This window comes from Ruegeria sp. HKCCA5491, from assembly GCF_013034565.1.
In the GTDB taxonomy this organism is placed as follows: domain Bacteria; phylum Pseudomonadota; class Alphaproteobacteria; order Rhodobacterales; family Rhodobacteraceae; genus Ruegeria.
In genome coordinates this window covers 1-55,636 of record NZ_WQGG01000013.1, presented here as the reverse complement: position 1 = coordinate 55,636, position 55,636 = coordinate 1, and the positions used below count along the sequence as shown (strand labels likewise).

The following is a 55,636-nucleotide window of genomic DNA, read 5'->3' as shown; positions in this document are numbered from 1 at the left end:
CAGCAGACCCCAAATACCTGCTGCTGGATGAACCCTTTGCGGGCGTTGACCCGATCAGTGTGGGGGATATCCGTCATCTGGTCGCAGATCTGAAGAAACGTGGAATCGGCGTTTTGATTACCGACCACAATGTCCGCGAAACCCTCGAGATCGTGGATCGCGCCTATATTCTGCATGACGGCCAGGTCCTTATGTCCGGCACGCCGGACGAGGTGGTCGAAAATGAAAACGTGCGCCGCGTCTATTTGGGCGAAAATTTCCGAATTTCATAGGTTTGCGCAGGTCTGTGCCGACTGCATGGCGGAAATCGCGTATATACACACCTGTTTTGATTGACTCTTCCGCCGTCTCTTGCCTCAATTGGGGTATGGCATTTCTACGGTTCAATTCTGGATCACGATGCCCCTTCCCTGAAGGGTGCGCGGTTCGGTTACTGCGGAAATTGTCGATACCCCCCACCCGATAATCAACAAGCGCGTCGCGATTTGCGGCGTCAGAATGGGTGTGAATTGTGAAGGAGATCACATGCGTTACCAAATTAGCGGAAAACAGATCGACATCGGTGAAGCACTTCAGACCCATGTGCAGACCGAACTTGGCGAGGTGGTGGGTAAATATGCCCAGCGTCCGACCGATGCCAATGTCGTCTTTTCCCGTTCTGCGCATGAATATGTGTGCGAAACTACCGTGCATCTTTCCACCGGCCTGACGGCTCAGGCCAAAGCCCACGCAACTGAAATCTACGCAGCTTTTGAGGCTTGCTGCGACAAGATGGAAACACAATTGCGCCGTTACAAGCGCCGTTTGAAGGACCACCACAAGGATCGGGCCGAGCCGGTTGAACTCTTTGGAGCATCCTCTTATATCCTCGCCTCTGACGAATCGGAGTCGGCTGACGAACCCGAATCTCTGCAGCCGATGATCGTGGCTGAGATGGAGACCAAGATCCCATCGCTGAGTGTTGGTGAAGCCGTAATGCAGATGGAACTGGCTGGTGCCCCGGTGCTGGTGTTCCGGAATGAAAACAAGGACGGATTGAACGTCGTGTACCGTCGGGACGACGGGAATATCGGCTGGATCGATCCGTAACAGGCAAGAATAGCAAGGCTAGCCCCTGCATTAGCGGGGGCATTGCCGTGGAGCGTGATCATGGAGCTTTCGAGCATACTAAAGCCCGAAGCAGTACGTGTTTTGTCCGCCGCTTCCAGTAAGAAGCGGTTGTTTCAGGAAATCGGCGATATTGCCGCCGGGATTCTGGGACTTGAAGCGCAAACTGTTGTGGACAGTTTGCTGGAACGTGAAAGCCTTGGGCCGACGGGTGTTGGGCATGGTGTTGCGTTGCCGCATGCTCGTCTGAACGAAGTCGAAGAGGTGTCCGGTGCTTTTGTCATGCTGGAAAAGCCGATTGATTTTGGCTCGGTCGACCGGCAGCCCGTCGATATCGCCTTCGCACTTTTTGCGCCGGAAGAGGCCGGTGTCGATCACCTGAAGGCCCTTGCTCTGGTGTCTAGAACGCTGCGGGACACTGCGGTTTGCGCCAAGCTTCGGGCCAATCCCGATCCGGTCAAGCTTTATGCGATCTTGACCGAGGCGCAGTCGATGCAAGCGGCATAAGCCACTGATAAACAACAAAAAAGCCCCCGATTTTCGGGGGCTTTCTTTTTTGGATGGATTGGCGTCTTAGCCGCCGGTTCCCATTTCCAGAGTCCACCAGATTTTGCCGCCATTTTCCTGATGCCAGGCAAAGCCCATCTGTGTGGCTTTCGGGTCCATGATCACGGACCGCGGACCCGGCTCCTGCATCCATGCGGCCAGTGTCTCGGTCTCGGTCTCGTAGGTCTCCGAGATCGCTTCGCCCAGGAAAGTACCGAAATACCCCACGCGTGCGGCGCGGTCGATTGGCGATGAACCGTCTGATCCGAAGTGCCATGGCCGGTTCTGGCGCGCCATGTCCTTGGAATGAGTCGCCGCAGCAGCGTTGAGCTGCGAGTTCAACTGCACAGATTGCAGCCCCGACGCCTGACGCAGCGCGTTCACCGAATCAAGCATCCGGAACTGCAACTTTTCCGGGTTTCCGCGAATCTTGTAAACCGTCGGCAGCGGGCGACCATCCGACCCATAGGTTGGGGTGCTGCTGGGGGTGCACGCTGCCAGCGCAACGAAGCAAACGAAAAGTAATGAAATAATACGCGTCATGGCCGACCTGATGATTGTGATGCCTTACGGCATAGCGCGCCCGACTGACATGGGCAAACCTGCAAAAGCTGATTCTCGCGTGATTCTGCCGGTTTGATTTGCGAATGAGGTATTCTGGCAATAAAATGCGTTAGATTTTCAACTTTGGTTTAGCAAAGGACCGCCTGATATGGTCAAGAAGCTCATTCCCTCGACGACCCGCCGTGGATTTTTAACCGGCGCTTCGGCTGTTTTAGCCTCGCCCGCGATCGCGCAGTACATCCCCGGTGATCCGCTCCGCCCTGCGCCGGAACCTGAACCGCAGGTCCGTAGAAACGTTTCGGGCTTCCGTGCGCTGGATTGGCAGCCTTATTTCTCGAACACGCGGAACGGGGCCATTCTGGTCGATACGGTATCACGCGCGCTGCATTATTGGTCAGATGATCAATCGGTCTACAAACTCTATCCGTCTTCGGTGCCACTGACCGAGGAATTAACGCGCCGTGGCCGCACAAGTGTCATCCGCAAGGTTGAAGGACCAAGCTGGTCGCCAACGCCATCCATGAAGAAAAGAAATCCGGAATGGCCGGACTATATCCCTCCGGGGCCGGATAACCCGTTGGGAACGCACGCTTTGTATCTAAGCTGGAAGTACTATCGGATTCACGGCACACATGACACACGTAAAATCGGGCGTAGATCATCCAACGGATGCATCGGTCTGTTTAACGAGGATATTGCCGAGTTGTTTTCAATGGCGAACGTAGGTACGCAAGTGTTGCTTATTTGACGACATTTCCGCGCACGAACCCGCTTTTGGAGCAAGTTCCATTTGCATTCCAGTCGGATAGCTGATTAGAAAAAAACACGAGGTAAGTCTTGGGTGTGCGGTTTCAATATATGAAACCGTGCGTATTCTGGAGGTTAATATGAAGAAACTCGTTCTCGCCGCTGCACTGACCGCTGCTGCATCGACCGCTTATGCTGGCAACCTGGAAGAGCCGGTTGTTGAAGCACCTGTTGTTGTCGAAGAAACTCAGGGTTCGTCGCAGGGCATCATCCTGCCGCTGGTCCTGCTGGTTGTGGTTGCCGCAGCTGTTGCAGCAAGCTAATTCGACGAGCGCAATACAAAGAAAAGGCGGTGGAGTTTTCCACCGCCTTTTTTTATGCCCAAGGGCCGGGGCGAATTAGTCCAACCAGCCTTTCAGATTGTCTTCGATCACCTTGCCAAGCGCAGCGATGTGCGAATCGTCATCGTTCAGGCAGGGTATATAGGTAAAGGTCTCGCCGCCGGCCTCTTCAAAGCTTTCTTTGATCTCTTCGTTGATCTCCTCCAGCGTTTCGATGCAATCGGCGGAAAACGCCGGAGCGATGACGGCAATATTCTTCTTACCCTGCCGCACCAACTCAGCAACATGATCGACTGTATAGGGTTTCAGCCATTCTTCCGGCCCGAACCGGGATTGGAATGTCGAGACAAGCTGGTCATCCTGCCATCCCAGACGCTCTTTCAAAAGCCGGGTCGTTTTCGCGCATTGGCAGTGATACGGATCGCCCTGCTGCAGATAGCGTTCCGGCATCCCGTGGTAGGAACAGACCAGAATATCTGGTTTGGTTTCCATCGCGGCATAGGCGTTCTGGACTGAACCGGCCAAGGCGTCGATATAGGCGGGTTCGTCGAAATAGGCGGGAACGGTGCGTGACGCAGGCTGCCACGCTTCTTCCATCAGCGCGCGAAAGAACTGATCGTTTGCCGTGGCGGTCGTCGCGCCTGCATATTGCGGATAGAGCGGGAAGAACAGGATGCGGTCACAGCCTGCCGCCGCCATCTCATGCACCTTGGACTTGGTCGAAGGGTTGCCGTAGCGCATGCAGAAATCCACCATCACCTGATCGCCATAACGTGCCTGCATCGCCTCGCGCAGCTTGGCCGTCTGATCCTTGGTGATCGTCATCAGCGGGCTTTCACCCTTGTCGTGGTTCCAGATCGACTTGTACGCCTCACCCGAGCTAAAAGGCCGCTTGGTCAGGATGATACCTTGCAGGATCGGCTGCCATTTCCATTTCGGATAGTCGATGACGCGCTGATCCGACAGGAACTCGTTCAAATAGCGACGCATTGGCCAATAGCCGTAATCGTCCGGGGTGCCCAGATTGGCCAAAAGAATACCGACGCGGCCCATTTTGACCTTCGGGTGGTCGTCGGGGGCATGAGCGGGGCGGGTGGCGTCAAACATTGGATGCTTCCTGAAATCGTCGTGTTTCGGGCTGAGATAAACGGAATTAGCCCGCCGTCAATCGGACAGTTTGCCTTCTTTTGTTCCCAGCGCGTCGGCAAGGCGCGCTTGTGCCGATCCGGGGCGCAGGGGTTTTTGCTGGCTTTCATCGGGCGACCAGCCGGTCAAGCAGATCAATTCGAAAGTTGTCGCCAGACGACCCTGCGGGGTTGCGAAGTTTTCGGCATAGATGTCTTGCGCCCGTCCAAAGACCTGCCGTCGGGTGGGGTGCTTTAACCTCTCGGAAAGGCTGTTGGTCTCGCCCATCGCGCGCAGATCGTGCATCAGGTGGACTATGTCGCGGTATTCCGCAGTCAGGCGCGCGGTATCGGCGACAGGCAGAGCGAAACCCGCCCGTTGCAGCAATCCGCCCAGATCGCGCAACTCACCCATCGGGGCTATGCGCGGGCTGAGGCCGCCGGTGACCTCGATCTCGGCCTGCCCCAGGGCTGTGCGCAACTCGTTCAAGGTTTCCCCACCCAGACACGCAACCAGCAACAGCCCGTCGGGTTTAAGCGCGCGATGGCACTGAATCAGTTGCCCGACCGGATCGTTAGCCCAGTGCAACGCCATTGCGTGTACCACCAGATCGTGCGCGCCGGGCGTCAGCCGCAAAACATCTTCATCGGCAACGATATGCGCTTTGGGCAACACACCCTGCCAAACATGCGCAAAGGGCGTCACGATCGCCGGGGCGGTAAAGCTTTTGTTAACCATGGAGAGGCGATCCTGCACCTCGTCAATCGCGGCGCGGTGCAAAAACAATGCGTCGTCTTGCGCGCGGGCGCGATGCTTTGTCAGGGCAAAGCGGTCAAACAAAGAGGGTGCATTGGAATCAGGCAGCTTCATAAGGCGCAATTATCGCATCTGGCCGCGGATTCAAACCGCCGTCCAATTGATCTATCCGCCGCGCTGTCTGGGATGCGGCGCGCTGACAGAATCGGACTTTGCCCTGTGCGGACCCTGCTGGAGCGACACGCCATTTATCGGGGGCACCGTCTGCGACAGCTGCGGCGTCCACTTGCCCGGTGATCCGGACGGGCACCGGATTGAATGCGATGACTGCATGAAGGTTTCCCGGCCGTGGCGGGATGGGCGTTCCGCTCTTTTATACAAAGGCAGGGCGCGGGCGCTGATATTGGCGCTGAAACATGGTGACCGCTCGGAACTGGCGCGCCCGGCGGCGCGATGGATGGTGCAGGCAGGGCGTGACTTGTTTCGTGACAACATGCTGCTCGCTCCGGTGCCGCTGTATTGGACCAGATTGTTAAAACGGCAATACAACCAATCCGCTTTGTTGGCGCACCACGTGGGGCGGGAAACCGGATTTCAGGTGTGTCCCGACCTTTTGGTTCGGCCCGTCCGAACTCCGATTCTGGATGGAAAAACTGCAGCGGAACGCGCGCGGACATTGGAAGACGTGATTGTTGCGCATCCCAAGCGGCGGCACCGGATGCAGGGGCGGGATGTCCTGCTGGTCGACGACGTGATGACGTCCGGCGCGACGCTGTCCGCTTGTGCAAGTGTCTGCCTTGCATCTGGCGCAAATCATATTTTCGTGTTGACCCTAGCGCGCGTTGCCAAGGATGCCTAATTCGTCGAAGATTACGTGAAACCCCAAGGGACGGATTATGAAACCTGTTGAAATCTATACCTCTCCGCTATGCGGCTTTTGCCACGCGGCCAAACGACTGCTGAAACAGAAAGGCGTTGAGTTCAAAGAAGTCGATGTTTTGATACACCCCAAACGCAAGCCCGAGATGATCAAGCGCGCTGGTGGTAAACGCACCGTGCCACAGATTTTCATCGGTACGAAGCACGTGGGCGGCTGCGACGATCTTTATGAGCTGGAGCGTCAGGGTAAACTGGACCGGCTTCTGGCCGCGTGATGCTGACTGCGCTGCTGCAGGTCACCTCGTCGGATGATCCGTCCGAAAATCTGAACATGGTGCGCGCCCTGATGACCGAGGCGGCCGGACAGGGCGCGCAGTTCATCCTCACCCCTGAGGTGACGAACTGCGTCTCGACCTCGACAACGCGGCAGCGCGAAGTTTTGCAGTACGAAGAAGATGACCTGACGCTGGCCGGACTACGCGATCACGCGCAGGCGCTGGGCATATGGCTGTTGATCGGCTCGCTGGCGGTCAAAACTCATGACGCGGACGGGCGTTTTGCCAACCGTTCCATAATGATCGACCCGCAGGGGCAGATCGTTGCGCGGTATGACAAGATCCACATGTTTGACGTGCAGGTCACAGAGACCGAGATTTTTCGGGAATCTCGCAACTACCGCCCCGGTGACCGGGCCGTGATTGCCGAGACAGACTTCGGCAAAGTTGGCCTGACCGTTTGCTACGATATCCGCTTTCCCCACCTCTATGCGGCGCTGGCTCAGGCTGGTGCGCGCATCTTGACTGTTCCTGCGGCGTTTTCCCCAGTTACGGGGGCTGCACATTGGGAATCGCTGTTGCGTGCCCGGGCGATTGAAAACGGCGCTTGGGTGCTGGCACCGGCCCAAACCGGAGAGCATCCCAAAACCCGTGGCAGAACGCGCTATACCTACGGTCACAGCATGGTCGTCGCCCCGTGGGGAGAGGTCATCATCGACGCAGGTACCGATCCGGGCATTCACATTTTTGATTTGGATGATAGTTCTGTGTCAGAGGCGCGCCGCCGCGTGCCTTCATTGACGCACCTGCGGGCTTTTGACGGCCCCTGACCCAGAGCCGGACCCAATGACGGACGACACCAATGCCCTTGCGGTCACGCTGTTCAGCGAGATCCTGACCGCCGACCAGCTATTGCGCAACCGGCTTAGCCGGGTGCTGCCCAAGGGCATGGAAATCTCACATTTCTCGGTGCTGAATCATCTGGTTTTCGTGGGGGATGAACGCACGCCCGCACAACTGGCCAGCACTTTCCACGTCACGCGCGGGGCGATGACCAACACATTGGCCAAGCTGGAATGGGCCGGATACATCCACATCCGCCCCGATTGGGACGACGCCCGCCGCAAAATGGTCGCGATCAGCCCCGCCGGCCGTCGCGCCCGCGATCAGGCGATTTCGTCCATCGCCCCGTTGATTAACCGTGTGGTAGGAGAGCTGGGGTTGGAGCGTGTCCGCAGCACGCTGCCCGTGTTGAGGGATTTGCGGTTGCAGTTGGAAGGGGAGTAAGCTCAGCCCGACTTCACACTCGCCGTCACATAATTCACGCTCAAATCCCGGTCCGAGATCGACCAGCTCCACAGGATCGGGTTGAAGACGAAGCCCTTGCGGTCGACTGGGTCCAGCCCGGCTTGGCGCAACAGGTCGAACAGCTCATCCGGGGTGATGAACTTGTTCCATTCATGCGTGCCGCGCGGAAGCCAGCGCATGACGACCTCGGCCCCGAAAATGGCCATCGCATAGGATTTCGGGTTGCGGTTGATGGTCGAGCAGATCAGCAACCCACCCGGTTTCAGCAGTTGTTGCGAGGCGGTCAGGAAGCCCAATGGATCGGCTACGTGCTCGACCACTTCCATGTTCAACACGACGTCGAATTGTTCGCCCGCAGCGGCCATGTCCTCGGCTGTGGTGTGGCGATAGTCGATCTCAAGTCCCGATTGCTCGGCATGGATACGGGCGACGGGCAGGTTGCCCTCGGCGGCGTCGGCGCCCACGACCGTCGCGCCCAAACGCGCCATCGGCTCGCTTAAAAGCCCGCCGCCGCAGCCGATATCCAGCAGGCGCAGGCCTTCGAATGGTTTCGCGGTCGTCAGGTCACGGTCAAATTCACCCGCAATCTGTTGTGTGATATAATCCAGACGGCACGGATTCAGCATGTGCAGCGGTTTGAATTTCCCATGGGGATCCCACCATTCAGCCGCCATCGCCTCGAATTTTGCGATCTCGGACGGGTCCACCGTGTTCGGATGCGCTTGCATTCCTGTCTCCGTGTGCTCTTTTATGTTTAAAGACTATATAGGGCCCTAATGGATAAGTACCCGGACCAAAAGCGCGCAGTTCAATTTCTGTACCCGCCGATCGACCCGTTCGATCAGCGGATGGTCGATGTCGGCGATGGGCACCGTATTTATGTGGAACAATGCGGCAATCCCGAGGGGTTACCGGTTGTGGTTCTGCATGGCGGACCGGGCGGCGGCTGCAGCCCGGCGATGCGGCGGTATTTCGATCCGCGCGTGTTTCGGGTGATTCTGTTTGATCAGCGCGGGTGCGGTCGGTCGCGGCCTCATGCCTCGGTGCTGGATAACACGACGTGGGACCTGGTGGATGATATCGAACGCCTGCGAACGCTGTTGGATATCGACGACTGGACGGTGTTCGGCGGCAGTTGGGGCGCGACTTTGGCGCTGGTTTATGCGCAAGCGCATCCAGACCGGGTGAACCGTCTGGTACTGCGCGGTGTGTTTCTGGCCACGCAGGCCGAACTGGATTGGTTCTATGGCGGCGGCGCGGGCAAGTTCTGGCCCGAGCAATGGGCGAAATTCACTGCTCTGCTGACCGAGGATGAGTTGTCGGACACGATAGGTGCCTATCACAAACGCTTGTTCTCGGGCGATCGGGCGACGGAAATCCTGTATGCGCGGGCGTGGTCGGCGTGGGAGAACGCGCTGGCCTCGATCCATTCGCACGGGTCGACGGGTGAAAGCCCCGGCGAATACGCGCGCGCCTTTGCACGGCTTGAGAATCACTATTTCACGCACAGTGCCTTTCTTGAGAAGGACGGGCAGATTCTGGATCAGATGGACCGGATCGCCCATATCCCCGGCCATATCGTTCAGGGGCGGTATGACATGATTTGCCCGCCACAGGCCGCATGGTCTTTGGCCGAGCGCTGGCCCAATGCCGAGCTCAAGATGGTGCGACAGGCAGGCCATGCCCTGTCCGAGCCGGGCATCAGCGCCGAGTTGGTGCGTATCATGGACCGCGTGGCGGAGGGCATCGCATGACCCGCATGGACCGTCGTGCCTTGTTTGCTTCGGGTGCAGCAGCGGCTCTGCTGGCAGCAACCGGCGCGTCATTGGCCAACACGCCCAAGTCCGGCGGAACGCTGCGATTGGCCGTGCCCCGGGACGAAAGCCTTGAACAGGTGGCGCGTGGCGCAGTGTTCGACACGCTGACCGAGATCGCGCCGGATGGCACATTGCGCGCGGAATTGGCGTCAGGCTGGCAAACTGATGCGAACGCGCGGGTTTGGCGTTTCGATCTGCGCCCCGGTGTTCTGTTCCATGATGAGGCCCCGTTGGACGTTGCCGACGTTCTTGCCGTGCTGGAACAGGTCGGGCGTGTTGAGGCCACCTCGCCCTTATCCCTGCGGCTGGAACTGGCGGAAGCTAATCCGGGCCTGCCGTTTCTGCTGGCAGACAGTCGATTTGTCATAACGCGCAATGGGCAAGACGTAACGCCATTGCGCGCGGCCAACGGCACCGGATGTTACCGGGTCGAGCGCGCCGAAGACGGGCGGCATTTCTTGGGGCGCAAAGTCGCCGGTCACTATAAAAGCGGTCAGGCGGGCTGGGTCGATGCGCTGGAAGTTATCGTGATCCCTGATGCGCGTGTTCGGGCTGAGGCTTTGCGGGATGGCTATGTGGATGTCGCCGCTCTGCCCGCGCAGGACGATTTAAGGGGGCAACGCGGTCTGCGCTTTTTCCCAAGCGAGACGGATATGGCGCTGGCCGTGGCCGCTCGTGTCGGAATGCCGGGTCAGGTCGGACAGGCGCTTGCGCTGGACGATGGCCGCATCGCCGAGCGGTGGTGGCTGGCTTAATTCCCGCCGGGGGTTGCAGACTCGGGAAACCCTGCGTATATGCAGTTCCAACAGCGGCGCGTTGGACTTCTGGTTCAAAGCTCCACCGGAAAATACGACGGGCCGCGCGCCCGTTTTTTTGTGCCCGATTGAAGGGTAGAGACCCGAATGACAAACGACCTGATAGCCAAAGCAGCCATCGACCGGCGACTGGCCGAGATCATAACCCCCGTGATCGAGGATCTGGGGTATGAGTTGGTCCGCATCCGTTTGATGAGCGGTAAGTTGACCACGCTGCAGATCATGGCGGACAAGCCCGATGGCGGCATCGAAGTGGATGATTGCGCCGAGATTTCCAACGCGGTCAGCGCCACGCTGGACGTCGAGGACCCGATCCTTGACGCTTATACGCTTGAGGTGTCCAGCCCCGGCATCGACCGCCCTCTGACCCGTCTGAAGGATTTTGAGACCTTCGAAGGGTATGAGGCCAAGATCGAGACCGCTGAACTGATCGACGGCCGCCGCCGGTTTAAGGGCGAATTGGCCGGGATCGAAGGGGATGAGGTTCTGATCAATATCCCCGAAGGGTCCGAGACAATCACCATTGGTCTGCAATTCGACTGGCTGAGCGATGCCAAACTGGTCCTGACCGATGATCTGATCAAGGAAATGCTGCGCCAACGCAAAGACGCCGGTGCCCTGAACGAAAACGCTTTCGACGAGATTGAGACCGAAGGGTCCGAAGAGGAGACGAACTGATGGCAATCACCTCAGCCAACCAGCTGGAGCTGCTGCAGACCGCCGAGGCCGTGGCCCGCGAAAAGATGATCGACCCCGGTCTGGTTGTCGAAGCGATGGAAGAATCGCTCGCCCGTGCCGCCAAGAGCCGCTACGGCGCTGAGATGGACATCCGCGTGTCGATCGACCGCAAGACCGGCAAGGCGACCTTTACCCGCGTCCGCACCGTGGTCGAGGATGAAGAGCTGGAAAACTATCAGGCCGAGTTCACTGTCGAGCAAGCCAAGCAATACATGGAAAACCCTGAGGTCGGTGACGTCTTCGTCGAAGAAGTCCCGCCGGTTGAAATGGGCCGGATCGCGGCGCAATCTGCCAAGCAGGTGATCCTGCAAAAGGTCCGCGAAGCCGAGCGTGACCGTCAGTACGAAGAATTCAAGGATCGCGCAGGCACCATCATCAACGGTGCGGTCAAGCGCGAGGAATTCGGCAATGTCATCGTCGATCTGGGTGGGGCCGAGGCCGTTCTGCGCCGCAATGACAAGATCGGCCGTGAAAGCTATCGTCCCAACGACCGCGTGCGCGCCTACATCAAAGAGGTTCGCCGCGAGGTCCGTGGCCACCAGATCTTCCTGTCGCGCACCGCGCCGGAATTCATGGCTGAGCTGTTCAAGATGGAAGTGCCGGAAATCTATGACGGCATCATCGAAGTCAAAGCTGTGGCCCGTGACCCCGGTTCGCGCGCCAAGATTGCCGTGATTTCGTATGACGGTTCGATCGACCCAGTCGGTGCCTGCGTTGGTATGCGCGGCAGCCGCGTGCAAGCAGTTGTGAACGAGCTGCAGGGCGAAAAGATCGACATCATCCCGTGGAATGAAGATCAGCCGACCTTCCTGGTGAACGCGCTGCAGCCCGCCGAGGTTTCCAAGGTGGTTCTGGACGAAGAAGCCGGCAAGATCGAAGTGGTTGTGCCCGAGGAACAGCTGTCTCTGGCTATCGGCCGTCGCGGTCAGAACGTGCGTCTGGCCAGCCAGCTGACCGGCCTGGACATCGACATCATGACCGAGGCCGAAGAATCGGCGCGTCGTCAGAAAGAATTCGAAGCCCGCACCCAGTTGTTCATGGACAGCCTGGATCTGGACGAATTCTTCGCGCAGTTGCTGGTCTCTGAAGGGTTCACAAACCTCGAAGAAGTTGCCTATGTCGAGCTGGACGAGCTGCTGGTCATCGATGGTGTTGACGAAGGCACCGCGCAGGAACTGCAGACCCGGGCTCGTGAATTCCTGGAAGCACAGGCCAAGGCGGCGTTGGATGCTGCCCGTGCGCTGGGTGCCGAGGACAGCCTTATTGAATTCGAAGGCCTCACACCCCAGATGGTAGAAGCGCTGGCCAAGGATGACGTGAAGACGTTGGAAGACTTCGCCACCTGCGCCGACTGGGAACTGGCCGGTGGCTGGACCACGGTCGACGGCGAGCGCATCAAGGATGACGGTGTTCTGGAACCTTTTGGCATTACGCTGGAAGAAGCGCAGGATTTGGTCATGACCGCCCGCATCATGCTGGGCTGGGTCGATCCGGCCGAGCTGGAGCAGGCCGAAGAAGAGGTCGAAGGCGAAGCTGACGAGGAGGCCGAGGCCTGATCTCAGGGCCTCGGGGTGGCGTGAATGGGTCGCGGTGGCGTCCATAAGGATCGGTCGGAAGGCCCCGAGCGCAAGTGCATCGCCACGGGCGAGGTTCAGCCAAAATACGGGTTGATCCGCTTTGTGATGGGGCCGGATGGTCAGGTCTTTCCCGATGTTGCGGCAAAATTGCCGGGGCGTGGGGTCTATGTAGCGGCGGATCGCGCCGCGCTGGATAAGGCCGTCGGCAAAAAGCTGTTCTCGCGCGGGTTCAAGGCGCAGGCAACGGCGCAGACGGACCTGGCTGACGAGGTTGAAAAACAAGTCGCGCGGCGGGTGATCGAACTGATCAGCCTGGCGCGTAAGTCCGGCGACGCAGTCGCGGGATATGAAAAGGTCAAGACGTGGCTGGACCGGGAAGAGGCTCAGGTACTGATTCAGGCCTCTGATGGATCGGGGCGCGGCAAGTCGAAACTCAGCACGCCGCACTTCGGAAAATACATCGGTTGGCTGACAGCGGATGAATTAGGGGCGGCATTTGGGCGCCAAACCGTGATTCATGCGGCGCTGGCCTCTGGCGGACTCGCCAAACGTGTTGTAGAGGAAGCGCAGCGCCTGCGTGGCTTGCGCGAAACGGATGACGGCGGCAAGGGCCGCTCGGAAGGGTAAGAAGCTTTATGAGCGATAGTGACGGCAAAAAGACATTGGGTCTTCGTGGCGGGGCACGCCCCGGAAATGTGAAACAGAGTTTCAGCCACGGACGCACCAAGAATGTCGTGGTGGAAACCAAACGCAAACGCGTGGTGGTCCCCAAGCCGGGTGCCGGAAAGCCGGGTGGCGGTGCAACGCCCTCGGGTGATCCGTCGCGCCGTCCTGCCGGGATTTCCGACGCGGAAATGGCACGCCGGATGAAGGCGCTGCAAGCTGCCAAGGCGCGTGAGGCTGAAGAAGCCGCCGCTCGCGAAGCGCAGGAAAAGGCGCGTGAAGAAGAACGCGCCCGCCGCCGTGCCGAACAGGAGGCCAAGGAACGCGAACAGCGCGAGGCCGAAGAACGTGCCCGCGCCAAGGCCGAGGAAGAAGAGCGCAAGCGCAAAGAGGCGGAAGAAGCCGCCAAGCGCGCTGCTGCCGCCCCCGCGCCCGAAGAACCCAAAGCCGCGCGCAGCCCGGCCAGCAAGCCTGCGCCTGCTGCCGCTCCGCGCAAGCAAGACCGCGAACGCGAACAGCGCGGTCGTGGCAAGGGCCGTGACGATAACCGCCGCTCGGGCAAGCTGACACTGGGTCAGGCCACCGGCGGCGAAGGCAACCGTCAACGCTCGATGGCGTCGATGAAGCGCAAGCAGGAGCGCGCGCGTCAGAAAGCCATGGGTGCCCCGGTCGAGCGGGAAAAGGTGATCCGCGACGTACAGTTGCCCGAGGCGATCATGGTTTCGGAATTGGCCAACCGCATGGCCGAGCGTGTGGCGGATGTAGTCAAATCGCTGATGCAGATGGGCATGATGGTCACGCAGAACCAGACCATCGACGCCGATACTGCCGAGCTGATCATCGAAGAATTTGGCCATAAGGTCACCCGTGTCTCTGATTCGGATGTTGAAGACGTCATCAAAGAGGTCGAAGACAGCGATGACGAACTGCAGCCGCGTCCGCCGGTCATCACCATCATGGGTCACGTTGACCACGGCAAAACCTCGCTGTTGGACGCGATCCGTGACGCACGCGTTGTGGCGGGTGAGGCCGGGGGCATCACCCAGCACATCGGCGCCTATCAAGTGAAAACCGATGGCGGCACCACGCTAACCTTCCTGGATACGCCGGGCCACGCGGCCTTTACCTCGATGCGTTCGCGCGGGGCTCAGGTCACGGATATCGTGGTTCTGGTGGTCGCTGCCGACGACGCGGTGATGCCGCAGACCATCGAGGCGATCAACCACGCCAAGGCCGCCGAAGTGCCGATGATCGTGGCGATCAACAAGATCGACAAGCCCGAAGCCAACCCCGACAAAGTGCGCACCGACCTGCTGCAGCATGAGGTGATCGTCGAGAAGATGTCGGGTGAGGTTCAGGATGTTGAGGTCTCGGCCGTCACCGGTCAGGGCCTGGACGAACTGCTGGAAGCCATCGCGCTGCAGGCCGAGATTCTGGAATTGAAAGCTAACCCCGATCGCGCCGCCCAGGGTGCCGTGATCGAGGCGCAGTTGGACGTGGGCCGTGGCCCCGTCGCCACCGTTCTGGTTCAGAACGGCACGCTGCGTCAGGGTGATATCTTCGTTGTGGGTGAGCAATACGGTAAGGTCCGTGCGCTGATCAACGACAAGGGCGACCGCGTGAAAGAGGCCGGCCCCTCGGTTCCGGTCGAGGTTCTGGGTCTGAATGGTACGCCCGAAGCTGGTGACGTTCTGAACGTGACCGAGACCGAAGCGCAAGCGCGTGAGATCGCGGAATACCGTGAGCAAGCCGCCAAGGACAAACGCGCCGCCGCTGGTGCTGCGACCACCCTTGAGCAACTGATGCAGAAGGCGAAAGAAGACGAGAACGTGGCCGAGTTGCCGATCCTCGTCAAAGCTGACGTGCAGGGTTCTGCCGAGGCCATCGTTCAGGCGATGGAGAAAATCGGCAACGACGAAGTCCGCGTGCGCGTTCTGCACTCGGGCGTGGGTGCGATCACCGAAACGGATATCGGCCTGGCCGAAGCCTCGGGTGCCCCTGTCATGGGCTTCAACGTCCGTGCCAACGCATCAGCGCGGAACACCGCGAACCAGAAGGGTGTCGAGATTCGCTATTACTCGGTGATCTATGACCTGGTGGACGACGTGAAAGCCGCCGCATCGGGCCTGCTGAGCGCCGAGATCCGCGAGAAGTTCATCGGCTACGCCGAGATCCGCGAAGTCTTCAAGGTCACCGGTGTCGGCAAGGTTGCCGGCTGTCTGGTCACCGAAGGTGTGGCGCGTCGTTCGGCAGGCGTGCGCCTGCTGCGCGACAACGTGGTGATCCACGAAGGCACGCTGAAAACGCTGAAGCGCTTCAAGGACGAAGTGGCCGAGGTTCAGTCGGGTCAGGAATGCGGTATGGCGTTCGAAAACTACGACGATATCCGCGCCGGCGACGTGATCGAAATCTTCGAGCGCGAAGAGGTCACGCGGACGCTGGATTGATCCGAGTGCTATGAGAAAAATAAAAGCGGTCCCATTGGGCCGCTTTTTTTGGCATTTGTTAAATTTCAATGACTACTATGCGGGGCAAACGGGCATTTATGGGATGTCAAATGTGCCTCTCGAATGAGGAACTAAAGCCTTTTCCTCGAGTACCTTTCGTTCAATTCCTCAACACTCGCCGAATTGCGCAAATACTCTTCCGAATATCCTAGTCGCGTACCAACCTCGATTACCGCTTCAACGAGCTGAGGTTCGGTTCCCGTATCTGGGCGGGTAACTTACGATGGACCGAATCCACTGCTCTGGCATTTAGGTCATACTGTGCTTTCGAAACGAGTTGGTCCAGAAGGACAGTCACGGTTGGGTGCTGGCCCTCGTACAACTCTTCAAATCGAAAAACACCGACAAAGCCTTCCCGTTCGTGCTGCTCAATCATAAACTCGTTCAATTCCAACCAGTGGAACAAGTTGCGTTCAAACGGTGTAAACCCTTCTGCCACCGCAGCGAACTTCGAATACTTAACTCGTGGGTCGTCCACATGAATCATGGCGATTCTTTCCCAACGCCTTCCGGCACGGATTTCAGGGTTGAACAAGCCATGCGTTGTGAGTGATGCGGCAACATGGAACGGATTCCTTACCAAATGCGCAAATCTTAACCGGCTTGAAAACCTCTTAGAAAAATATGGTAACCAAGCATAGCACGGCCAGCCGACATCGAGATAACGCGTTCCTTGTGTGATCATATCTTCGATTTCAATAAGCTTACGCTGCAAAGGAACGTGGGAACCGAGGACCTGAGCGAACTTTCCGGGGCGCCGATAAACTCTCCTTGAAAAATATTCTGAACCAAGACCCTCATGTTCAACCTTAGCATCTGGATGTGCTCTTCCAGCAATCGCCGCAATATTTTCTGTTGATGTCCGGCCGGTCGACAGGATGAAGCTGCAAGTTGTCATGAAAATGCCTGCTCCTTTACTTTAGTTTATCAACTTTTTGTTAAAGGCAATCTTTAGGCATGCAAACATAGTTGTCGATGCACCAAAACTAAAAATGGTAGGCGAAAAAACTTCTGCTCGTCTAAAAAGTTGGCGACTTGGCAAGCGATAGGAAGACCGCTAAGGGCTCGAACCAGACGTTCCTGGCGTCGCAGAAAATGCCGTTGGCTATTTTGTCGCCGCCAAAAACGTCCCCGGATGCATAACGATATCGAAATGATGCACCCCTTTTTGCAGGTCAAAACTCACCGAGTGCCCGGCCTTTCGCAAAAGTTCTGCGTAGTGTCGGCTTTGGCGGATGAATTCGGGGGTGTCGCGCTCACCTACGGTCACGCGATAGCGCGGGCCGGGGGCCGGAAGGCGCCGGATGGGCGACAGGTCGTGGACCTCGACCGGGGTTAGTTGCAGCGGGTCGTTGACGGGTGTCAGGCTGATCGGCTCCAGATCATAAACCCCGCTGATCAAGATCACGTCGCGCACGCGCAGTCCTGCGCGCGCCAGAGCGTCGGCGGACGTTGCCATGACCATGCTGGCCAGATGCGCCCCGGCGCTGTGGCCGGACAGTGTCACGCGGGAAGGGTCATAGCCTAAACTGGTGGCGTTCGCGGCCAGCCAGAGTATGGCAGCGCGGCATTCCTCGATCATGTCGCCGATCCGCGCGTTCGGAGCCAGCGTATAGTTCAGGGTCGCAAAGGACTGCTCAGCCTCGATCAGGGCCGGGGCCATCATCGCGGATTCGCGCTGGCTGATCGCTTGCCAATAGCCGCCGTGGATAAACACGTGCAGCGGTGCGCCAGTGCCTTTTGCCGGAAAGAAATCCAGAACCTGCGACGGGCTGTCGCCGTAAGCGAGGTTCTCGTGGCATTCCATCTGCGCCCGATGCTGCGCGCTGAGTGCAGCCCAACTGTCGACATAGGGCGTCAGGTCGCCACCGATCATCGAACGGGGTGAATATTCCTGATCCAGTTCTTCCTGTGTGAAACCCCGGTACAGCATCACTTACTCCTGCTCGGCATACATCAGTTCGGTACGTACATCGTAGAGATCATGGAAAAACCGCAAATCCAAGGCCTTGCGTAGAAAGGACACACCGCTGGAGCCACCAGTGCCGGGTTGGTTGCCGATTACGCGCTCAACTGCGGTGACATGGTCAAAACGCCAGCGTTGAAACAGGGATTCCACATCCATCAGCTTTTCGGCCAGCGCATAGAGGTCCCAATACGTGTTCGTGTCGCGGAAGACCTGCACCCACAGCTTCACGATGCGCGAGTCACCGGAGTATGGCTGCGCATAGTCGCGGTTCAGCAAGTCGTCAGGCACATCGAACCCTTGCCGTGCCATCATGTGAAGGACTTCGTCATAGAGCGACGGTTTGGTCAGGGCGGCGGATAGCATTTCCATCACTTCGGGGTCATGAGCGTGCACTTTAAGGGTCGCGGCGTCCTTGTTGCCCAGAATAAACTCGATCTGACGGTAACCATAGCTTTGGAAGCCGGACGAGCTGCCCAAGGCCTGCCGAAACGCCATGTAATCGGCAGGGGTCATAGTCAGAAGCGTTTCCCACGACGCGATCAACTGTCGCTGGATGGCTTTTACCCGGTCAAGGTTCTTCATCGCGGGGCCAAATTCGTCCTGCTGCAGAAACCTTCGTACCTCGACCAGTTGGTGATGCATCAGTTTCAGCCACAATTCACTGACCTGATGGATGATGATGAATAGCATCTCATCGGGCTGGGCTGGATCCTGAAAGGTCTTTTGCAGGTTCAGCAGGGTCTTGAGCTGCAGGAAATCCCCGTAACTCTTGCGGTGGGTTTCCGCGAAATCGGTGACCAGAGAGTCCTCGATCCCGCGTTCCAGATACCTGTCATTGTCGCTCATGTGCTCCTCCAACCGCCGGGTCCGCCCTATGTTTAGGGTCAAATTTCGTGCGGTGCCAGAGCGTCAGGTCCAGTCCAGCACCACCTTGCCGGATTGCCCGGATTTCATGGCGGCAAACCCTTGGGCAAAGTCGTCGACCTTGAACCGATGCGTGATGACCCGGCTGACGTCCAATCCGTTCTGCAGCATGGCGATCATCTTGTACCATGTCTCGAACATCTCGCGGCCATAGACACCCTTGATGGTGATGGCCTTGAACACGATGCGTGACCAGTCCACAGGCGACTTGCCGGGCGGTATCCCCAGCAGAGCGATTTTGCCGCCCATCACCAATGCCTCGACCATCTGATCCAGCGCGGCTTGCGAGCCTGACATTTCCAGGCCCACATCAAACCCCTGCGTCATGCCAAGGTCTGAAATGACGTCCTGTAGGTCCTCGTGGGAAACATCGACTGTTCGCACGGTGGGAACCACATGTTCCGCCAGTTTCAGGCGGTCGGGGTTGATGTCGGTGATCACTACGTGTCGCGCACCGGCATGGCGGGCGACAGCGGCCGCCATGATCCCGATTGGCCCTGCGCCGGTGATCAGAACATCCTCGCCCAGCAAATCAAAGCTGAGCGCGGTGTGAACAGCGTTTCCCAGCGGGTCGAGAATGGCCCCAATTTCGTCTGGCACGTCGTCAGGCAGAGGGACCACGTTGAAGGCAGGCAGCTTAAGATACTGCGCAAAGGCCCCCTGCTCATTCACACCGATACCGCGCGTGCCGGGGTCCAGATGGAACTTTCCGGCGCGGCTTTGTCGGCTGTCATTGGTGATCAGATGGCCCTCGCCCGAGCATCTTTGACCAACCTCAAGCCCAGCCACATTGCGCCCGATCTCGACGATCTCGCCGGCGAATTCGTGGCCGGTGATCATGGGCACTGGAACGGTTGCTGCGGCCCATTCGTCCCAGTTCCAGATGTGAATGTCTGTACCACAGATGCCCGTCTTGTTGACGCGAATCAGAACCTCGTCCGGGCCGATCTCGGGGACCGGGGCTTGCGCCATCCAAAGACCTTCTTCAGGTTTTGATTTCTCGAGTGCTTTCATGGTGTTGGGCCGCATCAGATCACTCCCAATTCGCTACCAACCTTGCCAAAGGCGGCCAAGGCGCGGTCCAACTCGTCACGGGTCAGCGCGGCGTTCATCTGGGTTCTGATCCGGGCCTGTCCGCGTGGGACGACCGGGAAGAAAAAGCCCGAGACATAGACGCCCTCATCAAATAGTCGCGCGGCCATATCTTGTGCCAGCGTCGCTTCGCCCAGCATTACCGGGATGATCGGGTGTTCACCGGGCAGCAGGTCAAACCCCAGTTTTTCCAGACCGGCCCGCCAGTAGTTTGCGTTTTCGAACAGCCGGGTGCGTAGGTCTGCGCCGTCGTTGACAAGGCGAATGGCCGCTAGCCCAGCGGCCACAATGGAGGGCGGCAGCGAGTTTGAGAACAGATAGGGCCGCGCCCGCTGCCGCAGCAGGTCGATCACTGGCTGCGGCCCAGCGATGTAACCGCCGATTGCCCCCCCAAGTGCCTTGCCCAAGGTTCCTGTCAGAATATCCACGTCGACGCCGAAATGATCCGGCGTACCCGCCCCGTTTGGCCCCATGAACCCGGTGGCGTGGCAATCGTCGACCATGACGATGGCGTCGTACTTGTCGGCTAGTTCGCGGATCTTCGGAAGGTTGGCCAGATAACCATCCATCGAGAACACGCCGTCCGTGGCAATCATGATATGCCGCGCCCCATCCGCGCGCGCCTGTTTCAGCCAGGCCTCAAGATCGTTCATGTCGTTGTTCATGTACCGATAGCGTTTCGCCTTACACAGGCGCACCCCGTCGATGATTGAGGCATGGTTCAGACTGTCCGAGATAATCGCGTCCTCCGGGCCCAGAAGGGGTTCAAACAACCCGCCATTTGCGTCGAAACAAGCGGCAAACAGGATCGCATCATCCTTGTTCAGGAACTGTGCCAGCTTCTGCTCCAATTCGCGGTGAATATCCTGCGTGCCACAGATAAACCGGACCGAGGCCATGCCGAACCCTTTGGGCTCCATCGCGCCTTTGGCCGCGTCGATCAATGCCGGGTGATCGGCCAGCCCCAGATAATTGTTGGCACACAGGTTGATGACCTGCTTGCCACCTACCGTGATCTCTCCGCCCTGAGGCGAAGTGATCATGCGCTCGCGTTTATACAGACCTTCCGCTTCGATCTGCGCGAGGGTGTCCGTGATATGGGACAGGAACGTGTCAGCCATGGCGATCTCCTTGCTTTGAGTCGCGTATCTAACATAGCGGATGAAATTCCCAAATAGGGGATTGGCATAATGACGGAAAAATTTCCGTGAAGGCGGATTTTTGCCAGTTCAGGCGTTTTTGACGATCAGAAAAACTCTGGCGGTACTTTCGGCGGTGATCGAATGGGCAACGTCCGCGGCATATCGCGCCGTGTCACCCTGTTTCAGATCGCGGGTGGCGGACCCGGATGTGATGCGAACCGCGCCTTCCAGCACTGTCAGTTGTTCGCGCGCGCCCCGCGCGTGGGGCTGGCTGGTCAGCCCGCCATCTTGCTCAAAGTAGATATCATATACCTCGTGGCCGCCTGCTTCTTCGGGCGGAGAGAGGATGCGAATACGGCAGTTCTGGCCCATATTGTCGATGCTGGGCACCTCTGCGCTGCGCAGAACTTCGATTTGATCGGCGTTGTCGGATTCCTCCAATAAACCTGCAAAATCTACCTGAAGGGCCCGGGTCAAATTCCACAGGGTCGATATTGTTGGGCTGCTCTCGCCCCGTTCGATCTGACTGACCATGGACCGGGACACACCGCTGAGATTGGCGACCGCTTCGAGGGACAGGCCCTTGGCGCGGCGCGCTTCTTTCAGGCGTGTGGGCAGTCGTGTCAGGATATCGTCTGATTTTTCCGTCATGGCGGAATCTGATGCGCTTTTCAGGATGGCTTGTCAATTCTGCTTGTGACGGTACGTCCTATGGGACAGCCTTGTGCTGCAGATGCATAGTGGCGCCAATTCCAAGAGGAGAAGACACATGAAAGATATCGTCATTCTGGATGGGGCCCGTACCGCTGTTGGGACGTTCGGCGGAGCATTGTCCTCGACCGCGCCAATTGATCTGGCAACTGTTGTGACCGAAGCCGCGATGGAGAAGTCGGGCGTTGAGGGCGGCCAAATCGGTAACGTGGTTTTCGGCCATGTGATCAACACTGAACCGCGCGATATGTATCTGTCTCGTGCGGCGGCGAAACAGGCAGGTATCCCGGTTGAAACTCCGGCGATGAACGTGAACCGTCTGTGTGGTTCGGGTGCTCAGGCGATTGTGTCGGCGGTGCAGTCGCTGATGCTGGGCGATGCCGAATTCGCGGTTGCTGGTGGTGCCGAGAGCATGTCGCGCAGCCCCTACATCGTTCCGCAGGCACGTTGGGGCGCGAAAATGGGCGACGTTACATCGCTGGACATGATGCTGGGTGCGCTGAACTGCCCGTTTGGTACTGGCCACATGGGTGTGACAGCCGAGAACGTCGCGGACGAGCATCAGGTTACACGCGAACAGATGGATGCGTTTGCCCTGACCAGCCAGACCCGCGCCGCTGCTGCGATTGAGGCTGGGTATTTCCAAAGCCAGATCACACCGGTTCAGGTCAAGGTCAAGCGCGATATGGTGGACTTCATGGTCGATGAGCATCCCAAGGCGACCTCGATCGAGGCGCTGGCCGGGTTGCGTCCGGCGTTCAAGAAGGACGGCCGTGTGACGGCAGGCAATGCCTCGGGTATCAATGACGGTGCAGCCGCGATGGTTCTGGCGACGGCGGAGGCGGCTGAGAAAGCCGGTCTGAAGCCGAAAGCGCGTATTCTGGGCTATGGCCACGCGGGTGTGCGGCCCGAAGTGATGGGCATCGGTCCGGTGCCTGCGGTGCAGAACCTGCTGGCGCGCACTGGCTTGACGGTCGAGGATTTCGACGTGATCGAAAGCAACGAAGCCTTTGCGTCCCAGGCAATTGCCGTCAACAACGAACTGGGGCTGGATACTGCCAAGGTTAACCCGAACGGCGGCGCGATTGCATTGGGTCACCCTGTCGGGGCGACCGGTGCGATCATCACGCTGAAAGCGCTGTACGAACTGGAGCGGATCGGTGGGTCCAAAGGTCTGGTGACGATGTGCATCGGCGGTGGTCAGGGAATCGCCATTGCCTTTGAACTGCTCTGATTTGAGACGTTGTTGGGGGGGCTGTCTGCCCCCCATCGCGCCTTTGGGCGCGATTCCCCCCGAGGATATTTTGGGCCAGATGAAGGGGCAGATCGGTTTTAGCTGAGCGCCGCAACGATCAAAACGAGAACTGCGCCTGCGGCTGCACCGATGGTCGCCGGGAGCGCCATTGACCAAAAGCGGGTGTTTCGTGGTTCGTCCTTCTGGGTTTGTGCGATCAGCGCGTTTTCCACCAGGGCGGGCAGGCGAGGGCCAAAGCGGGCCAGAACCATGGCCGTTTTTCCGAAATCGCGCAGGGCCGCGCGCGGGCCGATGGATTGCTTGATGTAGTCCTCGACCACGGGGCGGGCGACTTCCCAGATGTTGACTTGTGGGTCCAGCGAGCGCGCGACACCTTCGACCACCACCATTGTGCGCTGCAACAGGATCAATTCGGTGCGGGTTTCCATGCCGAACCGTTCGGTGACTTCGAACAGGTAATTCAGCAGGCGGCCCATCGAAATATGGGTGGCGTCCATGCCAAAGATGGGCTCTCCTACCGCGCGCAGGGCGCGTGCGAATTCGTCGACATCCCTGTCGGCAGGGACGTAGCCCGCTTCGAAATGGACCTCGGCCACGCGTTTGTAGTCGCGACGGATGAAGCCGAAGAGGATCTCTGCATAGACCCGACGAGTGTATTCGTCGATATGGCCCATGATGCCGTAGTCATAGGCAATGATATCACCATTGGCGGCGACCTTGAGGTTGCCCTGATGCATATCGGCGTGAAAAAAACCGTCGCGCAGAGCGTGCAGCAGGAACAGACGCAATACGCGCTCGCCCAGATCGCGGCGGTTATGATTGGCCGCATCCAGCGCGTCATTGTCGCCCAAGGGGATGCCGTCTGCCCAGCTGAGGGTCATCACCCGCCGCGCGGACAGGGACCAGACCACAGGCGGCAGCCAAAACCCGGCATCGTCCTTGGTGTTGGCTGCGTATTCCGAAGCGGCGGCGCTTTCGAGACGTAGATCAAGTTCACCTCGCACAACGCCGTCGAAGTGTTCGATCACTTCCATCGGTCTCAGGCGACGCGCGCCGGGGGCAAACAGTTGCACGATGCGTGCCGCGAAATAGAAGGCGTCGACGTCCTTGCGGAAGGCACGCTCGATCCCGGGGCGTAGGACTTTGACGGCGACATCTTCGCCTGTGCTGGTCAGCTTTGCCTTGTGGACCTGGGCGATGGATGCGGCAGCGATGGGTTCGCTGAATTCGTCGAATATATTCGAAACGGGTTGTCCCAATTCCTTTTCGACTTCGGCCATGGCCTCGGCTTTGGGAAAGGGGGGCAGTTTGTCCTGCAGGACGCGCAGTTGTGCGGCCAATTCGTTGCCGACGACATCGGGGCGGGTCGAGAGAACCTGGCCAAATTTGATGTATGCCGGACCCAGCGCCGTGAGCGCGCGGGTGGCCGGGGGCATCGACGGATCGCCCTTATACCCGAGCCACTGGAATGGTTTGCCCAATGTATGCGCAAGGAGGCGCAAAGCTTTTGGCGCCTCGAATGCGTCAAGCACCACGTTCATCGCGCCGGTGCGTTCGAATGTAGCGCCTGTGCGGATCAGGCGGATAATGTTGTGGGGACCGCGCATCAGATTTTCCAGCCGGAGTGTAGCGCGGCGATACCCATGCTCAGGTTGCGGTATTTCGCGTTCTCGAACCCTGCGGCGCGGACCATGCCCAGAAAGGTTTCCTGATCGGGGAAGTTGCGGATGGATTCCACCAGGTACTGATAGCTGTCGTAATCGTTGGCGATCAGCTTGCCCATGCGCGGGATGACGTTGAAACTGTAGAGATCATACAGTTTTTGCAGCCCGTCATTGGGCAGCTGGCTGAATTCCAGAACCATCAGGCGGCCACCGGGTTTCAGCACGCGGTAGGCTTCGTTCAGCGCCTCTTGCGGGCGGGTCACGTTACGGATGCCGAACGAAATCGTGTAGACGTCGAACGTGTTGTCTTCGAACGGCAGGGACATGGCGTCGCCAACCACCCAATTCAGGCTGTCGGCCATCTGATCGGCTTCGGCGCGCTGTCGGCCTTCGACCAGCATCGGCTCGGTCAGGTCCAGAACGGTGGCGTGGCCGTGGCCCGCACGTTTGAGGAAGCGGAAGGAAATGTCTCCGGTCCCGCCTGCCACGTCCAGAAGGCGCTGACCGGGGCGCGGGGCCAGCCAATCCATCATCGCGTCTTTCCAGACCCGGTGGATTCCCATCGACATGACATCGTTCATCACGTCATATTTCGAGGCGACCGAGTTAAACACGCCCTGCACGCGCCCGGCCTTTTCAGCCTCGCGCACGGTTTCGAATCCGAAATGTGTGGTCTTGTCGTTGGTGTCGGACATTTGCCTTGCCGTTTGTCGAATTTCGCCTCTGTTATAGGGCCATTGGTATCGGGCACAATGCGGCCCTTTGGAATAGGAGCCAAGTAATGCCCGAATTGCCCGAGGTCGAGACAGTAAAACGCGGTTTGGCCCCGGCGATGGAGGGTGTCGTTATCGAACGCGCCGATGTGAACCGCCCCGATCTGCGTTGGCCTTTTCCCGAACGGATGGCCGAACGGTTGACCGGGCAGCGGGTGGATGGGCTGCGAAGACGTTCGAAATACATCCTGGCGGATCTTAGCAGCGGTGAGACCTTGCTGATTCATCTGGGCATGTCCGGCCGGATGATGGTGTCGGGCGATCCGCTGGGGCAGTTCGTGCATGATCATCCGATGCCGGAAAAGCACGACCACGTGGTATTTCACATGGCAAATGGCGCGCGGATTACCTTCAACGACCCGCGCAGATTCGGTGCGATGGACTTGCTGCCCACGGCCACTGCTGAAGAACACAAGTTGCTGTCTGTTCTTGGACCCGAGCCGTTGGGCAATGACTTTCATGAACAACACCTGATCGACGCATTCAAAGGCCGGAACACTCCTGTCAAATCCGCGCTGCTGGATCAGGGAATCGTTGCCGGATTGGGAAATATCTACGTTTGTGAGGCGCTTTATCGCGCCAGAGTGTCCCCACGTCGAAAAGCTGGTCAAATTTCTGCGCAGCGTGTCGGTGCCATGGTTCCCATCATTCGTCAGGTGCTTCGGGACGCGATTGATGCGGGTGGTTCATCGCTGCGTGATTTCCGCCAAGCCGATGGAGAACTTGGATATTTTCAGCACAGCTTTGATGTCTATGGCCGCGAGGGTGGCCCCTGCCGCACCGAAGGATGCGATGCTGCCATAAAAAGAATCACCCAGTCCGGTCGCTCATCCTTCTATTGCACGCAATGCCAAAGATAACTTGATCCAAGGTTTTCGCGTGATAATGAATCGTTACTGAACGGAACAACCGGAAGCTTACACCTCATGGCTTTTGAGACGATCATCGTCGAAATCGAAGACCACGTCGCCCTTATCAAGCTTGATAGACCAGATGCTCTGAATGCACTGAACTCGCAGTTGACGCAGGAATTGTGCACAGCGCTGGAAGAGGCGGATCAAAACGACAAGGTGCGCTGCATCATCATCACCGGCTCGGAAAAGGCTTTTGCCGCCGGCGCGGACATCAAAGAGATGTCCGAGATGGGTTTTGTCGATGTCTACACCAGAAACCTGTTCGGTGATGTGAATGACCGGATAACGGCCATACGCAAACCGATCATCGCCGCAGTCGCAGGTTACGCGCTGGGCGGTGGATGCGAATTGGCGATGATGTGCGATTTCATAATCGCCGCAGATTCGGCCAAGTTCGGTCAACCGGAAATCAATCTCGGAGTCATCGCGGGTCTGGGTGGCACGCAGCGTCTGACCCGGTTTGTCGGCAAGTCCAAATCAATGGACATGAATCTGACCGGGCGTTTCATGGATGCCGAAGAAGCAGAACGGGCGGGCTTGGTCAGCCGGGTTGTCCCTGCAAAGAAACTGTTGGATGAGGCGACGGCCGCAGCCCAGAAGATAGCCGAAAAATCTCAGTTGAGCGCAATAGCCGCGAAAGAGGCTGTGAATCGCAGCTATGAATTGCCGCTGAACGAGGGGATGTTGTTTGAACGTCGGGTGTTCCATTCGATGTTTGCAAGCGAAGATCAAAAAGAAGGCATGGCTGCCTTTCTTGAAAAGCGCGCGGCCCAGTTCCGCGATAAGTAAACGACCTTTCAGATCGGATCAGGCGGGTACATGCCGCCTTTTTCATACCTGCCTTGCAGCAATAAGAATCTGCTTGGCAAACCCTTCCAACTTGGATAGTAAGCGCCGCTATACATGCGCGTGCGGCCCGCTTTGGCCCGACTCACACTCGTGATTTCTGATCCGGTGCGGATTACCCGTGGCGCGCAATTCATAGAACCGTACCGTACAAAGGTCAGAGACACATGGCTAACTCGCCCCAGGCAAAAAAACGCGCTCGTCAGAACGAGAAGCGTTTCGCAATCAACAAAGCACGTCGTTCGCGCATCCGCACCTACCTGCGCAAGGTCGAAGAAGCGATCGCATCCGGCGACAAGGACGCAGCAACCGCCGCTCTGCGCGCGGCCCAGCCCGAGCTGATGCGCGGCGTCACCAAAGGCGTTTTCCACAAGAACACCGCAGCGCGTAAAATGTCGCGCCTGTCCTCGCGCGTGAAGGCGCTGGGCTGAGTCTTTCGCTGACCCCAGGTCACGTAAGAAAGGCTGAACTATTTTGAAGGGCGTCGCGCATCGCGGCGCCCTTTTTGCTGTTGCCAGAATACCGCGCTTCACCAAGCCAAGAGATTCTTTCGCGCTCAGAGGCGAGTCAATATCAGAGTTTCGTTGCCGGGGACCTCGCCATCTTGTTACCACTGAATCAGCGATTCACTCGCTTGGGGGGACAGGCTGTTCCAGGGATCAAACTGACGGGCATCAGGGCGATCGGGGACGAATGTTGGCAACCGGGACTGCTGGTTTGCTGATCTGCTTTGGGACCTGATGCATTCAGGACTCCTAGCCCTGTCTAAAAAAAGAAGATTGCGACACGCAACCCGGTTTCCGGGGCGGTTCCGTTATTTGGAATGCCTTTGTGCCAGGTAGTGTCGACATTCAAAAACAAGGCGTCAGGCTATTTCAGTTTGGCGGATGGGTACCCTTTTGCGTGTGAGTGCGCGTACCGGGCGACCGGGACTTAGTAATAAGGCCGACAGGCCAATAAAGAATGGGATGCGTGAGGCGCTTAATGACACAAGAAAAATGGGGACTACTGCGTAACAAACTGCTCAAGGCTATTGGAAAAAATAACTACACCACCTGGATCGAACCTCTGGAGTTCCAAGAGGTTCAGGATGGGGTAGCTGTGTTTTCAGTGCCTACGAATTTTATGGGCAATTACGTCAGCCAAAATTTTGCAGATCTCATCTTGTATGAGTTGAATACGTCAGGTGAGCCCGTTCAACGCCTTGCGTTCCGGGTCGCGGCAAATTCACCGACGCGCCCGTCTGTCGAGGCAGAGTCGGCGCAAGCACCAGCGCCAGAGGCCGCTGTGCCCCATTTGACCGAAGTTGCAAATGATGCGTTGGAATCCTTGCAGGCCGCGCCTCTGGATGCCCGCTTCACATTTGACACTTTTGTGGTTGGTAAGCCCAACGAATTGGCCCATGCCGCTGCGCGTCGCGTGTCCGAAGGTGGCCCCGTGACCTTCAATCCGCTGGTTCTGTACGGTGGAGTTGGTCTGGGTAAAACGCACCTGATGCACGCTATTGCATGGGAACTGAAAACCAAACGGCCCGATCTGAACGTGCTTTACCTGTCAGCGGAACAGTTCATGTATCGGTTTGTGCAGGCTCTGCGCGAACGCCGCATGATGGATTTCAAACACCTGTTCCGTTCGGTCGATGTGCTGATGGTAGACGACGTGCAATTCATCGCAGGTAAGGACTCCACGCAGGAAGAATTCTTTCACACATTCAATGCGCTGGTGGATCAGAACAAACAGATCATCATCTCGGCGGACCGCGCACCGGGTGAGATCAAGGATCTGGAAGACCGTGTGAAATCGCGCCTGCAATGTGGTCTTGTCGTGGATTTGCACCCGACTGACTATGAACTGCGTCTGGGTATTCTTCAGAACAAGGTGCAACAGTACAGCAGCACCTATCCTGACCTGACAATTGCAGACGGCGTGCTGGAGTTTCTGGCCCATCGCATCTCGACCAATGTTCGTGTGCTGGAAGGCGCGCTGACCCGTCTGTTCGCCTTTGCCTCGCTGGTGGGGCGCGAGATAGACATGGAACTGACGCAGGACTGTCTGGCCGACGTGCTGCGCGCATCCGAGCGCAAGATCACCGTCGAAGAGATTCAGCGCAAGGTTTCAGAGTACTACAACATCCGCCTGTCCGACATCATCGGCCCCAAGCGCCTGCGGTCTTATGCACGTCCGCGCCAGGTGGCGATGTATCTGTGCAAGCAACTCACCAGCCGGTCCTTGCCCGAGATCGGGCGTCGTTTCGGCGGGCGTGATCACACAACGGTCATGCACGGTGTCAAACGTATTGAAGAGCTGAAAACGACCGACGGCCAGATCGCCGAAGACGTCGAGATGTTGCGCCGGTCACTGGAAGCCTGATTTCCAGCCTCAGTTATTTAAAACCGCCCCGGACCCTTTGGCCCGGGGTGTTTTTTGTGGGCTTTAACCCACGGTTGGGTGGGAACTGTGCCCGCTTGGTCACGCCCCTCTTGACGCTTTGGTCAATCCGACTCAGAAATCCTTAAAAAATCCTTGTGCCTCAGGGTGGAACCGCTAACGTGCCAGTCCCGCCCAAATCGGCACGCAAGTCAAAGGAATTGAGGGTATGAAGATCAGCATCGAACGCGGCACCCTTCTTAAGGCCGTCTCGCAGGCCCAATCCGTTGTGGAACGTCGCAACACCATTCCAATACTTGCCAACGTGCTGATCGAAGCCGAAGGCGATGTGGCCATGTTCCGTGCCACCGATCTGGATATCGAAGTGGTTGATAAGGCGCCCGCACAGGTCGAAAAAGCCGGTGCGACCACCGTAGCGGCGACGACTTTGCACGAAATCGTGCGGAAGCTGCCGGATGGGGCTTTGGTGACGCTGACTGCCGACAGTGCTTCGGGTCGTCTAACGGTTGAGGCCGGGCGCTCGAACTTTTCGCTGGCGACCCTGCCGAAAGAGGATTTCCCGGTGATGGCGTCCTCGGAGTATCAGTCGAACTTTACGGCCTCGGCGGCGCTGTTGCGGCGTTTGTTTGACAAGTCGAAATTTGCGATCTCGACCGAAGAGACGCGCTATTACCTGAATGGCGTTTATATGCATGTGGCCGATGGATCCGAGGGCGGTAAGGTGCTGCGCTGTGTGGCCACAGACGGGCACCGTCTGGCGCGGATTGATGCGGATCTGCCTGATGGGGCGGCTGATATGCCGGGCGTGATCGTACCGCGCAAGACCGTGGGTGAGCTGCGCAAGCTGCTGGACGATGATGAGATGGATATCGCTGTGTCTGTCAGTGAAACCAAGGTGCGCTTTGCGACGCCTGATATCACACTGACTTCGAAAGTGATCGACGGCACCTTCCCCGACTACACTCGTGTGATCCCGCAGGGCAATACGCGCCAGTTGGAAGTGGATGCCGCCGAATTCGCGCAAGCCGTGGATCGTGTGGCGACCGTATCGTCCGAACGCTCGCGCGCGGTGAAATTGCAGCTGGATGCCGATAAGCTGGTTCTGTCGGTCAATGCCCCTGACAGCGGTGCCGCCGAGGAAGAGCTGGCTGTGGCTTATGGCGACGAGCGGCTTGAGATTGGATTCAATGCGAAATACCTGCTCGAGATTGCTTCTCAGGTGGATCGTGAGAATGCTGTGTTTCTGTTTAACTCGGCCGGTGATCCGACCTTGATGCGCGAAGGCAATGATCAGAGCGCGGTTTACGTCGTCATGCCGATGCGCGTCTGATCGCGCTGGCGCGCGATGCCTCCGGCGGAAGTATTTTTGAACAGAAGAAGGGTGGGGTCATGGGATTGGCCCTGACTGAACTGACGGTCTCGCATTTTCGGTCGCATAAGCTGGCGCGGCTGGCTTTGGATGGGCGGCCGGTTGCGCTGCATGGACCAAACGGGGCCGGTAAGACTAATATTCTGGAGGCGGTGTCGTTGTTCTCGCCCGGACGTGGGATGCGGCGGGCGAGTGCGGCTGAGATGACGCGGCGGCCCGAGGCGCTGGGCTGGAAGCTGTCTGGTGTGTTGCAGGCGCAGGGGCAAAGCTATGAGATCGAGACGTGGTCCGAGGGTGGCGCAGCACGGCAGGTTCGGATTGATGACAAAACGGCCAGTCAGATTGATTTGGGCAAGCTGGCGCGGGTGGTCTGGCTAATCCCTTCAATGGACCGGTTGTGGATCGAAGGGGCCGAGGGGCGGCGGCGGTTTCTGGATCGCATCGCCTTGAGTTTTGATCCGACCCACGCTGAGGCGTCCCTGACTTATGAGAAATCCATGCGCGAAAGGAACCGCCTGCTGAAAGAGCAAGTGCGTGATGCCCATTGGTATGCAGCGCTTGAGGGGCAGATGGCCGAGACCGGATACCGTATCCACGCAGCGCGACTGTCGGCTTTGGATTGTTTGCGCGCTGCGCAGGAGCGGGCGGAAACCGCCTTCCCATCGGCTGATCTGGAGCTAGTGCAAACCGAAGGTGCGATGCCCGAAACGGCAGACGATCTGCGCGAGGCACTGGCCGAAAGCCGGTTCCGCGATTTGGCTGCAGGGCGGACATTGGTGGGGCCGCATCGGTCTGACGTGTATGGGGTTTTTAAGGCCAAGGGTGTTCCCGCCAGGGATTGTTCAACCGGAGAGCAGAAGGCGCTGTTGGTGTCGTTGATCCTGTCGAACGCACGTGCGCTGGCTGAGACAGTGGGTGCGCCGCCGATCGTATTGCTGGATGAGGTTGCGGCACATCTGGATGCCGGGCGGCGGGCTGCGCTTTATGATGAGATTTGCGCGCTGGGGGCTCAGGCCTGGATGACAGGCACCGGGCCTGAGCTGTTTGCGGAGTTGGGGGACCGGGCCCAAACGCTTGTTGTTACCGAAAGCGATGAGGGCTCAGTCGTGACGGCTTAGGCCGGCTCGCCGACTTTACGCTCCCACAAGAAGCCGCGCATCACCTCATCAACGGGTGTTTGGGCCATGTGGTTGACGTAGTTCGACATGGTTTTCTGTGCCAGGCCCAGCACCACATCCAGAACGGCGCGGTGTGAATAACCGGCGTCAAAGAACGCCTGAAGCTGTGCATCGGACGGGTTGCCACGGGTTTCCATCATTTGCAACGTGAAGGTCCGCAGGGCCTCAAGCTTGGCCGACGGGAGCGGAGTTTCATTGCGCAGGGCCTCGGTGATTTCGTCCGAGACCTTCATCATCTTGGCGATGCCGGTATGGGCAGGCACACAATAGTGGCATTCGTTTTCCACGTTGATTGTCTGCCAGACAACGGTCTTCTCGTCATTGTCAAAGTCGGTTTGCAGGAACAAATGGTGCAGAATCTGATAGCCTTCCAGATGCTGCGGGCTTTCAGCCATCACTTTGTGCAGGCCGGGCAGTCGGCCAAACGCGGCCTGAGACTTTTCCAGCAGCGGTTTGGACCCTTCAGGGGCGGTTTCAAGGTCATGAGAGGGGAAGTTTGCCATGTCAAAACTCCTGTTTCTGGCGCTGTGAGTCGTATTTAGGCTTTATTGAGCGATCACTCAAGTATATATTTGAGTAAATGCTCAAGAATTGGTGAACCCGATGCCTCGCAAACCTTCATACGACCGAGATGCGCTGATCGCGCAGGCCAGGGATATCTTTTGGCGTCAGGGGTGGGCTGGAACGTCGCTCAAGGATCTTGAACGCGAACTGAATCTGAAACCTGGCAGTTTCTATGCGGCCTTCGGATCCAAGGATGCGCTGTATGCTCTGGCGTTGGAGCGGTACGCGCAGGATGGCGTGTCGCGATTGACGACCATGGCGGATGAGGTTGGGCCATTACAGGCGTTAAAAACGCAGCCGCAGATCGTGATAAGCGCCAAGGAAATGCCAGCGCGTGCTTGTATGCTGGCCAAGACATTCGCTGAACTGCAGGCCAAAGGGCACGGTTTGGCGGACAAGGCAGGCGCTCATCTGGAGGAGATGAAAGAGTGTTTCGCCACCCTTTTCCGACGTGCGCAGGCGGCCGGAGAAATTGGCGCACATCATGACCCGGATCGGTTGGCCGCACGGTACCAATCGGATCTTTTGGGTCTGCGGTTGTCGGCCGAGCGTGACGATGTGAATGCGATAGAATTGGCGTCGGATATTGCGGCCGATCTAGATCGGCTGTGATCTGCTGAAAAAGACACTGACCGACACAAAATCTGGTGGGATCGCGTGACATTCCCCACCAGAAAACGTATAAGTTACCAAAATAATATAGGTACTAACCGAATGTCCGAAGACGCACAGGCACCACAGGAATATGGCGCTGATTCTATTAAGGTTCTCAAAGGCTTAGAGGCTGTTCGCAAACGTCCCGGCATGTATATCGGTGACACTGACGATGGGTCGGGCCTGCACCACATGGTGTACGAGGTTGTGGACAACGGAATTGATGAGGCGCTGGCCGGGCACGCCGACCATGTGACGGTCAAAATCCACGCCGATTCCAGTGTTTCGGTCAGCGATAACGGCCGTGGGATTCCGGTGGATATTCACCCCGAAGAAGGTGTGTCAGCCGCTGAAGTCATCATGACCCAACTGCATGCGGGCGGGAAGTTTGACAGCAACTCGTACAAGGTGTCAGGTGGCCTGCACGGTGTGGGTGTCTCGGTTGTGAATGCCCTGTCCGATTGGCTGGAGCTGCGTATCTGGCGCAACGGCAAGGAACACGTGGCGCGCTTTGAAGGTGGCGAAACAGCGGAACATCTGAAGGTCGTGGGCGAATGTGGGGATCGCACTGGAACCGAGGTGCGGTTTTTGGCCTCGACCAGTACGTTCTCGAACCTCGAATATTCGTTTGAAACGCTTGAAAAGCGCCTGCGTGAGCTGGCCTTTTTGAACTCGGGCGTGCGGATCATCCTGATCGACGAGCGCCCCGCCGAACGGTTGGAGACCGAGCTGTTCTATGAGGGTGGCGTCAAGGAATTCGTCAAATACCTCGACCGGTCGAAGACGCCCGCGATGCCCGAGCCGATTTATATCAAGGGCGAGCGTGACGACATTGGGGTCGAAATCGCGATGTGGTGGAATGACAGTTATCATGAGACCGTTCTGCCCTTTACCAACAACATCCCGCAGCGCGACGGCGGCACGCATGTGGCCGGTTTCCGAGGCGCTCTGACCCGGACGATCAACAACTATGCGCAGTCCAGCGGGATCGCGAAGAAGGAAAAGGTCAGCTTCACCGGTGATGACGCGCGCGAAGGTTTGACCTGTGTGTTGTCGGTCAAGGTACCCGATCCGAAATTCTCCTCCCAGACCAAGGACAAGCTGGTGTCGTCCGAGGTGCGCCCGGCGGTCGAAGGCTTGATGAACGAAAAACTGGCCGAGTGGTTCGAGGAGAATCCGAATGAGGCCAAGGGCATTGTCGGTAAGATCATCGAGGCTGCTCTGGCGCGCGAGGCGGCCCGCAAGGCGCGCGAACTGACCCGCCGCAAAACGGCGATGGATGTGAACTATCTGGCTGGGAAGCTGAAGGACTGTTCCGAGAAAGACCCGTCCAAGACCGAAGTTTTCCTGGTGGAGGGTGACTCGGCGGGTGGTTCCGCCCAGACGGGTCGGGACCGGTTGACTCAGGCCGTTCTGCCCCTGCGTGGGAAAATTCTGAACGTCGAACGTGCGCGGTTTGACCGGATGCTCTCGTCGCAGGAAATCGGCAATCTGGTGATGGCGCTGGGCACTGGCATTGGCCGCGATGAGTTCAACATCGAAAAGCTGCGCTACCACAAGATCGTCATCATGACCGACGCGGATGTGGATGGCGCGCATATTCGGACCCTGCTGCTGACCTTCTTCTACCGTCAGATGCCGGAGCTGATCGAAGGTGGATACCTCTATATCGCGCAACCGCCGCTTTATAAGGTTTCGCGTGGTAAATCAGAAGTTTACCTGAAGGATCAGGCGGCTCTGGACGACTACCTAATCAATCAAGGCGTTGAGGGCGCGGTGCTGAAACTGGGCTCGGGTGAGGAGATCATCGGGCAGGACCTGACCCGCGTCGTAGACGAAGCGCGCCAGTTGAAACGTGTGCTGGACGCCTTCCCAACGCATTACCCGCGTCACATCCTGGAACAGGCCGCGGTCGCCGGAGCATTTGTTCCGGGTGCGGTGGATGCCGACCTGCAAGGTGTGGCCGACAAGGTGGCCGCCCGTCTGGACCTGATCGCGCTGGAATACGAACGCGGTTGGCAAGGCCGGATTACACAGGATCATGGCATCCGTCTGGCCCGCATCCTGCGGGGCGTCGAAGAAGTGCGCACGCTGGACGGCCCCATGCTGCGCTCGGGCGAGGCGCGCAAGACGGGTAGTTTCACCCAAAGCCTGCAAGAGGTTTACAACACCCCGGCCACTCTGGTTCGCCGTGATCGGATGCAAGCCATCCACGGCCCGCTGGACCTGCTGCGCGCCATTCTGGAAGAGGGCGAAAAGGGTCTGTCCCTGCAACGCTACAAAGGACTGGGCGAGATGAACCCCGATCAGTTGTGGGAAACCACGCTGGACCCGGATGCCCGTACCCTTTTGCAGGTGCGGGTCGATGACATGGTCGAAGCAGACGACCTGTTCACCAAACTGATGGGTGACGTGGTCGAGCCTCGCCGCGAATTCATCCAACAAAACGCGTTGAGCGTCGAAAACCTGGATTTCTGAGATTGTGTAGGTGCGCGCAGCATTATGCGCGCACCACGTAATTTACCAAGCGGACTTCACCGCTGCTTTCGTTTAACCGAAATAATGCAGCCGGCATGTTTTGGATGCCGTGCTGGAACATCGCGTGCCATTGCGTCCACATTCCCCAAATGCCGCAACGCCCCGTTGTTCAGCAAAACACCGCGCCCGGCATCATACCGGCGCTGTCCAAATCCGCTGGCAACGCATTCCCAGTCTTCCTTGGCCGCCGCGTTGCGGAACTTCGGTAGGTCGTGCGGGTCATGCCGTCCAGGTGTTGCTGCGACGTGGTCGTGTTTCTTTGAATTGCTTTGGTGGGTTAAGTGGTGGGTCACTTGTGTTGTGACGGGTTGCTGGATGGTCCCAGTTGTTGGCCTCGGCTTTGGGCGCATGATTGTCACGATGCCTTGTGGTTTTGGATGTCCGGGGACGGCCACATGAGTTGCCGTAGGTTTTGGGGTCAATTGTGGAACTTGGCCTGGAACCGCCGTGGGAACCTGATTGGGCGTTGCGGTTGGGACAAGCGGTGGCGTCGCTGTCGTACCGCTAGGTTGTGGAACAAGGCCGGGCACTGCGACCGGAATCTGGTTTGGTGTTGCAGTCGGGACCAGCGGTGGCACAGCAGTTTGACCGGTGGGCTGAGGTGGGACTTGGCCGGGAACGGCGATTGGTACTTGGTTTGGCGTTGCGGTTGGCACAAGGGGCGGCACATTAGGTTGAGGCGGAACCTGGCCAGGGACAGCTATGGGAACTTGATTGGGAGTCGCAGTCGGAACTTGCGGAGGCACAACCGTAGGTCCGGTAGCTAACGGGGGAACCTGATTGGGAACGGCCGTTGGAACCCGGTTTGGTGTCGCGTTTGGTACCAAAGGCGGGGCAAGAGTCGGCGCTACTACCGGTGTTGGAACCTGACCGGGAACCGCTATTGGCGTCGCGATAGGAACTTGATTGGGAATTGCGTTCGGGATCGCGCCTGGCGCAAGGACCGGCACGGTAACGGACGTGGGTGTTTGCTGCGTTCCCTTAGGCGGCAACTGATTTGCCACCGGCTGAGTTGGGCCAGTAACTTGATTACCTGCCCCTTGCCCACCAGCCTGCCCGCATCCTTGGCTCGACTGGTGCGGGTTCCCTACGCCTCGGCACCACCCGTAGTGATTTCCGCGGGCAACGACCTGAGTAGCGGCCAGTTCTGCAATCAAACAAGCTGCGGTAAGCAAAACAATGCAGTTCCGTTTCATAACATCCTCACCAACTTGTTGTCAGAGCAAGATACGCGCCAGGATCGCCAGAGTCGGTCAAAGGGCCGTCTCTCAGAGGGACACCAACGTATCCGGACAGGAATAGGTTTCGTTTGAACTCAACGTCCAAGCCCAGACCCGTCGATGCCAGTGTAGCATTATCAACTTCAAAACTCGCAGGGTCATTGTTCGTGATGTAACCAATGTCGAAAAAGGCAAAGGGCGTTAGGCGATGGACGCTCTGGGAACTGGGGAAGTAGGAATGAGACACTTCAAAAATCGCGGAAATCCCAGAATCACCGTCCACCTCGTCAAACCGATATCCGCGCAAAGCATAACGATCACCAAGAAAGTACTCTTCGACAGAAGGCAGACGGTCAGTTGTGTACTGCCCCCAGATTTCAGTCCGCCACGCAGTGTTGGGCGATAAGCCCGTCAGCGGGCTTTCGTATCCGATGCCGCCCCGCAAGTGCCAGAACGAAGAGTCCCCGTCGTCGAAATTGGCGTCTGTCGTGTCAGTGTCATTGTCGCCAAAAGATAAGGTTAATCCGGCTTCCAGCGCCTGTCCTTCTGAATAGTTTTGCCCGTAAAGATATGTAAGGCCAACGACGCTGGCGTCGCTGGACAGTGGAACGCCTCCACTAACAGAATCCGATTCTGAAAGGCGATAATCCAGCAGAAGGTATCCGTAACGAGCTACATCGCGGATCACCGGGTAACCCATCGCGACGGTGAAGTTCTCGCCGTCTATATCGGTTCTTGCAAAATCCCCCGAGAGGTCACGTTTTGCGTTTATGTTCCCATAAAAGATCTCACCATACAGACCATTGCTGTTCAGCGGCGTGCGATAGGTAAGAGCCCCCCATAAAGAGTGTTCATCGTCTTTGTCCCAATTGTAGTTGCCGGACCCCTCAAATCGCAGCAAATCACCGACGGCCAGCGTCGAGTAGAATTCTTGCACAACATAGAAACTGAGCGCCTCCCCAAGTTCACGCGGGGGATTGTCGAGTGTCGCACTGCCAGCTTGTTTGCGCAGGGGCTCTCCTAATATCCTCAGCCGGGCACCAGCCTGATCCGGGTAATCAAGTTCGGTCGACAATTCCAGATCAGGTATGTCTTCCGCTAGCATCACTGCCCGCTCAAACTGTTTGAGAGTTACTGGATATGCGATGGTGAGAGGGCGAAAGATCTTTTCCAGGGTTTGGAATGTGCGGGTATCTACGCCTTCAATTTCGATGGTTTGAATGCGTCCTTCATCCACAACAATGCTCTGCCCATCAGGGCCGGGCCATGCCTCTGCCAGGAAATACCCGTCTTCCCGGTAGATTTGAGTGATCGTTGACGCGACTTCCGAGGCCGTGATGCGCCCGGACCGGTCAAAGGCTAGCTGACCGGCAAATGTTAACAGCTCATCTGTATCATACACCGTTACACCGCTGACTGAGTGCCGTGATGCGATGTCCCATGTTTGGGCGAAGCTGTTTCTGGGAACTGATACAGCGGCCACAAAAGCGCAAAAGGCCGCAAAGGTAATCAAGCTGAATAAGCGCATTTTCGACACCCTCATGGGAACTGAGTATGTTGCTACTCGATCTTATTACGAGGTTCGAATAATTGAACTTGTTGCAACGTAAGTTATCTCAAGAGTGGTGCTTTCTAGAAACAGAGCAAACAGCCTATGAATGCGCCCACTCTGTCGCTGTAAGCAATGCAACTCCCATGCATCGAATATTGCCTGTGGCCCCCTGATGTCGAAGCTCACCTTCTTGCGGGCGTATCTACAGACGCGTTGGGTGCGGTCATTCCGCAAGTTGCGCATCGAAACAGCCAAAAGCTACGTTCTGAGCAGTGGGCCACAGCTTAGTAGCGCGGAACGCCTTTGGCGCGTCCGGCGGCATCGACCACGCGTTCGTCACCCGCTCTTATGCACTGTGCCGGGAATTGGCCCCCGAGTTCCTTTCTGGGGGATGTCATCCAATAGGCCCGTTGCCAGGGCGTCATTTCACAGGGCAGCGCCTTGAGGACTTTTTCCATCAGCGGCAAAGGGGTCCCGTCCTCGGCGAATTGAAACGAGGGGAAAGCGTCAGTCCCGTCATGGGGCACGGACATTATTTTTCCCGTTCTCTTCCAGATATCTCCGATCCTCGTGATCTGCCAGGATCCGTTCTTCCATTGCGCATGAACCGATGCGTCATCCAGCAAAGGGTATTTCTGCGCGAACTCGTTTCTTTGAAGGTCAGTGGTGGCGCTGCAATGCGCGCCAATATGCGAAGGGTACATCTATCAACTCATAAAACTCATTAAACATTCTCGGATCATAATGCCCGAAAGTGATTCCCGGCAAAATGAAACTGATCACTCAGCAGACTCAATTTCTTAGCGTGGCGCGAAAACACAGTTTGATGGGGCGTCCAACGCAGCGGTCTGACAATAGGCTAAGGCATTGGCGCGTTGGAATTTGATCCTAGCTGCCGTGTTCTTTCAGAAAGGGTCCGATTTCCTGAAAGAACTCATCAAACCCCGCATGACCCCGGATCATGCAATGGTTCGAACCGGGAAGCTCGACGAACTCGGCTGTGGGAATTTCACGCGCAGTTTCCCGGCCTTCGCTGATCGGGGCGGCCAAATCGCCCTTTGCGTGCAGGACCAGCGTTGGGACACGAATGCCCTGCGCATCGGCGCGCGCATCTACATGGGCGTTCATTTCCATGATGCGAAGCGCCGTTTCAGGGCTGGCGGAAATGCGTTGCATTTCATCAAAGCTGGCCCCTTCTTCCGGCGTGGCATCAGGCATATAGCATGACGTAAAGAAGTGGCGGTAAACCGGATTGGGTGACCCCCAGCCGGTCGATACCATGGCGCGTGACGCTTCATAGAATTGCTCAGCCTCTGCGTCACCGCGAGACATACGCCCTCGGACGTAGCCTCCGAGAAGGACAAGAAACTTGACGCGCTCGGGGTATTTTGCGGCAAACCGGACGGAAAACGCCGATCCCTGACTGATCCCCAACAGCCCGAAACGCTCCAGCCCGGCGGCGTCGGCAACGGCGACAATGTCATCAATCATCCGGTCCTCGGATATGTCGTCAACGTCCCAATCGGACAGGCCATTGCCCCGCTGATCGAAACGAACCAGTTGGCACAGTTTCGACATCTCGGACAGGAAATCCCCCCAGACCGGGCTGGTCCATTCGTATTCGATGTGGTTGAGCCAGTTCGGAGCCTTCAGCACAGGCGTTCCCTGCCCGGTGCTTGCCCATGCAAGGTTGACCCCATCCTGTGACCGGCAGAACTTGACTCGCTGCTGCAGCGAAATGTCGGGCGCTTTTCGTTGCCGGGGCGCTTGTGGCGACCAGTGCCAGACACGGATCGGACGGCTGATATTCTTGACACGTTGGCCGCCCATGTCCCGAAACGGGGCATCGACCCTGTCTTGGACGGCCTGATGCACGATATCAGAAACGCAGACACCGCCCGGTTCCGCAAGACCTTCCAGTCGCGCCGCCACGTTCACCCCGTCGCCGAATATGTCCCCGTCATCGAAAATGACGTCGCCCAGATTGATACCGACGCGAAACCGGATTCTCTGATCGTCCTCCAGTTCGGTTTCGTTCTGGTTCATGGCCTTCTGGATATTGACGGCACATTTGACCGCGTCCTGCACGGACTCAAACGTGGCAAGCATGCCGTCACCGGTGGTTTTCACGATACTGCCACGGCTGCGTGCGATTTCGGGGTCGATCAATTCCCGGCGGTATTTTTTCTGACGGGACAGGACGCCCAGTTCGTCAAATTCCATTAGCCGAGAGTAACCCACCATATCGGCGGCAAGGATGGCCGAAAGCCGCTGTTCCATATCCGTCTCCTCCAGAACGCCAGCGAGAAGGTGCAGTTTAATGCGACCAGTATACCCGAAATCCGCCCGCGCGGGGTTTTGATTGAGGTAGAGAGCTATCCGTACTGGATAATGACAGCTTCAAAATCCCCGGGGCTGGTGACAATGGTGTGGTGACCTTTGCCATGGGTATCTTCCATATGCCACACGTCCCCAGGGCCGATATCGCGTATGTCGCCATCGCTTGCGGTAACCCGAACAGACCCGGACAGGCAGACAAGCTTCTGCGCGACAGGCGTTGGATGGACGGGTTCGTCCCACCCGGATTGCAACCGTAGAAACATAAATTGAGTGGCAGGCTCGGGGTCAGATACTTCGATGGCCTTGGCAGGCGGGGCAAAGCTGCGTTCACGCAGCGGGACGTCGATGTCGGTCCAATGGCTTTCCCCGTCAGCGTCGGCATACAGCTTGAACTACTTCATGGCTTTGCTCCTTCCTGTACTGGGCTAGCGTGCCGGGTCGTTCTGTCCCTAAAGCTGTGATCCGATGGGCAGAACCGCAAAGAAGCCGGCCAGAATATGATCCAATACGGACCCGGTCGGTTCCGCATCATATTCCGCTATGGTGCCGTCCTCGTTCTGGGTGGTCCATTTCAACTGGCCGGCCCTTTCGAGTGTGACGCTGTAGGTATAGGCTGGCAAAGCGTCATCAAGCGCGGTCATGGTCTGCGTGGTCAGCGCGGGCGAGTCGATCAGAATACCCATTTCGGTGTTGATGTTGACCGATCGCGGATCCCAATTGAAAGACCCCACGAATAAGTAACGGTCATCTACCGTAAACGCTTTGGAATGTAGGCCCGAACGCGATTGCGCCCAGTTTATGCCCCGCCGTTGAACCTGATAGGCGTCTGGGCGCAGCTCGTAAAGCTCAACCCCGCCGCGCAACAGGGCGCGGCGTTTCTTGGCATAGTGGGCATAGACCGGGGCGACATCGTTGGAGGCCAGCGAATTGGTGACGACTTTAACCTCGACGCCGCGGTTTTCCATCTCGGTCATCCATCTGACGCCATTACTGCGCGGCACGAAATAAGCCGAGATAATATTCACCTCGCTTTTGGCATCTTCGAAATACGGCAGCAGTTGCGAGGCAAGAATGGGGTCCGTGCTGTCTGCACCGGCCGCTTTGGACGGCGGGTCGGCGTAAAGCTGTGCGGGAACCCAATCCAGCCTCAGCGCCCCATCCGCAAAGTTTTCTTTCGCTGATCTGCGCAAGGCTGATCCATAGGGCGTCGGCTTTGCCTCCTCCACAAGTTCGGTCAGGCGGATACGGGCGTCGCTTAACGAAATGGTTTCGGGGTCTTCGATGACAACGCGCGCTGGGACCGCAAAGTCGCTGTTCCAGTAGGCATCAAAGCTGTCCGAGACCTGACGCACGACAGGGCCTGCCGCAAGCACATCAAGGTCTGCGTAGTTCATTTCTTCGCGGGCCAGAAAATATTCGGCGCCAATGTTGCGACCACCTACGATGGAAAACACATTGTCGGCGGTCATCGACTTGTTGTGCATGCGGCGATTGATGCGTTTGAAGTCGGTCAGTCCGGCGATCAGCAGACTTTGATCCCGCCAGAATGGGTTGAACAGGCGAATCTCGATATTCTCGTGCTTGTCCAACGCGGCCGTCATCGCGTCGTAGCTGGACGTGTCCATATCATCCAGCAGCAGGCGGACTCGCACGCCCCTGTCGGCGGCCTGCAGCAGGCTGGCAGCAAACAGGTGCCCCGTCGTGTCATTGTGCAGCAGGTAATACTGCGCGTCGATCGTCTGTTCTGCTGCGGCGGCAAGCAAAAGGCGCGATACAAGTGCCTCTTCTCCGTCACTGATGAGCTTGACGCCGGACCGACCGTCCCTTGGGTCGCCCAGTCGTTGCGCCGTTTGTGACAAGCTGCTGTTCGGGCGAGCCGAAACCGAAGTTGTTACGGTCTTTTCATATGTCCGTTGTGTTTGGGCACAGGCGGCCAGAACCACGGCGCACAAAAACAGACCCCCAAATAACCGCGGCTTCATGCAAGTCCTCCAACCATCCTGTTGATAGTGACACCGTGAAGGGGAGGTGTTGCAAGTCTGTTTCGGGTTTTGCCCGGCGTTTCCGGGGCCGTTGTCACCTGGGCGCAATGCCTTGGTTCAGGACAGGTCTTTGAACATATAGGTTGTCGGCTCCAACCGGTTTTCGAACGGGTTCCGGCAAAAATCCGGTATTTCCCCGGCGATCTGAAAGCCAAGGGATTGATACAGGATAAGCGACGGGTCCGTGCTGCGCGTATCCAGAACCAGCATCGTTCGACCCAGTCGTCGCGCCCGTTCTTCTAGGGCGGCCATCAATGCGCGACCCAGCCCTTTGCGTCGGGCTTTAGGGTGAACCAACAGCTTGGCCACATCTGCCCTGTGCGGCTGGTTAGGCATGGTCGCGGGTATCAGTTGCACGGTCCCTACAACCCGGCCTGCGTCCCGTGCGGCAAATACGTCCAAGGCACCTGATTGCGCGCTGGGCCACACGTGCGTTCGCCAATAATCCCGTGCCTCATCCGGTGAAAAGGGTAGAACGAATCCAACGCTGGCGCCGTCCTGCACGCAGGCATGTAGGATGTCGGACAGATCGTCCAACGCTTCGTCGAGTTCCCTTTCCACAAGTAGTGAGATCATATTAGCACCAACAAATATCGTGCACCCCGGGTCGCGGGCGTTTCAAATCGCGTGGGGCCGGACAGGTGATACCGCAGGCAGTCCCCCCCGGTGAGCGTATGTGCAACGCCATCCACGCTCAGGGTCAGGGCACCATCAAGAAGGATCAGGTGATGTTCCTGCCCAGGTTTGGGCGGCGTGTCATAAGTGATCACTGTGTCGGGTGGCAGGTGCCCCTCCAGCACTTCGCCACTCAGCCCGGCGGCCGGAGGCGAGACAGACCGGCGCGTGAACCCGGTTTCCGGATCACGCCATTCCGGTTGACGTTCAAATGGCACACGAGGCTCAAAACTGTCTTCGACCATCATCAGCAGGCGCGACATCGGCAACCCGTAAGCGGCGCAAATCCGGCCAAGCGTTTCTGCAGACGGGCTGACATCACCCTTTTCCATGCGGGACAGCGTCGCCCGGCTGATCCCGCTTTGATCTGCCAATTGGTCCAGCGATAAACCCCGCGCGCGGCGCAGCTCATTCAGCCTTTTGGCAAGGCGATGCGATATGTCATGCATCATAATCAAAAATGAGAAAAATTTTCATATATGAGAAGTACGCTGAAAACATAGCAATATCAACAAAAAAGGGCGCAGAATTCTCTGCGCCCTTGTTCGTGACTTTGTTGGACTGATTACTTCCAACCAACTTCGTTGAAGATTTTCTGCGCCTCGGGGATGTTCTTGGCGACTTCGGACAGGTTCACCTTGTCTGCTTTGAACTCGCCCAGCGATGCGACGTTGTCGGCCAGCGCCACACCTTCCACGGCGGGGAATTCATCATTGCCGTTCGAGAAATAAACCTGCGCTTGCTCACCGGCGAGATATTCCAGGAATTTTACCGCGTTCTCTTTGTTTGGCGCGTGGGCGGCAACGCCTGCACCCGACAGGTTCATATGCGCGCCCTCGGCGTCCTGAGCTGGGAACTGCACGCCGATCATGTCGATATCTGCGCTCAGGCCCTTCACATCTTTGCGCAGCGCACGAGCGAAGTAGTACGAGTTGGAAACGGCGATCTCACATTCGCCCGAGACGATCCCGCGTAGCTGGTCGGTGTCACCGCCCTGCGGTTCGCGTGCCATGTTTGAGACAACGCCTTCGGCCCATGATTTTGCGGCCTCGGCACCGTGGTTCGTGATGATCGACGCCAGCAGGGTCTGGTTGTAGGTGTTGCTGGACGACCGGATGCAGACCAGACCTTTGTATTCCGGCTTGGCCAGATCCAGATAGCTGGCGGGCGGATTCGCGACATCGGCCTTGTCAAAGAAGATGATCCGCGCGCGCTGTGAGAAGCCGTACCACTGGTTGTCTTCGTCCTGCAGATTGGCCGGAATGCGTTCTTCCAGAACCGCGCTGTCGATCGGTTGCAGGATGCCGGCGTTCTTTGCGCGGGCCAGGCGCGAGGTGTCCACGGTCAGCAGGATATCGGCGGGTGAGTTCGCGCCTTCGGCCTCCATACGGGCGATCAGCTCGTCGGCCTTGCCTTCGATACGGTTGATGGTGATGCCGGTGGCGTCTTCGAAATCGGAATAGAGACGCTCGTCAGTGTCGTAATGGCGCGAGGAATAGAGGTTCAGTTCCCCCTCGGCGGCGGCGGAGGTTGAAATCAGGGCCGTCAGAGCGGCGGCAACGCATGTAGAGGATTTCAGCATCATATGTCCCAACAGTGAAATTTCGTGCCGGGCTATAACCCGACTGATTTGGTCAATTAAACGATTCTCAGGGGGATGCAAGGTAATCTGACAAATTTACTTGGGAAAATGATCGCTGATACGGGTATTTACCGTGCCTGGGTTTTTTTGTTTTTCTTGGTGGCGGGCCCGGAAACGGCTAAATTGCCGGGAAGCTTCCGGGTGATGACTGCGGATTGTTTGTATTGAGCGCCATGCGAAGGGGCACATTTGATGACGGAAACGCTGGCTGAAAAGCTGGAGAAATCAAACTTTGGTCACTGGATGGCCCGGTTCGAGGGATTTATGGTTTTCATTGGCGTCGTCGGCCCGTTTGCAACGCTGCCGCAGCTCATGAAGCTGTATTTCACGCATTCCCAGCACGCAAGCGGTCAGTCCCTGCTGTCATGGTCCCTATACGCAGTGCTTTCGATGCTGTGGTTTTTCTACGGTCTGGTTGTGGGAAAATTACCGATCTATGTGGGCAACGGAATTTCAATGGTTCTCAACATTCTGATGGTCATCGGTATCTTGATCCATGCAGGGATCACGTTCTGACCTGCCAACAAAAAAACCGCGCTCGGAGGCGCGGTTCTTTCTATTCGAATTAAGCGGTTCTTAGCCCTGGCGAGCTTTGAACTTGCGCTGCGTCTTGTTGATCACGTAGACGCGGCCTTTGCGACGCACAATCCGACAATCTCGGTGCCGGTTCTTGAGCGAGCGGAGCGAGTTCTTGACCTTCATGGGTCTGTCTCCAATCTGCGGCGCCTTCATCAAAGACGTGGCCAGCGCCTGGGTTAATCGGGTGCCCCGGATAACCGGAACAGTGAAATCATGGTGGGCGGTACAAGGATCGAACTTGTGACCCCTTCGATGTCAACGAAGTGCTCTACCGCTGAGCTAACCGCCCACTTACCTTTGCGTGCCCTGCCCCATAACGAAATGGGGCGCGGAACCCCGCGCCGGTAGCGGGGTCTATAAAAGGAGTCGCAAAGGGGTTCAAGGGGTTTGGAAGAACTATTTTCCGGTCTATGTTGGGCGCGAACAAGGAGTCGTTATGCAGAACACAGCCTATGTATTGGATTTGCCCGCCAAGCGCACGTCTTGTGTTGTGTTTTCCTCTCCTCATAGCGGTCGGAATTACCCGCAATCGTTGCTGCAGCGGACGGTTCTGAGCCGGGATGTGATTCGATCCTCGGAAGATGCCTTTGTGGATCAGTTGTTTTCGCCCGCTGCCGAATGTGGCGCGCCGCTGATTTCGGCGACTAAACCCCGCGCCTATCTGGACCTCAACCGCAGTGCCGAAGAGCTGGACCCGGCTTTGATCGAAGGCGCGCGCCGTCAGGGTCACAATCCTCGGGTTACATCGGGGTTGGGTGTGATTCCACGCGTCGTTGCGAATGGGCGCGCGATTTATCGTGGCAAGCTGACGATGGACGAAGCGCGTCTGCGTATCGATACCTGTTGGCGACCCTATCATGCACGCCTGAAGTCTTTGCTGAAGGAATCGCTGGATTCTTTTGGACAGGCGATTTTGATCGACTGTCATTCAATGCCGCATGAGGCGGTCGCAATGGCAGGGACCAACAGCACCCGCCGACCACAGATTGTTTTGGGGGATCGGTTTGGGGCGTCTGCCTCGCCCGAGATCGTGGATCGGATCGAAGCGGCGTTTGTCTCGGCCGGGCTGACGGTCGCCCGGAATGCGCCGTTCGCGGGGGCCTATGTTACGCAAACGTATGGGCGGCCCGGACGCAATCAGCACGCAATTCAGATTGAGATCGACCGGTCGCTTTATATGGACGAAACGCGGATTACGCCAAACGCCAATTTCGCTCCGTTTCGGGAAACGCTGCGGCAGGTCATCATGGAAATCTCACAGATTGGCGACGAGTCTGTGCGGCTGGCCGCGGAGTAACCTCATCGTAAGGCGCGACCCTTGACGATGGCGTCGGTTCCGAAGCGACGCCGGATTTCGTCCGTGGCGCGTTCGGCTTGCGATCGCTGGGATGCGCCCGGATCCAACAAGTCGCCCGAGATATCAGCCTGATTTTCAGAGCAGAGATCGGAAATGCCACATCCCAACAAGCGATACGGACCTTGATCGCCCACCTGATCGAACAGCCCGCGCGCGGTGCGGTAAATACGATCCGCGATCTGCGTTGCATCCCGCAGCGAAACGCGCCGGGTTAGTACTTTGTGGTCGGCTTTTTTCAGCTTAAGGGTCACGACGCGCCCCGCCAGCCCTTTGGCTTTGGCCCGGTCAGCCACTTTTTCCGCCATGCGCCACAGGTGGCCATCCAGAATGTCCAAATTGGCCGTATCTTCAAAAAACGTTGTTTCGTTGCTGATGGACTTCATCGGTTCATGCGCGGAAACACGGCGTTTGTCCTGCCCGCGCGCCAGATGCCAAAGCCGATAACCCATTGACCCAAAGCGCGCGGTCAGCGCCTCTTGGTCCCAGCGCAACAAATCCGAGAATGCGCGGATACCGGCGCGATCCAGCGACTCTTGCGCGGCGGGGCCGATGCCCCAGATCAGGCGGACGGGCTTGTCGTACAGAAAGGATGCCGTTTCCGCCTGCCCGATCACCGAAAACCCGCGTGGTTTGTCCAGATCCGAGGCAACTTTTGCCAGGAACTTGTTATGCGACAGCCCGATCGAACCTGTGACGCCCAGTTCATCCTTCATACGCTTTACAAGGCCTGCCAACATTACTGCAGGCGGCGCACCGTGCAGGCGTTCCGTGCCGGACAGGTCCATGAACGCCTCGTCCAAGGACAAGGGTTCGATCACGGGGGTGAGCTCATCCATCATGGCGCGTATCTTGCGCGAAACCTCGGCGTAAACTGACATGCGGGGCTTTATCACGACGGCCTCCGGGCAGAGTTGCAGCGCCTTGAACATCGGCATCGCAGACCGCACCCCGCGGATGCGAGCAACATAGCAGGCGGTTGACACAACACCGCGTTTGCCCCCGCCGATGATCACTGGCTTATCCGCAAGTTCCGGGTTGTCCCGTTTTTCGACCGAGGCATAGAAAGCATCACAATCCATATGCGCAATTGACAGGTCGAACAGCTCTGGATGCGATTTGATCCGGGGGCTGCCACAGGCACCGCATCGGTGAGCATCCGAGGATATGGACAGGCAATCTCGGCAAAAGCCGGGCATCGGGCACTTCCTCTAAACGTCAGTGCAAATCGGAGGGTCACTTATACCACTCTGCCTCGTCGGGCAAAGCGCGGACAGGTGCAAATCGTGAAAATTGTTTTCGAAAGAAGACCCCCCGCAAGTGGGCGGGGGGAGGTAACGGACCTCAGGAAGATACGGTCCGCGGGGAGTATCACAAGCCTAGAATCGCGCAAAAACCCGCGTTTCGATAGGACCTAGATCACATAACGAATTCTCGTATTTTTCATGTGTGTTTTGGGGCACAGGGACGATTTGGCGCGGAGCGCGGGAAAAGTGACGTAAGGTCAAGTTGTTGTCGGCCGTTTTGTGCGATTTTCCGGGCGGTTCACTCGGTCCGTGGCCGTGGCTCCAAAAAAATTAACATGCCAATTTTTTAGTCAGCCGCGGTTGGGCTTGGCTGCTTGAAGCTATGAAAGCTCGTTCAGAATCGCGTCAGCGGCGGCTTTGGGATCGTCTGCGCGATAGATCGGGCGGCCAACCACGACGTGATCTGCCCCGTTAGCAATGGCGTTTTCGGGGGTGGCCACACGCTTTTGGTCGCCAAGCTCGGCCCCGGCGGGGCGAACGCCGGGGGTTACGATCAACCGTCCTTCGGATTGGGGCAGGGCGCGGATCAAAGCAGCCTCTTGCGGGCTTGCGATGACACCGTCCGCCCCGGCCTCAAGCGCGCGCGCGGCACGTTCAACCACCAGGTCCTGCACGTCACCGTCTTTCAGCAGGCTCGCATCCAGATCATCGCGGTTCAGCGAAGTAAGGATTGTGACGGCAAGGATCTTCAGGTCCTTGCCTGCAGCGCCTTCTTTTGCGGCGCGCACTACATGGGGATCTCCATGCACCGTCAGAAAGTCCAGATCGAACTGCGCCAGACCCCGAACAGCACTTTCGACGGTATTGCCGATATCGAACAGTTTCATGTCCAGAAAGATGCGTTTGCCATGATCTTGCTTCAGCTCATTGGCCAGCGCCAGCCCGCCGCCGGTCAGCATACCCAGGCCGATTTTGTAGAAAGACACCGAGTCACCAAGGCGTTCGGCCATGGCCAGACCTTGCAGCGCATTCGGGACATCGAGGGCAACGATCAGGCGGTCATCGGACATGGGGCGCTCCTTTTTGGCAAACGTCGGCGTCCTACCGGGTTTGGTGGCTTCTGTCCATGCAGGATAGAGGAGTGACTCAGATCACGGCACGGGGTGCTTAATGTGATATCATGCCCCTGAATTGCAGGAGCGGATTTGAGAATGAAACGGAATATACGACAACTAATCATGTTGGGTTCAGCCCTGGCATTGGCAGCGTGTCAGGATATGCCGCTGGAGGAAGAGGCGGCTGACATGGTGATCAAGACCCCGACCAACGACAATCTGCGTTTGGTTGGGGGTTATCGTTCGACCGACGACGATTGCCAGTTGACCGGGGAAACGGCCTTTACCATCGACTTCTTGGATGACGCGGCTGATCTTGTGTCTTGCCCGACGGGCAGCGACGCAGCCCAATCGTTGGTTGAAATGTACAACGCGCGGGAAGTGGCTGAAACCGGAGGGTACACGGTTTACACAATACCGCGCAGATAGGGGTTGAATCTGTGTTCAGCCTCTTGAACGGGGGCAGATATTTCCCAGATTGAATGTGAGGCTCTGACCGACGCATGCCGCCAAGCGGGTGCATCAAAACAGGGCGCTTGGAAAAGGAGATTAATATGGACTTGAACAAGTTCACCGAGCGGGCACGGGGTTTCGTGCAAGCGGCGCAGACCATTGCGATGCGGGAAGAGCATCAGCGCCTGACGCCCGAACATTTGCTGAAAGCATTAATGGATGACGATCAGGGACTGGCCAGCAACCTGATCACACGCGCCGGGGGCGCGCCCAGCCGTGTTGCAAATTCGCTGGACGCATCTATGGCACGCATTCCTAAGGTCAAAGGCGATACCGGGCAGGTCTATCTGGATGGCCAGACCGCCAAGGTTCTGGCCGAGGCCGAGAAAATCGCCACCAAGGCAGGCGATAGTTTTGTTCCTGTTGAACGCATTCTGATGGCTTTGTGCATGGTGAAATCCAAGGCCAAGGATGCCTTGGAAGATGGCGCTGTGACGGCGCAGAAACTGAACGAAGCGATCAACGATATCCGTAAGGGCCGTACTGCCGACACCGCGTCTGCAGAGGACGGCTATGACGCGTTGAAGAAATACGCGCGTGATCTGACCGAGGCTGCGGCTGAGGGCAAGATTGATCCGATCATCGGACGCGATGAGGAAATCCGCCGCTCGATGCAGGTTCTGTCGCGCCGGACCAAGAACAACCCCGTTCTGATCGGTGAACCCGGCGTGGGTAAAACCGCGATTGCCGAGGGTATGGCCCTGCGTATCGTCAACGGCGATGTGCCGGAATCGCTGAAGGACAAGAAGCTGCTGGCGCTGGATATGGGCGCGCTGATTGCTGGTGCGAAATACCGTGGTGAGTTCGAAGAACGCCTCAAAGCCGTTCTGACCGAAGTCACCGAAGCCGCCGGTGAGATCATCCTGTTTATCGACGAGATGCATACGCTGGTCGGCGCCGGGAAATCCGACGGCGCGATGGATGCGGCCAACCTGATCAAACCCGCTTTGGCGCGGGGTGAGCTGCATTGTATCGGCGCGACCACGCTGGATGAATACCGCAAATACGTTGAAAAAGACGCGGCCCTTGCACGCCGGTTCCAGCCCGTCATGGTGCAGGAGCCCACGGTCGAGGACACGATCAGCATCCTGCGCGGCATCAAGGAGAAGTACGAGTTGCACCACGGTGTGCGCATCTCGGACTCGGCGTTGGTCTCGGCGGCGACGCTGTCGCATCGCTATATCACCGACCGCTTCCTGCCCGACAAAGCCATCGACCTTGTCGATGAGGCGGCGTCGCGTTTGCGGATGGAGGTAGACTCCAAACCTGAGGAGCTGGACCAACTCGACCGTCAGATTCTGCAAATGCAGATCGAGGAAGAGGCGCTGAAGCTCGAAGACGACGCGGCCTCTAAAGACCGTCTGGAAAACTTGCAAAAGGATCTGGCCGATCTGCAGGAGAAATCCGCCGAGATGACCGCCCAGTGGCAGGCCGAGCGCGACAAGCTCGCGGGTGCGCGCGATCTAAAAGAACAACTCGACAAGGCGCGCGCTGATCTGGAAATCGCCAAGCGCGAAGGCAATCTGGCCAAGGCCGGGGAACTCTCCTATGGCGTCATCCCTGAGCTTGAGAAAACGCTGACCGAGGCCGAAAACGCCGAAAGCAACGCCATGATGGCCGAAGAAACGGTGCGTCCGGAACAGATTGCTTCGGTGGTCGAGCGCTGGACGGGTATTCCGACTTCGAAAATGCTGGAAGGCGAGCGCGAGAAATTGCTGCGGATGGAAGACGATCTGCATTCTCGCGTGATCGGTCAGGATGCCGCCGTCACCGCCGTCGCAAACGCCGTGCGCCGTGCGCGGGCTGGCCTGAATGATGAGAACCGCCCGCTGGGCTCGTTCCTGTTCCTCGGCCCGACCGGTGTAGGTAAGACCGAGCTGACAAAGACCGTAGCGAACTTCCTGTTCGACGACGACAACGCGATGGTGCGCATCGACATGTCCGAGTTCATGGAGAAACACGCGGTTGCCCGTCTGATCGGTGCCCCTCCGGGCTATGTCGGTTATGACGAGGGCGGTGTGCTGACCGAAGCCGTGCGGCGCAGGCCCTATCAGGTCGTGCTGTTTGACGAGGTCGAAAAGGCGCACCCGGATGTCTTCAACGTGCTGCTGCAGGTTCTCGATGATGGCGTTCTGACCGATGGTCAGGGCCGCACTGTGGACTTCAAGCAGACGCTGATCATCCTGACGTCGAACCTTGGGTCTCAGGCGCTGAGCCAACTGCCCGAAGGTGCCGACAGTGCGCAGGCACGGCGCGATGTGATGGATGCAGTCCGGGCACATTTCCGGCCCGAATTCCTGAACCGTCTGGACGAGACCATCATCTTTGACCGGCTCAAGCGGGCCGATATGGATGGTATCGTCGATATCCAGATGGCACGTCTGCAAAAACGTCTGGCTGCTCGCAAGATCGAGCTGGCGCTGGACGACGGGGCCAAGGAATGGCTGGCGAACGAAGGCTATGATCCGGTCTTCGGCGCACGTCCGTTGAAACGCGTGATTCAGCGTGCGCTGCAGAACCCGCTGGCCGAGGCTTTGTTAGCCGGTGAGATCAAGGATGGTGAGACCGTTCCAGTGACCGCCGGATCGGATGGGCTGATCATCGGGGATCGGCTGGGAACGTCTGAACGACCCAGACCAGATGACGCTGTGGTTCACTGATTTAAAGAACAAGAAAGACCCTCCTGATCGGAGGGTCTTTTTTTCTGCCCGGATCAAATTGCAGAAGTTCGCTTTTCATATGGGGTGGGCCACGCGGGAATAGGTTGGTTTCATCCCGACTTCGTCAGATCATCGCGAATATCCGTGCAGTCCCGCCAGTCCCCCCTTTATGTTTCGGCGCACAGTCGTGCGATCAGATCCGATACCGGAATTTCGTCGACGGAAGCCCCGTCAGCCGAAAAATCCAACGGCGCATCAATATGGGTACCCGTATGTTCGTTCACCGTCAGCTGTTGCAGGTTGAAACCGTATTAAGAAAACTTGAACACAGGCTCTGCGGCATAGCCGGGTTCGTCCAGATAGGTGGGAAAATCGGGGCTGATGGTATGGGTCATGTCTTTTATCTTGCCGTCACCCGCTGCCATCGCCATAGGTGCTGACGCGCTGGCGTCTGCTGCAGCCACCCCAGACGCAACTGCCGCTTTGAAGATCGACCTGCAGAGCCTTTTGGTGAGAACGTGTCCCCACGGCGATCAAATGCATCTGTTTGTAGGAATGCACAGCCCCAACAAAAAACCCGCCAGAGAAGGCGGGTTTTTCCAGAGTCGGTTGGGGCTGGTACAGCCCCGTGTGTTGGATCAGGTGCCGTCAGGCGCCGGTCGGCAATGCGTTCAGGTCCTGTGCGTTGTTTTCATCCAGGTTCGTGTCTTCACCGATTTCCTCGCAGGTCACGGGGAAGGTTTCATTCGAGTCGCACCCGGAGATGGGGTAGGTTTCTTTCTCAGCGCATGCAGCGATAAACAGAACCAGCGACAAGCCCGCAACCAGTTTCGTTTTCATAATTCGTCCTTTCCGATCAAATTTGCCGTTTCATTCAAAGCGCGACCTCAGCGACCGATGTCCATTGGTCGTAAACTCCGTCCCTTCGCGCCTAGAAAAACGTAAGCGCAGGAACTGTGCGCTGTATGGCGTCAATATCAAGCATGACGCTAGGTCCCCTATATAAACAAAACGAAAAAACATAGCGGAATGGCCTGAATGCGTCACTTGGCCCGAAATTTGCATGTTGTCGGGTGTGATCCGCTTTTTGGATAAGGGCCAAGCACTCGGTCGACCGCCGTTTTCGTTACAGTCACTTCTCCCAATCGTGACGCATGTTGCCTTGGTCCTGTGTTAAGACCGACCTACCTGTTCCTTAACACTGGCCAATGACGGAGAAATACATGGCGCATCGCTGGACCAACACATTGACGCGGGCAGATGTCACCCCGCGGGCGGCCTTCTTGAATCGTCGCCAGGTGATGGCGGGGCTGGCCGGAGTTGGTTTGGCCGGGATGTCGCATAAAGCCAGCGCGCAGGAAGCGCTGGAGCCGAACACTTGGGAAGAAATCACCTCGTACAACAATTATTATGAGTTCGGGACGCGAAAGGATGATCCGGCCAAATATGCCCATTCCCTGGTGACGGAGCCCTGGAGCATCAAAATCGACGGTCTGGTCGACAGACCGGGTGAGTACGACTTCAAGGATGTAATGTCCGAGATGACCGTGGAAGAACGCATCTATCGGTTTCGCTGTGTCGAGGCATGGTCAATGGTCATTCCATGGAATGGATTCGAACTGTCGGATTTGTTGAACATGGCCGGTGTGCAAGAGGGTGCCAAATTCGTGGCGTTCGAAACGGCATACCGCCCGGATGAAATGCCCGGTGTCCAATACCCGGTTCTCGACTGGCCCTATCGTGAGGGGCTTCGGCTGGATGAGGCGATGCATCCGCTTACGATCATGGCAACCGGTATTTATGATCGCCCAATCCCGAACCAGAACGGGGCTCCTTTGCGTCTGGTGGTGCCGTGGAAATACGGGTTCAAGTCCATCAAGTCGATCGTGCGCATTACTCTTTCGGATGTTGAGCCGCCGACCAGTTGGAACATGGCCAATCCGCGCGAATACGGGTTCTATAGCAATGTGAACCCGAACGTAGATCACCCGCGCTGGTCTCAGGCGTCAGAGCGCACTATTGGCGGCGGGCTGTTTTCGAAACGTATTCCGACGCTGATGTTCAACGGCTATGAGGCCGAAGTGGCAGGTCTTTACGACGGCATGGATCTGTCGGAATACTACTAAGCGCATGCAGACCGTGAACCAGATACTCCGCCGGGTGCCTGTATGGGCCGTCTACGTGCTGGGCCTGATCCCGGCACCGTGGCTGTTCTATCAGGGTCTGACCGGAGGGTTGGGTATCGATCCAATCGAGGCGCTGGAGCATCGGTACGGAGAGTTGGCGTTGCAGCTTTTAATCGCAGTGCTTGCTGTTTCTCCGCTAAGGCGTTTTGCAGGTCTCAATCTGCTTAAGTTTCGACGTGCATTGGGTGTGCTGACATTTACCTATGTCAGCCTGCACCTGCTGGTGTGGCTTGTTCTGGATGTGCAGTTGCCAAGTCAGATTTGGGCGGACATCCTCAAACGTCCCTACATTACGGTTGGCATGGCCGGGTTCCTGCTTTTGTTGCCCTTGGCCCTGTCTTCCAATGATCTGTCGGTACGCCGTTTAGGTTCACGTTGGCGCGCCCTGCAGCGTCTGGTCTATCCGGCTGCGATTTTGGGTGGGTTGCATTACGTGATGCTGGCAAAAGGGTTCCAGATCGAACCGCTGATCTATCTAAGTGTGATTCTGGCCCTTCTGGCCCTGCGTTTGCCACTGTCGAACCCGTTCAGCCGATTCCGACAAGCCGATTCCACCTGATCGCTGACTGAGTCTGTGGGTAAGCTTGTGCAAAACCTGAGTCGCACATGAAAACGGTGGCCTGAGGTGTTCGTTTTGGCAGGCGATTATAACTCAATTCTATGAAAATAAACAATAAATTCCATATTGTGAGTTTTTTCGAATTTTTCTGAATTTTCCACTTGCGGCTTTGTGGGGTAAACCTTAGAACCCCCTTCACCGGCGCT

Annotated in this window: 57 protein-coding genes and 1 tRNA gene (1 of these 58 cut by a window edge); 30 read left to right on the top strand and 28 right to left on the bottom strand. The window is 57.7% G+C overall.

What is annotated here, in order from left to right; genetic code table 11:
* The 3 genes from lptB to GOV88_RS16870 all read left to right on the top strand — a co-directional run.
* Nucleotides 1–272, top strand: partial view of an LPS export ABC transporter ATP-binding protein gene (gene lptB / locus GOV88_RS16880; RefSeq protein ID WP_171241137.1) — the final stretch only. It extends 487 nt beyond the left edge of the window; only the last 272 of its 759 coding nucleotides appear in the window; the start codon falls outside the window, past its left edge; it ends in the stop codon at nt 270–272.
* 253 nt (nt 273–525) lie between these two features.
* Entirely contained in the window at nt 526–1,089 is a 564-nt protein-coding gene (hpf, locus tag GOV88_RS16875; protein WP_171125931.1) for a ribosome hibernation-promoting factor, HPF/YfiA family, read from the top strand.
* A gap of 60 nt (nt 1,090–1,149) precedes the next feature.
* Complete coding sequence (locus GOV88_RS16870; RefSeq protein WP_171126672.1) at nt 1,150–1,614, top strand: PTS sugar transporter subunit IIA; 465 nt, start codon at nt 1,150–1,152, stop codon at nt 1,612–1,614.
* Nucleotides 1,615–1,680: 66 nt separating this feature from the next.
* Here the strand turns inward: GOV88_RS16870 and GOV88_RS16865 are convergent, their stop codons facing one another.
* Nucleotides 1,681–2,196: a CAP domain-containing protein gene (locus GOV88_RS16865; RefSeq protein WP_171125935.1), complete on the bottom strand. Its 516-nt coding sequence runs from the start codon at nt 2,194–2,196 to the stop codon at nt 1,681–1,683.
* A gap of 169 nt (nt 2,197–2,365) precedes the next feature.
* Between GOV88_RS16865 and GOV88_RS16860 the strand changes: the two genes are divergently transcribed.
* Nucleotides 2,366–2,965, top strand: coding sequence for a L,D-transpeptidase (locus GOV88_RS16860; protein WP_171125937.1), 600 nt, complete (start codon nt 2,366–2,368; stop codon nt 2,963–2,965).
* Nucleotides 2,966–3,104: 139 nt separating this feature from the next.
* The gene (locus GOV88_RS16855; RefSeq protein WP_108861641.1) at nt 3,105–3,287 is read left to right on the top strand and encodes a hypothetical protein; all 183 of its coding nucleotides are present in this window, start codon (nt 3,105–3,107) and stop codon (nt 3,285–3,287) included.
* Nucleotides 3,288–3,362: 75 nt separating this feature from the next.
* Here the strand turns inward: GOV88_RS16855 and hemH are convergent, their stop codons facing one another.
* Together hemH and GOV88_RS16845 are read right to left on the bottom strand one after the other, a co-directional pair.
* Entirely contained in the window at nt 3,363–4,412 is a 1,050-nt protein-coding gene (hemH, locus tag GOV88_RS16850) for a ferrochelatase (RefSeq protein WP_171241136.1), read from the bottom strand.
* A gap of 57 nt (nt 4,413–4,469) precedes the next feature.
* Nucleotides 4,470–5,300, bottom strand: coding sequence for a methyltransferase domain-containing protein (locus GOV88_RS16845; RefSeq protein ID WP_171241135.1), 831 nt, complete (start codon nt 5,298–5,300; stop codon nt 4,470–4,472).
* Between GOV88_RS16845 and GOV88_RS16840 the strand changes: the two genes are divergently transcribed.
* From GOV88_RS16840 to GOV88_RS16825, 4 genes are read left to right on the top strand one after another with little or no spacing between them, the layout of a single operon-like run.
* Nucleotides 5,281–6,045: a ComF family protein gene (locus GOV88_RS16840; protein WP_174834572.1), complete on the top strand. Its 765-nt coding sequence runs from the start codon at nt 5,281–5,283 to the stop codon at nt 6,043–6,045. The genes GOV88_RS16845 and GOV88_RS16840 overlap by 20 nt on opposite strands.
* 37 nt (nt 6,046–6,082) lie before the next feature.
* Entirely contained in the window at nt 6,083–6,340 is a 258-nt protein-coding gene (gene grxC, locus GOV88_RS16835; protein WP_171241134.1) for a glutaredoxin 3, read from the top strand.
* Entirely contained in the window at nt 6,340–7,170 is an 831-nt protein-coding gene (locus GOV88_RS16830) for a carbon-nitrogen hydrolase family protein (RefSeq protein WP_171241133.1), read from the top strand. Before grxC ends, GOV88_RS16830 begins: the two co-directional genes overlap by 1 nt.
* A gap of 16 nt (nt 7,171–7,186) precedes the next feature.
* Nucleotides 7,187–7,627, top strand: coding sequence for a MarR family winged helix-turn-helix transcriptional regulator (locus tag GOV88_RS16825; RefSeq protein ID WP_170353764.1), 441 nt, complete (start codon nt 7,187–7,189; stop codon nt 7,625–7,627).
* A 2-nt stretch (nt 7,628–7,629) separates the two neighbouring features.
* Here GOV88_RS16825 and ubiG read toward each other — a convergent pair whose 3' ends face one another.
* Nucleotides 7,630–8,376, bottom strand: coding sequence for a bifunctional 2-polyprenyl-6-hydroxyphenol methylase/3-demethylubiquinol 3-O-methyltransferase UbiG (ubiG, locus tag GOV88_RS16820; RefSeq protein WP_171241132.1), 747 nt, complete (start codon nt 8,374–8,376; stop codon nt 7,630–7,632).
* Between the two features lie 48 nt (nt 8,377–8,424).
* Here ubiG and pip point away from each other — a divergent pair, with 48 nt between their 5' ends.
* The 6 genes from pip (at nt 8,425) to infB (ending at nt 15,705) form a co-directional block, all read left to right on the top strand.
* The gene (gene pip, locus GOV88_RS16815; RefSeq protein ID WP_171241131.1) at nt 8,425–9,402 is read left to right on the top strand and encodes a prolyl aminopeptidase; all 978 of its coding nucleotides are present in this window, start codon (nt 8,425–8,427) and stop codon (nt 9,400–9,402) included.
* Nucleotides 9,399–10,220, top strand: coding sequence for an ABC transporter substrate-binding protein (locus GOV88_RS16810; RefSeq protein WP_171241130.1), 822 nt, complete (start codon nt 9,399–9,401; stop codon nt 10,218–10,220). Before pip ends, GOV88_RS16810 begins: the two co-directional genes overlap by 4 nt.
* Before the next feature lie 147 nt (nt 10,221–10,367).
* Nucleotides 10,368–10,958 carry a ribosome maturation factor RimP gene (rimP, locus tag GOV88_RS16805; protein WP_171126679.1) on the top strand — a complete coding sequence of 197 codons (591 nt, stop codon included), beginning with the start codon at nt 10,368–10,370 and terminating at the stop codon, nt 10,956–10,958.
* A complete protein-coding gene (gene nusA, locus GOV88_RS16800) occupies nt 10,958–12,574 on the top strand; it encodes a transcription termination factor NusA (RefSeq protein WP_171125956.1) in 1,617 nt (538 codons plus the stop codon). Before rimP ends, nusA begins: the two co-directional genes overlap by 1 nt.
* A gap of 24 nt (nt 12,575–12,598) precedes the next feature.
* Nucleotides 12,599–13,222 (top strand): RNA-binding protein, encoded by a 624-nt coding sequence (locus tag GOV88_RS16795; protein ID WP_171125958.1) that lies wholly within the window; start codon nt 12,599–12,601, stop codon nt 13,220–13,222.
* 8 nt (nt 13,223–13,230) lie between these two features.
* Entirely contained in the window at nt 13,231–15,705 is a 2,475-nt protein-coding gene (gene infB, locus GOV88_RS16790) for a translation initiation factor IF-2 (RefSeq protein WP_171125960.1), read from the top strand.
* 229 nt (nt 15,706–15,934) lie between these two features.
* Here infB and GOV88_RS16785 read toward each other — a convergent pair whose 3' ends face one another.
* The 6 genes from GOV88_RS16785 to GOV88_RS16760 all read right to left on the bottom strand — a co-directional run bounded on the left by GOV88_RS16785 (nt 15,935) and on the right by GOV88_RS16760 (nt 21,543).
* The gene (locus GOV88_RS16785) at nt 15,935–16,663 is read right to left on the bottom strand and encodes a hypothetical protein (RefSeq protein WP_171241129.1); all 729 of its coding nucleotides are present in this window, start codon (nt 16,661–16,663) and stop codon (nt 15,935–15,937) included.
* Between the two features lie 207 nt (nt 16,664–16,870).
* Nucleotides 16,871–17,698 carry an alpha/beta hydrolase gene (locus GOV88_RS16780; protein WP_171241128.1) on the bottom strand — a complete coding sequence of 276 codons (828 nt, stop codon included), beginning with the start codon at nt 17,696–17,698 and terminating at the stop codon, nt 16,871–16,873.
* A gap of 3 nt (nt 17,699–17,701) precedes the next feature.
* A complete protein-coding gene (locus GOV88_RS16775; protein WP_171241127.1) occupies nt 17,702–18,580 on the bottom strand; it encodes a tryptophan 2,3-dioxygenase in 879 nt (292 codons plus the stop codon).
* Nucleotides 18,581–18,643: 63 nt separating this feature from the next.
* Nucleotides 18,644–19,672 (bottom strand): L-threonine 3-dehydrogenase, encoded by a 1,029-nt coding sequence (tdh, locus tag GOV88_RS16770; RefSeq protein WP_171241192.1) that lies wholly within the window; start codon nt 19,670–19,672, stop codon nt 18,644–18,646.
* A 14-nt stretch (nt 19,673–19,686) separates the two neighbouring features.
* Entirely contained in the window at nt 19,687–20,871 is a 1,185-nt protein-coding gene (locus tag GOV88_RS16765) for a glycine C-acetyltransferase (RefSeq protein WP_171126685.1), read from the bottom strand.
* A gap of 108 nt (nt 20,872–20,979) precedes the next feature.
* Nucleotides 20,980–21,543: a helix-turn-helix domain-containing protein gene (locus tag GOV88_RS16760; protein WP_171212487.1), complete on the bottom strand. Its 564-nt coding sequence runs from the start codon at nt 21,541–21,543 to the stop codon at nt 20,980–20,982.
* A gap of 118 nt (nt 21,544–21,661) precedes the next feature.
* Here GOV88_RS16760 and GOV88_RS16755 point away from each other — a divergent pair, with 118 nt between their 5' ends.
* On the top strand, nt 21,662–22,837 hold the full coding sequence (locus GOV88_RS16755) for an acetyl-CoA C-acyltransferase family protein (protein ID WP_171125971.1): 1,176 nt from the start codon (nt 21,662–21,664) through the stop codon (nt 22,835–22,837).
* Nucleotides 22,838–22,935: 98 nt separating this feature from the next.
* Here the strand turns inward: GOV88_RS16755 and ubiB are convergent, their stop codons facing one another.
* Together ubiB and ubiE are read right to left on the bottom strand one after the other, a co-directional pair.
* The gene (ubiB, locus tag GOV88_RS16750) at nt 22,936–24,465 is read right to left on the bottom strand and encodes a 2-polyprenylphenol 6-hydroxylase (RefSeq protein WP_171125973.1); all 1,530 of its coding nucleotides are present in this window, start codon (nt 24,463–24,465) and stop codon (nt 22,936–22,938) included.
* Nucleotides 24,465–25,217, bottom strand: coding sequence for a bifunctional demethylmenaquinone methyltransferase/2-methoxy-6-polyprenyl-1,4-benzoquinol methylase UbiE (gene ubiE / locus GOV88_RS16745; protein WP_171125975.1), 753 nt, complete (start codon nt 25,215–25,217; stop codon nt 24,465–24,467). Before ubiE ends, ubiB begins: the two co-directional genes overlap by 1 nt.
* An 86-nt stretch (nt 25,218–25,303) precedes the next feature.
* On the opposite strand from ubiE, the gene mutM reads away from it, so the two are divergent.
* The 6 genes from mutM (at nt 25,304) to recF (ending at nt 31,930) form a co-directional block, all read left to right on the top strand.
* Nucleotides 25,304–26,155, top strand: a complete 852-nt coding sequence (mutM, locus tag GOV88_RS16740; RefSeq protein ID WP_171125977.1) for a bifunctional DNA-formamidopyrimidine glycosylase/DNA-(apurinic or apyrimidinic site) lyase — start codon at nt 25,304–25,306, stop codon at nt 26,153–26,155.
* A 66-nt stretch (nt 26,156–26,221) separates the two neighbouring features.
* Nucleotides 26,222–26,998, top strand: a complete 777-nt coding sequence (locus GOV88_RS16735; protein WP_171125979.1) for an enoyl-CoA hydratase — start codon at nt 26,222–26,224, stop codon at nt 26,996–26,998.
* Nucleotides 26,999–27,222: 224 nt separating this feature from the next.
* Entirely contained in the window at nt 27,223–27,486 is a 264-nt protein-coding gene (gene rpsT, locus GOV88_RS16730) for a 30S ribosomal protein S20 (RefSeq protein WP_152459792.1), read from the top strand.
* A 553-nt stretch (nt 27,487–28,039) separates the two neighbouring features.
* On the top strand, nt 28,040–29,425 hold the full coding sequence (dnaA, locus tag GOV88_RS16725; protein WP_171126690.1) for a chromosomal replication initiator protein DnaA: 1,386 nt from the start codon (nt 28,040–28,042) through the stop codon (nt 29,423–29,425).
* A gap of 226 nt (nt 29,426–29,651) precedes the next feature.
* Nucleotides 29,652–30,773 (top strand): DNA polymerase III subunit beta, encoded by a 1,122-nt coding sequence (gene dnaN, locus GOV88_RS16720; protein ID WP_171125983.1) that lies wholly within the window; start codon nt 29,652–29,654, stop codon nt 30,771–30,773.
* Between the two features lie 59 nt (nt 30,774–30,832).
* Entirely contained in the window at nt 30,833–31,930 is a 1,098-nt protein-coding gene (gene recF / locus GOV88_RS16715) for a DNA replication/repair protein RecF (RefSeq protein ID WP_171241126.1), read from the top strand.
* Here the strand turns inward: recF and GOV88_RS16710 are convergent.
* Nucleotides 31,927–32,493, bottom strand: a complete 567-nt coding sequence (locus GOV88_RS16710; protein WP_171126693.1) for a carboxymuconolactone decarboxylase family protein — start codon at nt 32,491–32,493, stop codon at nt 31,927–31,929. The two genes, recF and GOV88_RS16710, sit on opposite strands and share 4 nt — an antisense overlap.
* Before the next feature lie 100 nt (nt 32,494–32,593).
* Here GOV88_RS16710 and GOV88_RS16705 point away from each other — a divergent pair, with 100 nt between their 5' ends.
* Entirely contained in the window at nt 32,594–33,166 is a 573-nt protein-coding gene (locus GOV88_RS16705) for a TetR/AcrR family transcriptional regulator (RefSeq protein ID WP_171126694.1), read from the top strand.
* Nucleotides 33,167–33,268: 102 nt separating this feature from the next.
* Nucleotides 33,269–35,686, top strand: coding sequence for a DNA topoisomerase (ATP-hydrolyzing) subunit B (gyrB, locus tag GOV88_RS16700; RefSeq protein ID WP_171212493.1), 2,418 nt, complete (start codon nt 33,269–33,271; stop codon nt 35,684–35,686).
* 56 nt (nt 35,687–35,742) lie between these two features.
* Here the strand turns inward: gyrB and GOV88_RS16695 are convergent, their stop codons facing one another.
* From GOV88_RS16695 to GOV88_RS16660, 8 genes are all read right to left on the bottom strand, one after another.
* Nucleotides 35,743–36,324, bottom strand: a complete 582-nt coding sequence (locus GOV88_RS16695) for a hypothetical protein (RefSeq protein WP_171241125.1) — start codon at nt 36,322–36,324, stop codon at nt 35,743–35,745.
* Between the two features lie 625 nt (nt 36,325–36,949).
* A complete protein-coding gene (locus GOV88_RS16690) occupies nt 36,950–38,494 on the bottom strand; it encodes a ShlB/FhaC/HecB family hemolysin secretion/activation protein (RefSeq protein WP_171241124.1) in 1,545 nt (514 codons plus the stop codon).
* Between the two features lie 308 nt (nt 38,495–38,802).
* Nucleotides 38,803–39,222 (bottom strand): hypothetical protein, encoded by a 420-nt coding sequence (locus GOV88_RS16685; RefSeq protein WP_171241123.1) that lies wholly within the window; start codon nt 39,220–39,222, stop codon nt 38,803–38,805.
* A gap of 184 nt (nt 39,223–39,406) precedes the next feature.
* Nucleotides 39,407–40,798 carry an alpha/beta fold hydrolase gene (locus GOV88_RS16680; RefSeq protein ID WP_171126138.1) on the bottom strand — a complete coding sequence of 464 codons (1,392 nt, stop codon included), beginning with the start codon at nt 40,796–40,798 and terminating at the stop codon, nt 39,407–39,409.
* Between the two features lie 509 nt (nt 40,799–41,307).
* Nucleotides 41,308–42,840, bottom strand: a complete 1,533-nt coding sequence (locus GOV88_RS16675) for a phospholipase D family protein (protein WP_171241122.1) — start codon at nt 42,838–42,840, stop codon at nt 41,308–41,310.
* A 117-nt stretch (nt 42,841–42,957) separates the two neighbouring features.
* Nucleotides 42,958–43,476, bottom strand: coding sequence for a GNAT family N-acetyltransferase (locus GOV88_RS16670; RefSeq protein ID WP_171241121.1), 519 nt, complete (start codon nt 43,474–43,476; stop codon nt 42,958–42,960).
* Nucleotides 43,473–44,027, bottom strand: coding sequence for a helix-turn-helix transcriptional regulator (locus GOV88_RS16665; protein WP_171241120.1), 555 nt, complete (start codon nt 44,025–44,027; stop codon nt 43,473–43,475). Before GOV88_RS16665 ends, GOV88_RS16670 begins: the two co-directional genes overlap by 4 nt.
* A gap of 113 nt (nt 44,028–44,140) precedes the next feature.
* Nucleotides 44,141–45,157: a Fe(3+) ABC transporter substrate-binding protein gene (locus GOV88_RS16660; RefSeq protein WP_171241119.1), complete on the bottom strand. Its 1,017-nt coding sequence runs from the start codon at nt 45,155–45,157 to the stop codon at nt 44,141–44,143.
* Nucleotides 45,158–45,409: 252 nt separating this feature from the next.
* Between GOV88_RS16660 and GOV88_RS16655 the strand changes: the two genes are divergently transcribed.
* A complete protein-coding gene (locus GOV88_RS16655) occupies nt 45,410–45,733 on the top strand; it encodes a SemiSWEET transporter (protein WP_171241118.1) in 324 nt (107 codons plus the stop codon).
* 60 nt (nt 45,734–45,793) lie between these two features.
* On the opposite strand, the gene ykgO is transcribed toward GOV88_RS16655, so the two are convergent.
* Both ykgO and GOV88_RS16645 read right to left on the bottom strand, forming a co-directional pair.
* Nucleotides 45,794–45,919 (bottom strand): type B 50S ribosomal protein L36, encoded by a 126-nt coding sequence (gene ykgO / locus GOV88_RS16650; protein ID WP_008755722.1) that lies wholly within the window; start codon nt 45,917–45,919, stop codon nt 45,794–45,796.
* A 91-nt stretch (nt 45,920–46,010) separates the two neighbouring features.
* A tRNA-Val gene (locus GOV88_RS16645) sits at nt 46,011–46,085 on the bottom strand.
* Nucleotides 46,086–46,232: 147 nt separating this feature from the next.
* Between GOV88_RS16645 and GOV88_RS16640 the strand changes: the two genes are divergently transcribed.
* The gene (locus GOV88_RS16640; RefSeq protein ID WP_171126126.1) at nt 46,233–47,093 is read left to right on the top strand and encodes an N-formylglutamate amidohydrolase; all 861 of its coding nucleotides are present in this window, start codon (nt 46,233–46,235) and stop codon (nt 47,091–47,093) included.
* Nucleotides 47,094–47,095: 2 nt separating this feature from the next.
* On the opposite strand, the gene GOV88_RS16635 is transcribed toward GOV88_RS16640, so the two are convergent.
* Complete coding sequence (locus GOV88_RS16635) at nt 47,096–48,349, bottom strand: DNA polymerase IV (protein ID WP_171241117.1); 1,254 nt, start codon at nt 48,347–48,349, stop codon at nt 47,096–47,098.
* A gap of 428 nt (nt 48,350–48,777) precedes the next feature.
* On the bottom strand, nt 48,778–49,467 hold the full coding sequence (pyrF, locus tag GOV88_RS16630; RefSeq protein WP_171241116.1) for an orotidine-5'-phosphate decarboxylase: 690 nt from the start codon (nt 49,465–49,467) through the stop codon (nt 48,778–48,780).
* A 168-nt stretch (nt 49,468–49,635) separates the two neighbouring features.
* On the opposite strand from pyrF, the gene GOV88_RS16625 reads away from it, so the two are divergent.
* Together GOV88_RS16625 and clpB are read left to right on the top strand one after the other, a co-directional pair.
* Nucleotides 49,636–49,941 (top strand): hypothetical protein, encoded by a 306-nt coding sequence (locus tag GOV88_RS16625; protein WP_254428860.1) that lies wholly within the window; start codon nt 49,636–49,638, stop codon nt 49,939–49,941.
* Nucleotides 49,942–50,066: 125 nt separating this feature from the next.
* A complete protein-coding gene (gene clpB / locus GOV88_RS16620; protein WP_171241115.1) occupies nt 50,067–52,685 on the top strand; it encodes an ATP-dependent chaperone ClpB in 2,619 nt (872 codons plus the stop codon).
* A 167-nt stretch (nt 52,686–52,852) separates the two neighbouring features.
* Here clpB and GOV88_RS20515 read toward each other — a convergent pair whose 3' ends face one another.
* The 3 genes from GOV88_RS20515 to GOV88_RS16610 all read right to left on the bottom strand — a co-directional run bounded on the left by GOV88_RS20515 (nt 52,853) and on the right by GOV88_RS16610 (nt 53,525).
* Nucleotides 52,853–52,969: a cyclase family protein gene (locus GOV88_RS20515; protein ID WP_371808202.1), complete on the bottom strand. Its 117-nt coding sequence runs from the start codon at nt 52,967–52,969 to the stop codon at nt 52,853–52,855.
* 27 nt (nt 52,970–52,996) lie between these two features.
* Entirely contained in the window at nt 52,997–53,149 is a 153-nt protein-coding gene (locus GOV88_RS20510; protein ID WP_254428859.1) for a hypothetical protein, read from the bottom strand.
* A gap of 184 nt (nt 53,150–53,333) precedes the next feature.
* On the bottom strand, nt 53,334–53,525 hold the full coding sequence (locus tag GOV88_RS16610) for a hypothetical protein (protein WP_171126118.1): 192 nt from the start codon (nt 53,523–53,525) through the stop codon (nt 53,334–53,336).
* A 383-nt stretch (nt 53,526–53,908) separates the two neighbouring features.
* Between GOV88_RS16610 and msrP the strand changes: the two genes are divergently transcribed.
* A complete protein-coding gene (msrP, locus tag GOV88_RS16605; RefSeq protein WP_171127154.1) occupies nt 53,909–54,811 on the top strand; it encodes a protein-methionine-sulfoxide reductase catalytic subunit MsrP in 903 nt (300 codons plus the stop codon).
* 4 nt (nt 54,812–54,815) lie between these two features.
* The gene (gene msrQ / locus GOV88_RS16600; RefSeq protein WP_171126114.1) at nt 54,816–55,430 is read left to right on the top strand and encodes a protein-methionine-sulfoxide reductase heme-binding subunit MsrQ; all 615 of its coding nucleotides are present in this window, start codon (nt 54,816–54,818) and stop codon (nt 55,428–55,430) included.
* Nucleotides 55,431–55,636: the final 206 nt, after the last annotated feature.

Bases quoted from the DNA above. Each gene is read 5' to 3' on its own strand.
- hpf (WP_171125931.1), top strand. From the start codon at position 526: ATGCGTTACCAAATTAGCGGAAAACAGATCGACATCGGTGAAGCACTT.
- GOV88_RS16870 (WP_171126672.1), top strand. From the start codon at position 1,150: ATGGAGCTTTCGAGCATACTAAAGCCCGAAGCAGTACGTGTTTTGTCC.
- GOV88_RS16865 (WP_171125935.1), bottom strand. From the start codon at position 2,196: ATGACGCGTATTATTTCATTACTTTTCGTTTGCTTCGTTGCGCTGGCA.
- GOV88_RS16860 (WP_171125937.1), top strand. From the start codon at position 2,366: ATGGTCAAGAAGCTCATTCCCTCGACGACCCGCCGTGGATTTTTAACC.
- GOV88_RS16855 (WP_108861641.1), top strand. From the start codon at position 3,105: ATGAAGAAACTCGTTCTCGCCGCTGCACTGACCGCTGCTGCATCGACC.
- hemH (WP_171241136.1), bottom strand. From the start codon at position 4,412: ATGTTTGACGCCACCCGCCCCGCTCATGCCCCCGACGACCACCCGAAG.
- GOV88_RS16845 (WP_171241135.1), bottom strand. From the start codon at position 5,300: ATGAAGCTGCCTGATTCCAATGCACCCTCTTTGTTTGACCGCTTTGCC.
- grxC (WP_171241134.1), top strand. From the start codon at position 6,083: ATGAAACCTGTTGAAATCTATACCTCTCCGCTATGCGGCTTTTGCCAC.
- GOV88_RS16830 (WP_171241133.1), top strand. From the start codon at position 6,340: ATGCTGACTGCGCTGCTGCAGGTCACCTCGTCGGATGATCCGTCCGAA.
- GOV88_RS16825 (WP_170353764.1), top strand. From the start codon at position 7,187: ATGACGGACGACACCAATGCCCTTGCGGTCACGCTGTTCAGCGAGATC.
- ubiG (WP_171241132.1), bottom strand. From the start codon at position 8,376: ATGCAAGCGCATCCGAACACGGTGGACCCGTCCGAGATCGCAAAATTC.
- pip (WP_171241131.1), top strand. From the start codon at position 8,425: ATGGATAAGTACCCGGACCAAAAGCGCGCAGTTCAATTTCTGTACCCG.
- GOV88_RS16810 (WP_171241130.1), top strand. From the start codon at position 9,399: ATGACCCGCATGGACCGTCGTGCCTTGTTTGCTTCGGGTGCAGCAGCG.
- rimP (WP_171126679.1), top strand. From the start codon at position 10,368: ATGACAAACGACCTGATAGCCAAAGCAGCCATCGACCGGCGACTGGCC.
- nusA (WP_171125956.1), top strand. From the start codon at position 10,958: ATGGCAATCACCTCAGCCAACCAGCTGGAGCTGCTGCAGACCGCCGAG.
- GOV88_RS16795 (WP_171125958.1), top strand. From the start codon at position 12,599: ATGGGTCGCGGTGGCGTCCATAAGGATCGGTCGGAAGGCCCCGAGCGC.
- infB (WP_171125960.1), top strand. From the start codon at position 13,231: ATGAGCGATAGTGACGGCAAAAAGACATTGGGTCTTCGTGGCGGGGCA.
- GOV88_RS16785 (WP_171241129.1), bottom strand. From the start codon at position 16,663: ATGACAACTTGCAGCTTCATCCTGTCGACCGGCCGGACATCAACAGAA.
- GOV88_RS16780 (WP_171241128.1), bottom strand. From the start codon at position 17,698: ATGCTGTACCGGGGTTTCACACAGGAAGAACTGGATCAGGAATATTCA.
- GOV88_RS16775 (WP_171241127.1), bottom strand. From the start codon at position 18,580: ATGAGCGACAATGACAGGTATCTGGAACGCGGGATCGAGGACTCTCTG.
- tdh (WP_171241192.1), bottom strand. From the start codon at position 19,672: ATGAAAGCACTCGAGAAATCAAAACCTGAAGAAGGTCTTTGGATGGCG.
- GOV88_RS16765 (WP_171126685.1), bottom strand. From the start codon at position 20,871: ATGGCTGACACGTTCCTGTCCCATATCACGGACACCCTCGCGCAGATC.
- GOV88_RS16760 (WP_171212487.1), bottom strand. From the start codon at position 21,543: ATGACGGAAAAATCAGACGATATCCTGACACGACTGCCCACACGCCTG.
- GOV88_RS16755 (WP_171125971.1), top strand. From the start codon at position 21,662: ATGAAAGATATCGTCATTCTGGATGGGGCCCGTACCGCTGTTGGGACG.
- ubiB (WP_171125973.1), bottom strand. From the start codon at position 24,465: ATGCGCGGTCCCCACAACATTATCCGCCTGATCCGCACAGGCGCTACA.
- ubiE (WP_171125975.1), bottom strand. From the start codon at position 25,217: ATGTCCGACACCAACGACAAGACCACACATTTCGGATTCGAAACCGTG.
- mutM (WP_171125977.1), top strand. From the start codon at position 25,304: ATGCCCGAATTGCCCGAGGTCGAGACAGTAAAACGCGGTTTGGCCCCG.
- GOV88_RS16735 (WP_171125979.1), top strand. From the start codon at position 26,222: ATGGCTTTTGAGACGATCATCGTCGAAATCGAAGACCACGTCGCCCTT.
- rpsT (WP_152459792.1), top strand. From the start codon at position 27,223: ATGGCTAACTCGCCCCAGGCAAAAAAACGCGCTCGTCAGAACGAGAAG.
- dnaA (WP_171126690.1), top strand. From the start codon at position 28,040: ATGACACAAGAAAAATGGGGACTACTGCGTAACAAACTGCTCAAGGCT.
- dnaN (WP_171125983.1), top strand. From the start codon at position 29,652: ATGAAGATCAGCATCGAACGCGGCACCCTTCTTAAGGCCGTCTCGCAG.
- recF (WP_171241126.1), top strand. From the start codon at position 30,833: ATGGGATTGGCCCTGACTGAACTGACGGTCTCGCATTTTCGGTCGCAT.
- GOV88_RS16710 (WP_171126693.1), bottom strand. From the start codon at position 32,493: ATGGCAAACTTCCCCTCTCATGACCTTGAAACCGCCCCTGAAGGGTCC.
- GOV88_RS16705 (WP_171126694.1), top strand. From the start codon at position 32,594: ATGCCTCGCAAACCTTCATACGACCGAGATGCGCTGATCGCGCAGGCC.
- gyrB (WP_171212493.1), top strand. From the start codon at position 33,269: ATGTCCGAAGACGCACAGGCACCACAGGAATATGGCGCTGATTCTATT.
- GOV88_RS16690 (WP_171241124.1), bottom strand. From the start codon at position 38,494: ATGCGCTTATTCAGCTTGATTACCTTTGCGGCCTTTTGCGCTTTTGTG.
- GOV88_RS16685 (WP_171241123.1), bottom strand. From the start codon at position 39,222: ATGTACCCTTCGCATATTGGCGCGCATTGCAGCGCCACCACTGACCTT.
- GOV88_RS16680 (WP_171126138.1), bottom strand. From the start codon at position 40,798: ATGGAACAGCGGCTTTCGGCCATCCTTGCCGCCGATATGGTGGGTTAC.
- GOV88_RS16675 (WP_171241122.1), bottom strand. From the start codon at position 42,840: ATGAAGCCGCGGTTATTTGGGGGTCTGTTTTTGTGCGCCGTGGTTCTG.
- GOV88_RS16670 (WP_171241121.1), bottom strand. From the start codon at position 43,476: ATGATCTCACTACTTGTGGAAAGGGAACTCGACGAAGCGTTGGACGAT.
- GOV88_RS16665 (WP_171241120.1), bottom strand. From the start codon at position 44,027: ATGATGCATGACATATCGCATCGCCTTGCCAAAAGGCTGAATGAGCTG.
- GOV88_RS16660 (WP_171241119.1), bottom strand. From the start codon at position 45,157: ATGCTGAAATCCTCTACATGCGTTGCCGCCGCTCTGACGGCCCTGATT.
- GOV88_RS16655 (WP_171241118.1), top strand. From the start codon at position 45,410: ATGACGGAAACGCTGGCTGAAAAGCTGGAGAAATCAAACTTTGGTCAC.
- ykgO (WP_008755722.1), bottom strand. From the start codon at position 45,919: ATGAAGGTCAAGAACTCGCTCCGCTCGCTCAAGAACCGGCACCGAGAT.
- GOV88_RS16640 (WP_171126126.1), top strand. From the start codon at position 46,233: ATGCAGAACACAGCCTATGTATTGGATTTGCCCGCCAAGCGCACGTCT.
- GOV88_RS16635 (WP_171241117.1), bottom strand. From the start codon at position 48,349: ATGCCCGGCTTTTGCCGAGATTGCCTGTCCATATCCTCGGATGCTCAC.
- pyrF (WP_171241116.1), bottom strand. From the start codon at position 49,467: ATGTCCGATGACCGCCTGATCGTTGCCCTCGATGTCCCGAATGCGCTG.
- GOV88_RS16625 (WP_254428860.1), top strand. From the start codon at position 49,636: ATGTTGGGTTCAGCCCTGGCATTGGCAGCGTGTCAGGATATGCCGCTG.
- clpB (WP_171241115.1), top strand. From the start codon at position 50,067: ATGGACTTGAACAAGTTCACCGAGCGGGCACGGGGTTTCGTGCAAGCG.
- GOV88_RS16610 (WP_171126118.1), bottom strand. From the start codon at position 53,525: ATGAAAACGAAACTGGTTGCGGGCTTGTCGCTGGTTCTGTTTATCGCT.
- msrP (WP_171127154.1), top strand. From the start codon at position 53,909: ATGGCGCATCGCTGGACCAACACATTGACGCGGGCAGATGTCACCCCG.
- msrQ (WP_171126114.1), top strand. From the start codon at position 54,816: ATGCAGACCGTGAACCAGATACTCCGCCGGGTGCCTGTATGGGCCGTC.